Here is a 43201-nt window from a genome sequence, read left to right as displayed (position 1 = left end):
ACGGCGGGAACCTCAAGCTGATGCGCCTGCGCTACCACGGCACCGCGAGCCGTTGGGGCTTCGCCCTGCACGACCCGGCCAGCGACCGCTATCAGGACGCCCTCCTGCCCACCGGCAGTGGCAGCGGCACCCCCGAGGACGCCCTCGACACCGCCTGCCACCTTCACCTCACCGGCCTCGGCACCTGACCGCGAACACGCCAACAACCAGCTCCGAAGTCAACCCCCGAAGGACTTATGACGCAGACCACTTAGCCCGCGAGTTGGCGCAGCGTGTCGAGGACAGGGGTGACTCCGTCCTCGGTGCGCAGGTCGTCGGCCAGGGCGTGGGCGCGGTGGGCGTACGTCGGGGCAGTGGTCGCGTGGCGCAAGGCTGTTGCGAGAGTGTCGGTCGTGAGTTCCCGCATTGGCAGGGCCCGGGGTGCCACGCCGAGGGCGACGAGGCGGGCGGCCCAGAAGCCCTCGTCGAACTGGATCGGCACGGGAACGGCCGGAACCCCGGCCCGCAGACCCGCCGCGGTGGTGCCCGCGCCCGCGTGATGGACCACGGCGGCCGTCCTCGGGAACAGCAGCGCGTGCGGCACCTCGCCGACGGTGAGCATGTCGTCGCCCTCGCCCCGCAGTTCGCCCCAGCCCCGCTGGATCACCCCGCGCAGGCCCGCCGCCCGCAGGGCGCGCACCACCCGGGCGCTCAGCCGCTCGGCGTCGGGCACCGTGGCGCTGCCGAGGCCCACGAAGACCGGGGGAGGACCGGCGTCGAGGAAGTCCCGTAGCCGGGGCGGCAGTTGGGTTGCCCGGTGGTACGGCCACCAGTACCCGGTGACATCGAGACCGGCCCGCCAGTCGCGGGGGCGGCGCACCACCAGCGCGCTGAAACCGTGCAGCACCGGCCAGGCCTGCCGTTCACGGGCCCTGCGCGCGGCACCGGGGCCGGTGCGGGGCAGACCGAACCGGGTCCGCACGTCCCGTACCGTCTCGGTGAAGACACGCTCGATGGCCAGCTCCACCGCGTGCCCGGCCATCCGGTTCACCGCCGGTCCAAAGGAGCGGGCCCCGGTCATCGGAGGCGCGAACTCCCGTGTGGGAGCGATCGGTTGCAGATACGCGCCCACGCTCGGCAGGGACAGCCCCTCGGCGACGGCGTGGCCGATCGGCGCGAGGGAACCGGACACCAGCAGTACGTCACTGGCGCGGGCGGCGGCCACCAGATCGTCGGTCATCCGCCCGGCGATCCGACGGGCCATCTCCACCACGCGGATCAGCTTCCCGGCCCCGGTCGTACTGCGATGCAGGCCCCGCCCGCGCGGCGACTCCAGCTCCGCCCGCGGGTCCACGGGCAGCGGATGGAACCGCAGGCCCGAGTCCTCCACCAGCGGTTCGAAGCACCCGTGCGTCACCAGGGTGACGTCATGCCCGGCCCGCACCAGCCCGTGTCCCAGACCGGTGAACGGGGCCACATCGCCCCGGGACCCGGCCGTCATGATCGCTACGCGCACGCGGGCCAGTATGGCGGTGGTGGGGCGCCGGGTCTCCGCGCAACAGGAGATGTGTCCGAAAGGGACTGCCGCGCTTCCGAAACAGTCATCCGTCCGATCGAAGACGGCAGCCCCGCCGTCATGGGCTGACCACGCCCCCCTTCACAGTCCCAGCTGTCGTTCGGCGCCGGTGACGGTCTGCTCCAGCAGCGTGGCGATCGTCATCGGGCCGACACCGCCCGGGACAGGGGTGATCAGCCGGGCCCGGGTGACCGCGGAGTCGAAGTGGACGTCGCCGACGTTGCCCGGGTTGTAGCCGGCGTCGACGACGACCGCTCCGGGCTTGATGTCCTCGCCCCGGATGAGCTCGGGCCTGCCCACGGCCGCGACCACGATGTCCGCCTCCCGCACGACCGACGCCAGCCCCTCGGTCCGCGAGTGGCAGTACGTCACCGTGGCGTCCCGGCCGAGCAGCAGCATCCCGACCGGCTTGCCGAGGATCGCACTGCGCCCCACGACCACGGCCCGCTTCCCCGCCGGGTCCACGTCGTAGGCGTCGAGCAGCCGCATGATCCCGCCCGGCGTGCACGACACGAACCCCGGCAGCCCGAAGCTCATCGCCGAGTACGAGCCGAGGGTGACCCCGTCGACGTCCTTCTCCGGCGTGATCGCCTCGAACGCGGCCCGCTCGTCGATGTGCGGCCCCATCGGGTGCTGCAGGAGGATGCCGTGCACCGCGGGGTCCCCGGACAGCGCGGTCAGCGTGTCCACGAGTTCGGCCGTCGTGGTGCCGGCGGGCAGCGCCACGTGCCGCGAGGCGATGCCCGCCCTGTGGGAGCGGTTCCGCTTCATCCGGACGTAGGTGACGGAGGCGGGGTCCTCACCGACGAGCACCGTCGCCAGGCACGGTGCCACCCCCGTGCGCTCCGCGATGCCGGCCGCGCGCTTGGCGGTCTCCTCCACGATTCGCCGTGCGAGACCGGTGCCGTCCATGAGCCGGGCCTGGGACATGAGCTCCTCCTGAGCGTCGTCGCGACAATCGCCCAGGCGCGCGGCAGAAGACCCGTCCGTGGGGCCGCTCCCCGGTGGTACTCCACCTCAGCGCCAGTCACGGCCCGCGGGCAACGGTAACGCATGACCTCCCGAGAGAGGTCCAGGTCGGTCGGGATCCGACCTGGACCCTCAGCCGGTGTTCGCCTGCCCGTCTACTCGTCCCACGCCTGGAGCAGGGTGTGATCGACGATCTTGCCGTCGCGCAACGACATCATCGAACTCGCGAGGACCTTCGTGCCGTCGGGGTACTCGCAGGCCTCGGTGAAGGCGACGTGGTCGCCCTGGACGACGCACTGCTCCAGCTTGTGGGTCATGTCGCGGCCGTAGACATCGCTCAGCAGTTCGCGGATCTCGTTGCGCCCGTGCAGGACCTTCGGGTGGCTGGGCTGGGATTCGCGGTCCACGAGGCGCATTTCCGCGTCGTCCGCGTAGAGCGACAGCAGAGTCGACGCGTCGTGTTGTTCGATGCCTCGGCGCAGTGTTTCGGTGTCGAAGGCGGGTTGTGCGGCGGTGCCCATGATGACCTCCTTCGAAGCCGCGGCCCGGCGGAGGTGCTGGCCGCGAAGGGCTTCTCCATCGAGGCTCCCCTGCCACGCCGGTCACGGCAAGCGCAGCCGGAGCCGTGCGCCTCACGGGTGAGCGGGCGTGACCGTCCGGGGGCCCGGCGCGTTGCTGAAAGCATGATCTCAACACGACGTATCGTCGCCGCCGTCGGTCTCGCCGTCGGTATGACCGGCCTCGCCGCGCCCATGGCGAACGCGGCCGACACCGCGGACGCGGACAAGGTGAACCCGGTCGCGATGCTCGACTCGCTCACCGTCAGCGACATCCCCGAGGAGCACAAGGCCGCCATCCCGCGCCCGTCCAGCCAGCTCGCCAACCTCAACCAGCTGAACGAGGTTCACCGGCTCAACGAACTGCACCAGGTCACCGACCTGGCCGCGCCGCTCATGGGGCTGGTGCCCGACGTCGAGTAGCGATCGAGTCGCTTCCGCCGAGAGCCCCGTTCAGCGCGCAGTGCGCCGAACGGGGCTCTCGGCGTCGTCCGTTGAGTACCCAGCTCTCTCAGGCCGTGGCGAGGAACTGCGTGGCGGCCAGTTCGGCGTAGAGCGGGTCGGCGGCCACCAGTTCGCGATGGGTGCCGACCGCGCGGACCCGGCCCGCGTCCATGACGACGATACGGTCGGCCATCGTCACGGTGGACAGCCGGTGGGCCACGACCAGGACCGTCGTCGTACGGGCGACATCGGCGACCGTGTCGCGCAGCGCGGCCTCGTTCACCGCGTCCAGCTGCGAGGTCGCCTCGTCGAGGAGCAGCAGGCGGGGGCGGCGCAGCAGGGCGCGGGCGATGGCGACACGCTGGCGTTCGCCGCCGGAGAGCTTGGTGCCGCGGTGGCCGACCAGGGTGTCGAGGCCCTGGGGGAGCTTGGCGATCAGGCCGTCGAGGCGGGTCGTCTTCAGGACGCGGGTGAGGTCGGTGCCGTCGGCCTCGGGGTTGCCCAGCAGCAGGTTGTCGCGCAGGGAACCCGACAGGACCGGCGCGTCCTGCTCCACATAGCCGATCGCGGACCGCAGCCGGGGCAGCTCCCACTCGGCGAGGTCGCGGCCGTCGAGGGTGATGACGCCCGCCTCGGGGTCGTAGAACCGCTCGATGAGGGAGAAGACGGTGGTCTTGCCCGCGCCGGACGGGCCCACGAACGCGGTCATGCCGCGCGCCGGTACCGCGAAGGTCACACCGTGGTGGACGTACGGCAGGTCGTCGGCGTACCGGAAGCGGACCTCGTCGAAGGCGAGCGCGGCCGGCTCCGCGCCGGGAGTGGGCAGCGGCGCGGGCCGGTCCGCCGGTTCGGCGGGCAGGCGCAGGGCCTCCTGGATGCGGGAGAGGGCGGCGGCGCCGGTCTGGTACTGGGTGATCGCGCCCACGACCTGCTGGATCGGTGACATCAGGTAGAAGACGTACAGCAGGAACGCGACCAGCGTGCCGATGTCGATGGCGCCGGTCGCGACCCGGGCGCCGCCCACCGCGAGGACGGTGATGAAGGCGATCTGCATGGCGAGACCGGCGGTATTGCCCGCGGCGGCCGACCACTTGGCGGCCCGGACGCTCTGCCGCCACGACTCCTTGGCCGCCGAGTGGATCGTCTCCTCCTCGCGGTGCTCGGCGCCGGACGCCTTGACGGTGCGCAGCGCGCCGAGTATCCGCTCCAGAGAGGCGCCCATCGCACCGACGGCGTCCTGTGCCTGGCGGCTCGCCCGGTTGATGCGCGGCACGATCACGCCGAGTACGGTGCCCGCGCCGAGGATCACGCCCAGGGTGACGGCCAGCAGCACCGGGTCGACCAAGCCCATCATCACCACCGTCGCGACGAGCGTGAGCCCGCCGGTGCCGAGGCCCACGAGCGAGTCGGTGGTGACCTCGCGCAGCAGGGTGGTGTCGGAGGTGATCCGGGCCATCAGGTCGCCCGGCTCGGTGCGGTCCACGGCCGTGATCCGCAGGCGCAGCAGATACGACGACAGCGCGCGCCGCGCCCCGAGCACCACGGACTCGGCGGTGCGCCGCAGCACGTACGAACCCAGCGCGCCCACCGCCGCGTTGGTGATCACCAGCGCCGACATGAAGAGCAACGCCCCGGTGATGGTCCGGTCGTTCGACAGGTCGTCGATCAACTCCCTCGCCACCAGCGGCAGCGCGAGCCCCGTGGCCCCGGTGACCAGCGACAGCAGCGCGCCCAGCAGCAGGGTCCACCGGTGCGGACGTACATAGCCGAGAAGCAACCGCCACGCGGGCTGTTGCTTCTCGGCTCTGGTCTCTTCGGTGCTCACGGCGCTCCTCGGGGAGTTCGGCGGAGCCCTCAGGCTATGCCGACGGCACAGCCCGAGGACAAAGGGTTAACTCCTCCGCAGTGCCCGCCAGTTCCGGGCCGCCGAGAGTACGAGCGGCTGCTCACCTCCTTCCGGCAGGCAGTCGCCGAACCTCCGGGCCGGCACCGCGCCCGGTCCCGGCTCCACACAGGCGGTCACGCCGTCCTGGCGCATTCGGTCGGCGGCGTCCGCGAAGCGCACGGGCTCGCGGAACTCGCGCGCCCAGAACTCGGGGGTGGTGGCCTCGGCCCCCACCGGCCGTGCGGTGATGCCGGAGACGAGGGGGATGCGCGGGCGGCGGAGCTCCATGGTGTGCAGGGTGCGGCCGAACTCGTCCAGCAGGGAGTCGACGTGCGGGGAGTGGGGCGCCGCGTCGACGCGGAGCACATGGGTCCACCGGCCGCGGGCCGCCCACTCCTCGGACAGTGCCGTCACCGCGTCCCGGTCGCCCGAGACGACCACGGACCGTGGCCCGTTGACCGCCGCGATCACCACACCGGCCCTGGGGCCACCTCCTCCGGGGAGACATGCACCGCCGCCATGCCCCCCTTCCGCGGCAGAGCGCCCATGAGCCGGGACAGTGCGCCCACCGCGTGACAGGCGTCCGCCAGGGAGAAGACCCCGGCGACATGGGCGGCGGCCGGCCGCCCGGCCGAGTACCCGAACAGCACGTCCGGGGCCGCCCCTCTCAGCTCTCCAGCAGGCGGTACTGGGCCACCTGGACGGCGAACAGCGCCGGGTTCGTGAACGAGGTGCGGTCGAGCAGGGCGGCCGTGTGCGTCCCGGCCTCGGCGAACATCACTTCCGGGCGGTCCAGCACCGGTCCGCGCGAGGCGACAGGCGACAGACAGGTTCGAGCTCGTCCGGCCGCCGGGGCTCGGCGGTGTCGTCCCCGCCGTGGGAGCCGCCCTCGATCCCGTCCTGTGGGCCACCGCCGGGCTGGACCTGGCCGTGCGCTACGCGGCCACCATCCGCCCCCTCTACGAGGTCGGCCTGCGCACGGCCGTACTCGCGGCCGATCACGCCGCCGTGGTGCTGGTCGAGCCCTGCCTGCCCGGTGCCTCGGCCCGCCACGTCGCCGGGACCCTGGCGCACGTGCCGCATCGGCTGCAGGCCCTGGGGGACGCGGACGGTCTGGAGGCGGAGGACATCGGCCGGGCCGTACGGGAGTTCACGCGGTGACAGGGCGGGCCCGCGCCGCCGCGGACTCTTGTCACCGGCACCGTTTTCCGTACGGACCCCTGCGCACTACATCCCTTACCCGCTGGTCACTCCGTAGGGTGACCATGGGCGAGAGCTCTTGTCGACGAGGAAAGGGATCACCATGGCGCAGGAAGTACGCGGCGTGATCGCACCGGGGAAGAACGAGCCGGTGCGGATCGAGACGATCATCGTGCCGGATCCGGGGCCGGGGGAGGCCGTGGTGAAGGTGCAGGCGTGCGGGGTGTGCCACACGGACCTGCACTACAAGCAGGGCGGGATCAACGACGACTTCCCCTTCCTGCTCGGGCACGAGGCCGCGGGTGTCGTGGAGTCGGTCGGCGAGGACGTCACGGACGTCGCTCCCGGCGACTTCGTGATCCTCAACTGGCGTGCCGTCTGCGGCAACTGCCGGGCGTGCCGGCGCGGACGCCCCTGGTACTGCTTCGCCACGCACAACGCCACGCAGAAGATGACCCTGACCGACGGCACCGAGCTCTCCCCGGCGCTGGGCATCGGCGCCTTCGCGGACAAGACGCTGGTCGCGGCCGGACAGTGCACCAAGGTCGACCCGGCCGCCTCCGCCGCCGTGGCCGGACTGCTGGGCTGCGGCGTCATGGCGGGCATCGGCGCCGCGATCAACACCGGCAATGTGGGCCGGGGCGACACCGTCGCCGTCATCGGCTGCGGCGGCGTCGGGAACGCGGCCATCGCCGGGTCCCGCCTGGCCGGCGCCGAGAAGATCATCGCGGTCGACATCGACGCCCGGAAACTCACCACCGCCCGGTCCATCGGCGCCACGCACACCGTCAACTCCCGCGAGTCCGACCCCGTCGAGGCGATCCGCGAACTCACCGACGGCTTCGGCGCCGATGTCGTCATCGACGCGGTCGGCCGCCCCGAGACCTACCAACAGGCCTTCTACGGCCGTGACCTGGCGGGCACGGTCGTCCTGGTCGGCGTACCGACCCCGGAGATGAAGCTGGAACTCCCGCTGCTGGACGTCTTCGGCCGCGGCGGCACGCTGAAGTCCTCCTGGTACGGCGACTGCCTGCCCTCCCGCGACTTCCCCATGCTGATCAACCTGTACCTGCAAGGCCGCCTGGACCTGGAGGCGTTCGTGACCGAGACGATCCAACTCGACGAGGTGGAGAAGGCGTTCGAGCGGATGCACTCCGGTGACGTCCTGCGCTCGGTGGTGACGCTCTGATGGCGGCGCGCGTCGAACACCTCGTCACCGCAGGACAGTTCACCCTCGACGGCGGCACCTGGGACGTCGACAACAACGTGTGGATCGTCGGCGACGACCACGAGGCGATCGTCATCGACGCCGCGCACGACGCCGACGCCATCGCCGCGGCGGTGGGCGACCGCCGTCTGACGGCCATCGTGTGCACCCACGCCCACAACGACCACATCGACGCGGCGCCCGCCCTCGCCGAGCGGACCGGCGCCGCGATCTGGCTCCACCCCGGCGACCTGCCCCTGTGGAAGCAGACCCACCCCGACCGCCTCCCCGACCACTGGCTCACCGACGGCCAGGTCATCGAGGCCGCCGGCGCCGCCCTGACCGTCCTGCACACCCCGGGCCACGCTCCCGGCGCCGTCTGCCTCCACGACCCGGGCCTCGGCACGGTCTTCACCGGCGACACCCTCTTCCAGGGCGGCCCCGGCGCCACCGGCCGCTCCTACTCCCACTTCCCGACGATCATCGACTCGATCCGCGACCGCCTGCTCACCCTCCCGCCCGAGACGGTCGTCCGCACCGGCCACGGCGAGACGACCACGATCGGCGACGAGGCGCCTCACCTGGCGGAGTGGATCGCCCGCGGCCACTGAGAACCTGAGCGCCGCACACCCGGGGCAGGGTACGACCGCCCGGCTCCGGGGACCGCCGGAAAAGGCGACAGAAGATGTCCGGTTTCCACGACACCCTTCGACGAGACGCCGGGCCGCACCCGGCGTCCGCCAAGGTGGCAGTCGTACGCACGGGAGGTCGGACATGGCACGAGCACTGGACGGAAAGGTCGCCCTGGTCGCCGGGGCGACGCGCGGGGCGGGCCGCGGAATCGCCGTCGAACTGGGCGCGGCCGGGGCGACCGTGTACGTCACCGGCCGCAGCACGCGCGAGCGGCGCTCGGAGTACGACCGGCCGGAGACCATCGAGGACACCGCCGACCTGGTCACCGCGGCCGGCGGCCACGGCATCGCCGTACCCACCGACCACCTTGACCCGGAACAGGTCCGCACTCTGGTGGACCGCATCGCCGGCGAACAGGGCCGCCTCGACGTCCTCGTCAACGACATCTGGGGCGGCGAGAAGCTCTTCGCCTGGGACAGCCCCGTGTGGGAGCACGACCTCGACAAAGGGCTGCGGCTGCTCCGGCTCGCGGTCGAGACGCACGCCATCACCAACCATCACGGCCTGCCCCTGCTGCTGCGCCACCCCGGCGGTCTGGTGGTCGAGATGACCGACGGCACCGCGGACTACAACCGCGACCACTACCGGAACTCCTTCTTCTACGACCTCGCCAAGTCCTCCGTCCTGCGCATGGCCTTCGCCCTCGGGCACGAACTCGGCCCGCGCGGGGCAACGGCCGTGGCGCTGACCCCTGGCTGGCTGCGCTCGGAGATGATGCTCGACAACTTCGGGGTACGGGAGGACAACTGGCGCGACGCCCTCGCACGCGTCCCCCACTTCGCCATCTCGGAGACCCCGCGCTACGTCGGCCGCGCCGTCGCCGCCCTCGCCGCCGACCCCGACGTCTCCCGCTGGAACGGCGACTCCCTCTCCAGCGGCGGCCTCGCCCGGGTCTACGGCTTCACCGACCTCGACGGCAGCCGCCCGGACGCCTGGCGCTATCTCGTCGAGGTCCAGGATGCGGGCAAGCCGGCGGACGTGACGGGGTACCGCTGACCGGGCGAGGTCCGGGCCCGACCACGCCGGCAGATCGCGCGCGCAGTACGTTCGGCACCATGAATCCGATGAAGCGGTTCGGGGGGTACGGGGTTCTCATCACGGGCGCGGCCCGCGGCATCGGCGCCGCCACCGCCCGCCGGCTGGCCGAGGAGGGCGGCCGGGTACTCGTCACCGACGTGGACCTGGCCGCCGCGGAGAAGACGGCCACCGAGCTGCGCGGGCAGGGGCTCACGGCGGAGGCGTACGGCTGCGACGTCGCCGACCGGGACGCGGTCGAGGCGGCCGTCGCGCACGCCGTGGATGCCTTCGGCTCGCTCGACGTGCTGGTCAACAACGCCTTCGGCTGCACACCCGATGAGCCGCTCTTCGAGGACACCCCGGACGAGGTGTGGGCCCGCGACCTCGACCTCACCCTGACCAGCGCGTTCCGCTGCCGCCGGGCGGCGCTGCCGCACCTGGTGTCCTCCGGGCGCGGGGCGATCGTCAACATCGGTTCCGTGAACGGCCTGCAGGACTTCGGCAACCACGCCTACAGCGCGGCCAAGGCGGGCCTCGTCTCGCTGACCCGCACCCTCGCGGGTGACGCGGCACCGCGCGGGGTCCGCGTCAACCTGGTGGCGCCGGGCACCGTGCGCACCCCGGGCTGGGCGGGCCACGAGGCCCGCCTCGACGCCCTCGGCGAGATCTACCCGCTGGGCCGGGTCGGCGAGCCCGAGGACATCGCGGCCGCGGTCGCCTTCCTCGCCTCCCGCGACGCCGCGTGGATCACCGGGACGACGCTGCGCGTGGACGGCGGCCTGCTGGCCGTCAACACCGCGTTCGAGCAAGCGGCACGGTGGCGCGACGAGGCCTGACGTATCGGGCGGCCCACGCGGCCGAACCCCCTCACGGCCCGCGGCGCGTGCGTGCCGCAGCGGACCGTCGGTGTCAGGAGGAGTCGTGTGCGGAGCGGCCGTGGACACCCGCCCCGCACACGGAAACCCGGCCCTGGTCCGGGCACGGACTCCGCCAAGCGCTCCGCGGGCAGCGCGGTGGTGAACCTGCGGGCCGGTGGGGGCTGGTCGCGCCCACGCGGCGGAGCCGCATATCGATACAGCCCCGCGCCCCTTACGGGGCCGCGGCCCGGTCCATGGCCTCGACGATGCCGTCCCACAGCCGGGACCTCGCCTCCAGCGCGAGTGTCGCCGTCTCGACCGCCTCCTGCCAGCGGGTGTCGTCGGTGCCGCAGAGGTCGGCGACCATCTGCATGGCCATGGGGGTGTGCTCCTCGCCGTCCACCTCGATGTGGCGGGCGAGGTAGTCGCAGAAGAGCGGGAAGCGGTCCGTGCCTTCCTTCTTGATCACCTGGTCGAACATGTCCGGGATGAGGTCCTCCCGGGAGAACGCGAAGGCGGCGGCCCGGCAGTGCAGCGGCCGATCGGCGATGATCTCGAAGGTCGTGCGGACGAACTCGGCGGCGGGAGCGGGGACCTGGGCGACCCGCAGGGCCGCGGGGACGTCGTGGCTCTCCCTGATCAGGGCGAGGAAGGTGTCGATCCGCGTCGTGTCCGCGTCCGCCTCGGTCATGCCGGCGCGGTAGAGCTCGAAGTGGCTGGTGAAGCCGCCGTTCAACTCGTCGCTCTCCTCGACGAGGACGATGTCGTTGATGAGCCGGCGGCTCACCTCCGACCCGCGCGGCACCCAGGGGACGTCCACACAGGTCAGATCGCGCTGGAGGGACTTCAGAAGCGACATGAAATCCCACACCGCGAATGCGTGGTGTGCCATGAACGTCGCCATGTCCGTGCGGGTGTTTATCCGCTGGTAGATCGGGTGCGCCGTCACTTCCTTTCGCGTCGGTTCGATCGCGGCACGGGCCCGATCAATTCCCTCGTGGGTCATGCTCCAGTCGTAGCGGGACATGGCTCTCCTTCGTTTTCTTTTCCGAGCCGGACAACGATCGTGAGCATTTCTCTGCCGACTCGGCAAGTCCTTTCGAGGGTCATGTCAGAGTTCCGTAATAGTTACCGGCGGTGCCCCGTCAAAGGCCGGTGACAAGATGGATGAAAAGGTTACGTAAAGGAGCTTTTCGGGCGCTTGAAAATCTTGATTAAGCTTTGAACGACGGGTCCTTTCATTGCGTATTCGAGAGCGTGAGCAGGAATCCCGTAACCGTCACCGTGGCGTATCACGTGGTGCCGGGCCGCGAGGCCGACTTCCACTCCTGGGGGTGGGCCGTGCTGCGTGCGAGCGCGCAGGAGCCGGGTTTTCTCGGGGGTGGTGTACTGGTCGACGGAGAGGCGGAATGGCATGTGGTCTACCGGTTCGACAGTGAAGGTTCCGCCCTGGCCTGGGAGAACTCGCCCACCCGGACCCAGTTGGCGAGCCGGGGGGAGAAGCTCGCCCGGGAGACCGGGCGCCGGAGCGTGCGGGGCTCCAAGGCGTGGTTCGACTGCCAGACCGTGACGCCGGCCACACCGCGCCCGCCGCCGAAATGGAAGCTGTGGTTCGTGAATATGAGCGCGGTCTTCCCGCCGGTGCTCCTGTTCAATCTGCTCGTGCTCCCCTATCTCAGCGACCTCAATCCCCTCATTCGCACGCTGCTGCTGTGCCTGTCCGTGACGGCCATCGTCACCTGGATTCTCATGCCGCGGCTCCAGCGTTTCTTCAAGAAATGGCTGTATCCGCCGCTCCAGATGCTCCGGGGACGGCACAAGCGACGGACCGCATAGGTCCGGGAACGATCAAAAGGAGGTGGGTCGGGTGAAAACCCTACTCATCGACAATTACGACTCGTACACCTACAACCTGTTCCAGCTGATCGCCGACGTCAACGGCGAGGAGCCGGTGGTGATCCTCAACGACGCCCCGCCCGACGCCATTGACGATCTGTGGGAATTCGACAACGTCGTGGTGTCGCCGGGGCCCGGACACCCCGCCGAAGCCAGGGACTTCGGCATCGCCGCGCGCGTGATCGCCCGGGCCGAGGTCCCGGTGCTGGGGGTCTGCCTCGGCCACCAGGGCATCGCCGTCGAGGAGCGGGGCAGTGTGGCCCCCGCACCACGGCCCCGCCACGGACACCTCTCCACCGTCCGGCACGACGGCCGGGACCTGTTCCAGGGGCTGCCGCAGAACTTCACCGCCGTCCGCTACCACTCGCTGTCCGTGCGCGAGCCGCTGCCCGAGACGCTGGAGGCCACCGCCTGGGCCGAGGACGGCGTCCTGATGGGGCTGCGCCACCGCACCAGGCCGCTGTGGGGCGTGCAGTTCCACCCGGAGTCCGTACTCACCGACCACGGCCACCGGATGTTCGTCAACTTCCGCAACCTCACGGCGGACCGGGCCAGCAGGCCGCGCACGAAGAACACCGCCGTCACCCCGTCCGTGGCGGCGATCCCCCGCCCCCGGCGCGCCCCGCGCCCCGCGTACCGGCTGCACACCCGCCGCATCACCACCGCGGTCGACGCCGAGGCCGCCTTCACTCGCATGTACGCCGACGCGCCACGCGCGTTCTGGCTGGACAGCTCCCGCGCCGAGCCGGGCCTTTCCCGGTTCTCCTTCTTCGGCGACGGCACCGGTCCGCTCGCCGAGTTCGTCCGCTACGACGTCGACACCGGCGTCTGCGAGATCGAGCGGGCCGGGCAGCCCCCGCGCAAGGTGCGGGCGAGCGTCTTCGACTATCTGAAACGGCAGTTGGCGACCCGGCGTGTCGACGCCACCGGACTGCCCTTCGACTTCACCGGCGGCTATGTCGGCTACTTCGGCTACGAGCTGAAGGCCGACTGCGGTTCGCCGAACCGCCACCGGGCCGAAACCCCCGACGCCTGCTGGCTGTTCGCCGACCGGCTGATCGCGGTGGACCACGAGGAGGGCCACACGTACGCCGTCTGCCTGGCCGAGGACACCCCGCAGGCGACCCGGGCGGCCACCGACTGGCTCGACGGCGCGATGGCCCAGCTGACCTTCGTGTCCACGGACCCACCGCCGCTGCCCCGGGCGGCCGAACCGTACCCCCGGGCCGCCGAACCATGGCTCGTGCGCGACCGCGCGACCTACCTCGCGGACATCGAGGCCTGCAAGCGCGCACTCGACGCGGGCACCAGCTACGAGGTCTGCCTGACCAACGCCGCCCGGTTACCGGCGCCGTACGACCCGTACGACTTCTACCGGGTGCTGCGCCGCGTCAATCCGGCGCCGTACGCGGCCTTCCTCAGGTTCGGCGACCTCGACGTGGCCGGCTCGTCCCCCGAGCGGTTCCTGCGGGTCACCCGGGACGGGACCGCCGAGGCCAAGCCCATCAAGGGCACCGCACCCCGCGGCGGAACACCCGAGGAGGACGACCGGCTGAGGGACGCCCTGGCCGCGGACGCCAAGACGCGCGCCGAGAACCTCATGATCGTCGACCTGCTCCGCAACGACCTGGGCCGCGTCTGCGCGACCGGCACCGTGCGCGTGTCCCGCCTGATGGCCACCGAGACGTACGCCACCGTGCACCAGCTGGTCTCCACCGTCGAGGGGCGGCTGCGCGCGGGCACGGACGCGGTGGACTGCGTACGCGCCTGCTTCCCGGGCGGATCGATGACCGGGGCGCCCAAGCTCCGCACGATGGAGATCATCGACGAACTGGAGACCGAGGCCCGCGGCGTCTACTCCGGCGCCCTCGGCTACCTGGGATGCGGCGGCGGCGCGGACCTCAGCATCGTCATCCGCACCGCCGTGTTCACCGAAGGACGGATGCACCTGGGCGCCGGCGGAGCGATCGTCCTCGACTCCGACCCGGCCGCCGAGTACGACGAGATGCTGCTGAAGGCCGCGGCACCGCTGCGTGCCCACCGGGAGCACTCCGCCCTTCCGGCCGCCGCCGAGGAGCCGACCCGATGACGACACCGCAGTCCGCCGTGATCCCCGCCCGAGCGGCCGCCCCCGGAAACCTCGCGGCCCAGCTCGCGGACCTCGCCGAGCGACGCGGCTGGAGCGACCGGGCCGCCTTCCACCAGGGCCACCGCATCTGGACCCACGGCGAGGTGCACGACCAGGCGGCCCGCGCGGCCACCGTCCTCGCCGACCACGGCGTGTGCCCCGGCGACCGGGTACTCCTCGCCCTGCCCGACTCCATGGCCTGGGTGACCACCTTCCTCGCCGTCGCCCGCCTCGGCGCCGTCGCCGTCCTGGTCAACCCCGAACTCCCTCCGGCGGAACACCGGTTCATGGCGGAGGACACCGAGGCCGCTCTCTGTGTCACCGGCCCCGGACTCGACGACCGCTTCACTCGCCGGACCAGCCTCGGCGCCGACCAGCTGGTCGCCCTCACCCACATGGCCGGACCCACGGCCGAAGCCCACCCGGTCGACGCCCACACCCCGCTGTACGTCCAGTACACCTCCGGAACCACGGGCCGGCCCAAGGGAGTCGTCCACGTCCACGGCGACCCCAAGACGTACCACGACCTCATCGGCAGACGGCTGCTGCGGATCGACCCGGACGACGTCACCCTGTCGGTGTCCCGGCTGTACTTCGCCTACGGCTTCGGCAACGCCTTCGTCTTCCCGCTCTTCTCCGGCTCGTCCGCCGTCCTGGCCGACCGGCGGCCCACACCCGCCGTCGTGGACGAACTCGTCGCCCGGCACCGGGTGACCCTGCTCTACTCCGTGCCGTCCGCCTACGCCGCCCTGGTCGCCGACCGGGCCGACGGCCACCAGGGCTGCTTCGCCTCCGTACGGGCCGCGATATCGGCCGGAGAGGGCATGCCGGCCGGGCTCGGGAAACAGGTCACCGAACTGCTCGGCGCGCCCGTCCTGGAGCAGATCGGCTCCACCGAGGCCGGGCACGCCTTCTGCGCCAACGGCTTCGAGCACAACCACCCCGGCACCGTCGGCCGCCCGGTCCCCGGGTTCGAGGTGGAACTGCGCGACCGCGCGGGGAACCCGGTACCGGACGGCACCGAGGGCGAACTCTGGGTGCGCGGACCGACGGTGACCCCCGGCTACCTGAACCGGCCCGAGGAGACCGAGCGCACCCTCGTCGGCGGCTGGCTGGCCACCCGGGACCTGGCCCGGCGCGAACCGGACGGCACCTACCGGCACCTGGGCCGGGCCGACGACATGGAGATGGTCGGCGGCATCACCGTCTCCCCACTGGAGATCGAGGCCCTCCTGCGGCGCCATCCGGCCGTGCGGGACGTCGCGGTCGTGGCCGTCACCGACGAGCGCGGCGCGCGGCGGCTGCGGGCCTTCGTCATCCCGGCCACGTCGACCCGGGCCGGCCTGGAGGCCGAACTCATCTCCCTGGCCCGCGACAGCCTCGCCCCCTTCAAGGTCCCCCGCAGCGTCAGCTTCGTGTCCTCCCTGCCCCGCACCCCGACCGGAAAGCTCCGCCGCCACCTCGTCCGCCAAGGGGCGTGGTGAGCGATGGCAGAAAGGATTTCCCCCATGCGACACCAGCAGCCCCTGCTCGCCGGTCAAGGGTTCTACCTGGGCCCGATGCTCCGGGAGGCGGCCGACCGCCACGGAGCCGTCTTCGTCACCCTGGACCGCCCCCTCGACGTCCGGCCCGACCTCGGAGCCGACCTCTCCTACACGACGCTGGCCGACGTGGTCGACGAACTCTCCGGCCGCCTCTGGGACGCGGGCGTGCGGCCCTCGGAGGAGGTCGTGCTCCACAAGACGGACAACGTCGACATCGTGCTGCTGACCTGCGCGATCTCCCGGATCGGCGCCGTCCCCGCCCTACTCTCGCCGGGACTGGCCGGTCCCGTGGTCGGACAGCTCCTGGAACGGCTCCACCGCCCCTGGCTGATCACCGACCGGGCCAAACTCGAAGGCCCGCTGGCGGACGTCGACCTCACCGGCCTCGTACAAGGGACGCTCTCCGTCGACGACGCGCCCGGCGCCGACCCGCTGGAGAAGTACGCGGGCGCCGAAACCTCCGCGCCCGTGCGCCTCCACCCCAGGGAACCCGCCCTCATCACACACAGCTCCGGCACCACGGACATCCCCAAGCTCGCCGTGCACTGCCCGAACACCATGTGGAACCGGCTCGTCCCGCAGAAGGCGATGGGCTGGCCCACCCGGGGCGAGACCGCCGCGCTGCACATGTCCTTCGTGCACTCGCGCTTCTACCACCTGCTCGGCGTCCTGCTGCACTTCGGCAGCCCCCTGGTCCTGATCACCGACCCGGAACCCGCGTCCGTGGGCCCGCTGCTGGCCCGGCACCGGCCCGGCATCGTCGAGACCCACCCCAACACCTTCGTACTGTGGGAGGAGTTGGCCGACGCGCCCGGCGCACCGCTGTCCCGCGTCCGCAGTTACGGCTCCACCTTCGACGCGATCCACCCGCGCACCGTGCAACGGCTGCTCGACGCGTCGAAGCGCCGCTCACCGTGGCTGATCCAGCTGTACGGGCAGAGCGAGACGGGCCCGGTCGCCTTCCAGTGGTTCACCCGGCGCAGCGCCGCCCGCGCGGACGGCCGCCGGGTCGGGACCGGGATACCCGGCTTCACCCGGGTACGGGTCGCCGACGACACCGGCCGACGGGTCAGGCCCGGCACGCCCGGCCGGATCGAGGCCCGCACCAGGGGCCGCATCCTCACCTACCTCGGCGCCCGGGAACGCTACCTGAGCCAACTCGACGGCGACTGGTGGCAGATGGGCGACATGGGCTACCAGAGCCGCTGGGGCGCCCTGCACCTGATCGACCGCGAGATCGACCAGATCGACGCCGTGCACAGCAACCTGGAGGTCGAGGACACGCTGATGTCCCGCCTGGAGGAACTGCGCGAGGTCGTCATCGTGCCGGGCGCGGACCGCGAACCGGTGCCCGTGGTGTGCGTGCGCGGCGAACAGCCCCTGGACCTGGACCGCTGGGAGGAGGCCACGGCCGACCTGCCCGCCATGGCCGAACCACGGCAGTGGCGCTTCGAGGAGTTGCCGATGACCGCCACCTGGAAGGTGAAGCGGGTGGAGATCACCCGCATGCTGGCCGAGAGGGCGCCCGCATGAGCCGGGTCCTCGTCGTGGGCGCCGGCCCCGTGGGCCTGTCGGCGGCTCTCGCCCTGCGGGCCCACGGACTCCCGGTCGTCCTGCTGGAGGCGGACCCGGAGGACCGCGAACGGCCGGGCAGCCGCGCCCTGTTCGTGCACCGCGAGACCCTCGAACTGCTCGACGGGATGCGCCCGGGGCTGGCGGCACGGATCGCCGCGTACGGGCGCACCTGGCACACCCGGCGCACCCTCTACCGCGGGCGCGAGGTGTACGCCAGAACGTTCCCGCCGCCCGAGGGCACACCGCCGTTCACCAGCCTGCGCCAGGTGGACACCGAGCGTTTCCTGCGCGCCGCCTGCGAGGACGCCGGGGTGGAGTTCGTCTGGGGCGCCCGGGTCACGGGTGTGCGGGCCGACCCGGCCGGGGTGACCCTGACGGACGCGGACGGGCGCGCCTGGACCGGCACGCACGCCGTCGCCGCCGACGGCGCCCGCTCGGCCGTACGGCATGAGCTGGGCATCCCGATGGAGGGCAGCCGCGGGGACGGATTCCACGTCGTGGTGGACGTCGCCGACATCCCGGGCGCCGAGCTGCCGTTGGAGCGGGTCTTCCACTACGAGCATCCGGGGGTGGACGGGCGCACCGTGATGCGGGTGCCGTTCACCGGCGGCTTCCAGGTCGACCTGCAGTGCCGCGACGACGACGCGGAGGAGGAGTACGGCACCGAGGAGGCCGTACGCCGATGGCTGCCGACGGTCGTGGGGGAGGGGTACGCCGAGCGGATTCTGTGGGTGTCGACGTACCGCTTCCTGCGCAAGGTCGCGGCCTCCTTCACCGACCCGCACCACCGGGTACTGCTCGTCGGCGAGGCGGCCCACCTCTTCCCGCCGTTCGGGGCACGCGGCATGAACAGCGGCATCGCTGACGCGGCAGCGGCAGCAGACGCCGCCGCCGGCGCGCCCGACGCGGTCGCCTCCTTCGCCGAACTCCGGCGTGCCGCAGGCCTGTTCAACAGCGCGGCCGCCGGTACGGCCCTGGAGCATCTGCGGCCCCGACGGCGCATCGTCCGCGTCAAGCAGCGCGCGGCGGCGGCCCTCGCGCCCGTCGTGCCGTGGTGCGGTTCCTGGCTGGAGCACGCACCGTACGGACCCCGGCACGGCGCACCCGCGGCCGCAGGACGCAAGTACTGAACGGAAGTACGCGGGACGGAAGTACTGAAAGGAGTTCCGAGTGACACAACCGGCCACTGCGGAGGGGCTGTTGGCATGGTCGCCCGGCCGTGGTCTGACGATGGACCCCGGACCCGGCGGGCGGCTGCTCGTCGCGGACTCGTGGCTGCTGCGCGACGGACGGGTGCGCGGCTTCGACCGGCACCGCGAGCGCTTCCTGCGGGCCTGCGGCCAGTGCGGCGCGCCACCCCTGCGCCGGCTCGTCGAGTTCTGGCAGGACATGACCGCCGCGCTGCCGCGTACGGGGGAGTGGTTCCCCCGCGTGGAACTCGCGGCGGGTTCCCTTCAGTTGAGGCTGCTGCTGCGGCACGCGCCGCCGCTCGCCCCGGACGTACGGGTCTGGGCGGCGGGCCAGCTCGATCCGCGTACCGTGCCCCGCCGCAAGGGACCGGACCTGGACGCCCTGGCCCGGGTCCGCGGGCGGGCCTCGCGGGCGCAGGCCGAGGAGGCGGTGCTGATCGCGCCCTCCGGTCTGGTGATCGAGGCGGCCAACTCCAGCCTGCTGTGGTGGGAGGACGACACGCTCTGCCTGCCCTCGCCACGGCTGCCCGTGCTCGCCGGCGTGACCATGGGGCTGATCCAGGGCCGGGCCCGGCAGACCGGGATCACGGTCGCCCACCGCGAGCGGCGCCTCGTGGAGCTGGACGGCCGCGAAGTGTGGCTGGTCAACGCCCTGCACGGGATCCGGCCCGTGACGGCCTGGACGGGACGCCCGATGACCGCCGGCCCGGCGCCGCGTGCCGCGCAGTGGCGTCAGTGGCTGGACGAGATCATGGAGCCGCTGCCGGGCCAGTGAATACACGCCGCCGTACGAATCCACACAGCATGAATCCCGCACAGTATGAATCCCCCACGGCAGCGAAAACGACACACCTGCGGAAATGACCGAAGAAGAGCGCCGGGCCGAATTCACCACGGCCCGGCGCCATTGACGTGTCCCGTTTCCCGGAAAACCCCTCCGGGAGAGTCGGACCCTACTTCTGAACCGGCTGATAGCCGCCCGGCGCCATACGCGTCGAGATCGCGATCCGGTTGTACGCGTTGATGACCGTGGCCGCCCAGATCAGCGCCGCGATCTGCGCCTCGTCGAAGACCTCGACTGCCTGGGCGTACACCGCGTCCGGGACGCGCCCGTCGTGCACCAGCGTCACGGCCTCGGCCAACGCCAGTGCGGCACGCTCCCGTTCGGAGAAGAAGGGAGTCTCCCGCCAGGCGGCGAGCGTGTGGATCCGCTGCTCGGTCTCGCCCTGGGCGCGGGCGTCCTTGGTGTGCATGTCCAGGCAGAACGCGCAGCCGTTGATCTGCGACGCGCGAATCCTGATGAGCTCCAGCAGTTCCGGCTCCACCTTTGCGTCCTGCGCCGCGGAAACAGCGGCGGCGTGCAGAGCGCCCATCGCTCCGGACACATCGGGGGTGATTTTCTTGAGGGCCACACGAGATATGGAATCACTCTTGGTCATGAGGAGACTCTAACCCCGAATTGGGGGCCGTGAATGGAGAATTGAGCTATTTCACAGGCTCTCGACGTCCACTCCCGCGGAGGCGGTTGTGTAACCGTTTCGTCGCAGCCCGGGCGCGTACGCAACCCTCACCGCCCGATGCCGGTCTAGCAGGCGAGGCCACAGGAGCCGCGAGAGGGAAGGCAGACCATGGGGGACATACGGAGACGGGGCACCGTCGCACTCGGGATCACCGGACTGGTGGTACCGCTCACCGTCGCGCTGGGCGCCGCGCCCGCGCAGGCCGCGAGCTGTACGACGCAGACCGGGCCGTACCAGAAGAAGGTCGAGAAGTTCCTCGGCCGGCCGGTCGACGGCAAGCAGTCCGCCGCCGACTGCAAGGCGATCAGGGCCTTCCAGACGAGGCACGGCATCAAGCCGAACATCGGGTACGCCGGCCCCATCACCTGGGGCGTGATGAACCTGAAGAACAAGCAGAAGGCCGTCGGCAAGAAGCCCAACAAGGCGGGCAAGTGCCCGGTCAACAAGGGCCGGATCGCCTGCGTCAACCTCACGCTCCAGCTGAGCTGGATCCAGGACGGCAGGAAGCTCGTCTACGGACCCGTCCCGGTCCGCACCGGCCGCGACGGATACGAGACCCGCACCGGCCTGAAGAAGATCTACTGGCGGAACATCGACCACGTCTCGACCATCTACGACGTGCCCATGCCCTACAGCCAGTTCTTCGACGGCGGCCAGGCCTTCCACTCCGTCGGCATCAGCGTGTGGAGCCCGCCCGGCTCCCACGGCTGCGTCAACATGCGGAAGTCCAACGCCAAGAAGTACTGGTCGCTGCTGAAGAAGGGCGACGACGTCTACGTGTACGGCCGCAAGCCGGGCACCTGACACGAAGTCCGGCACCCGGCCCACCCGCGCGGAAGCGTCACACCCGGGGCGCGTCCCCGAAGTCCGGGATGTCCAGCCTGACCCCACCCTGCCGAGCGGACTCGTGCGCGACGATGCCCGGCAGGGTGTAGCGGGCCGCCACCCACGCGTTCACCGACGGCAGTGTCCGTGTGTTGACCGCGGTCACGAAGTCGTCCACCAGGAAGTGGTGGCTGCCCTCGTGCCCGTTGTGCAGATGGTCGAACTCCCGCGGCAGCCGCGACCGGTCGTGCACCGGCGCCGAACCGGAGGTGAAGGCGGCCCGCAGCTCCGGCGCGATGTGCGTCAGTGACGGATCGTCAGGAGACATGGTGGGCTTGGGCTCCAGCAGTTCGCTGATGTCCTTCACCCCCTTCTTGTCCTGCCACAGCGCCACCGTGGCGATCTGCTCCATGCTCGCGTCCGTCCCGAAGAACCGGAAACGCGACTCCCGGATGTGCGAGGGATAGCCGACCCGGCGGAACTCGTTCGTACGGAACGAACCGCCCCCGGCCACCTCGAACAGCGCGGTCGCGTTGGAGAAGTCGTTCCCGAACCGACTGATCTCCTTGTCGAACACGCCGTCCCCGCGTTCGTCGCGCACACCGACCGCCGACACGCTCACCGCGTGCGTCTGCCAGGCCCCCAGCACCCCGCCCACCGAGTGCGTCGGGTACAGCAGCGGGGGATAGCTGGCGGTCTCCTTCCAGTCCTCGCCGCCGCTGTACTGGTACGCCTCGTAGAACCCGAGGTCCATGTCGTGCACATAGTCGCCCTCGGCGTAGAAGAGCCGCCCGAAGGCGCCCTCGGCGATCCGGTCGCGGGCGTGGACGGTGGCCGGGTTGTACTGGCTGGTCTCGCCCATCATGTACGTCAGCCCGGTCGCCCTGACCGCGTCGATGATCGCGGCGATCTCCTCCGTACTGATCGCCATGGGCACCGCCGAGTACACGTGCTTGCCGGCGTTCAGCCCCTGGACGACCAGCGGGCCGTGCGTCCAGCGCTGGGTGAAGATCGCGACGGCGTCCACGTCCTTCGACTCCAGCATCGCCTCGTACGAGGGGAACGTGCCCGACAGCCCCTCCGCGGCCGCCAGTCGCTCGGCCCGCTCGGGGAGCAGGTCGGTGACGTACACGTCGTTCACGCCGGGATGGGCCAGGAACAGCTTCGCGAACTGGCCCGAGAACTGGCCGGCGCCGACGATGCCGAGGGAGAACGTCATGAAGGACATGCCTTTCACTGGTCGAGGATGAGGTTGATCTGGTCGTTGGTCTCGTCGAGGCTGCTCACCGGCGTGCCGTTGCCGTAGATGGCCTCCATCGCGGGCTGCATGAGCGCCGTCACGTCCGCCGCGTAGTTGGTGATCGGGTAGGAGAAGGTCCGGAAGTCGTCCTTGTCCGCGACGGGGCGGGTGAAGGCCGTGACATCGATGCCCTTCTTCTCGTAGGCGGCGACTGCGGCCCTGGTGCCGTCCGGAGTGGCGGGGAAGACGATCCCGTACTCGCCGACAACGCTCTGGCACTTGTCGGAGGCCAGATACGCCACCCACTTCCGGGCGCCCTCCTTGTTCTTGGAGCCCTTGGTGATGGAGTCGGCGAGGCCGTTCATCATGGTGGCGCGTTTGCCGGTCGGGCCGACCGGGGTGGGGGCCGTGGCGATGTCCTTGCCCTTGAAGCCGTGGTACGTGGAGATCATCCAGGCCCCGTCGAAGGCGGCGGCCGCCTTGCCCGCGGCGACCTGTGTGTTGCCCTGGTTGGACTGGACGTTGTAGTCGGTGAAGGGGGCCATGTAGCCCTTGTCCGCCAGGCCGAAGTACCAGTCGATGACGGACTGGAAGGTCTCGCTGTCGTACTGGTACTCCGTACCCCACCGTGCCTTGTCCGTATAGCTCCACCCGGCGGAGGCGGTGAAGGGGCTCCACTGCGTCTGGCCGTCGCCGTAACCGCCGCCGTTGGTGGCCAGCCCGTACACCTTGACATTGTCCTTGTCGAAGCCCGGCTCGTCGCCCCGTTGGCCGTTCTCGTCGACGGTGAGGCGGGCGACGGCCTTCTCGAAGGTGCCGCCGTCCTCGGGGTTCCAGGAGAGGCCGCCCAGTTGCTCGGCGGTGAGGCCGGCGTCCTTCGCCATCTTCTCGTCGTAGAAGAGTGCCACGGTGTCCCAGTCCTTCGGGGTGCCGTAGCGGCGGCCGTCCTGGCCGATCCAGTTGGCGGCGAGCCCCGGCTGGTAGTCGGCCTCATCGATGTCCAGGTCGTCGAGCGGCTCCAGCACGTCCAGATCGACGAACTGGCCGAACTTCTGGATGTGGTCGGTGAACACGTCCGGCTGGGTGCCCGCGATGAAGCCGGCGGTGAGCTTGGTCCAGTAGTCGCTCCAGCCCAACTGGGTGATCCTGACCTTCAGTCCGGGGTTCTCCTTCTCGAACCCCTTCGCGCAGGCCTGGTAGGCGGGCAGTTGGTTCGCGTCCCACAGCCAGTACGTCACTGTGTTCGCGGACGACCCGGTGGAGTCGCCCTGCGCGCAGCCGGTCACCAGGGACAGGGCGAGTGCGCCGGTCATCGCGGTCAGCGTACGAAGTCGCATGGTCCGTTCCCTCACTTGATCCCGGTGAAGCCGATGGAGCTGACGATGCGGCGGGCGAAGCAGGCGAAGAGCACCAGCATCGGCAGCGCGGCGATGAGCGTCGCCGCCGTGAGCCCCGACCAGTCGACGCCGGTCGCCGGGGTCTGCGCCCGGAAGACCGCCAGCGCCACGGTCAGCACGCGGGAGCCGTCGCTGTAGGAGACCATCAGCGGCCAGAAGTAGTCGTTCCAGGCGGTGATGTACGTCAGCACGGACAGCGTGATGACCGGCGTGGACGCCATCGGCAGGATCACCCGGAAGAAGATCTTGATCTTTCCGGCGCCGTCGAGCAGCGCCGCCTCCTCGACCTCCCGTGGGATGTTCATGAAGAACTGACGCAGGAAGAAGACCGCGAACGGGGTCATGAAGAGGCTGGGCAGCGCGATGCCCAACAGCGTGTCCACCAGGTGGAGTTGCTTGATGAGCACGAAGTTCGGCAGCAGCGTGAAGATGGTCGGCACCATCAGCCCGGCCAGGAACAGCCCGAAGACCTTGTCCCGGCCGCGCCAGCGCAGCCGGGAGAAGGCATACGCGGCCATCGCCGAGAAGAAGATCTGGCAGCCGGTGATCAGTGTCGCGACGATCACCGAGTTGAGCAGATAGCGCCAGAAGTCGAGCCCGCCGCCCGCGCCGCCCTGCGCGATCGCCTCCTCGGCCGACTGCAGACCGAGGGCTCGCTCGAAGCCACTGCCGGTGAGGTCGGCGGGCAGTGGGTTGGTGGGGTCGGCGCTGAGGCCGGCGTTGGTGGAGAGCGCGGTGCGCAGGATCCAGTAGAACGGGAGCAGGGTGATGAGGACGATCAGGACCATCACGGTCCAGGCGGTGGCCCGTCCGAAGGAGAACCCGCGCCGGAGCGGTCGTACGGTCGTCGTCGTGGTCGTCACGGCAGCCATCTCGGTGTCTCCTTCCCGTCAGCCGAGGTCGGTCCGGCCGGCCCGGGTGAGCCGGTACTGGAGGACGGTGATCGCGCTGAGCACGACCAGCAGGGCGACGGACATCGCCGAGGCGTAGCCGAACTGGAAGCGGCCGAACGCGGAGCCGTAGATGTAGAACTGGAGCACGTTGGTCGCGTTCGCCGGGCCGCCCGCGGTGGTCACCGCCACGGTGTCGAAGACCTGGAACGAGCCGATCACCGTCATGATCAGCACGACCGCGAGCACGGGCCGCAGGAGCGGCATGGTGATCCGCCAGAACATCCGCCACTCACTCGCGCCGTCGACCTTGGCCGCCTCGTACATGTCGTTCGGTATCGCCTGGAGACCGGCGAAGAGGAGGAGGGCGGTGTAGCCGACGTGTCGCCAGACGTTGATCAGGGCGATGGTGGGGATCGCCCAGGTCTCGTCGGCGAGGAAGGGGATGCGGTCGACGCCGAGGGCGCCGATGATCTCGTTGCCGATGCCGAGTTGCGTGTCGAGGATCCAGAGCCAGACGAGACCGGCGACGACGTTCGACATCAGATACGGGGTGAGCACGATGCCCCGCAGCCAGGCCGACTGGGTCAGCCGCTGGAGGAGTACGGCGATGGCGAGCGCCGCCACGGTCTGGACGCCGATGTTGATGACCACGTACTCGACGGTGACCGTGAGCGAGTCCCAGAAGATCGGGTCGTTGACCATGCGGACGTAGTTGTCGAGCCCCACCCACTCCGCCGGGGTCAGCAGGTTGAAGCGCGTGAAGCTCAGGTAGACGCCCCGCAGCGTCGGCCAGAGCAGGAACACCAGGAAGCCCAGCATCGCCGGGGCGATGAAGGCGGCGGCCAGGGCGCCGTCGCCGCGGGCGCGTCGCTTCACCTTGATCGCCGGCGCCCCGCGTTCGGCGCCGCTCAGTGGTAGTCGGGATGGTGGGCTGCTGGAGGCGACGGTCATCGGGGGCTCCCTCGGCGGCGGCTCGGCCTCAGGCCACTTACTTTTGTGGCGGAATAATTGAGCCGTCAAGGGGCGTGCAGACGTCTTTTCCGGGCGTCGATCTCGGCCTAGAGTGATGGTATTGCTTCCATGGCTGAATAAAATCTGTGGGAGTCTGACCTACATGACCGCACTCACTGCCGACTGGCCGCCGCTCAGCCCCGGGGAACGCGCGGTGGCGATCGAGGTGCTCGTGCACGGGCCGCTGTCGCGCACCGAGCTCGCCCGGCGGCTGTGCCTCTCCGCGGGCAGCCTCACCCGGCTGACCAAACCGCTGATCGAGTCAGGCCTCCTCGTCGAGGCCGAGACCGAAGGCGGGGGCGGGGGCGGGGAGGGCGGCGCGGTGGGAGCGGTCCGGCAGGGGCGCCCCTCGCAGCCCCTCGACATCGTCGCCGAGTCCCGCTCCTTCATCGGCTTCAAGATCACCGAGGACATGGTCTACGGCGTCGTCACCACGCTCAGGGGTGACGTCGTCGCCCGCCACGACCGCCGGCTCACCACGCACGAGCCCGCCGAAGTCGCCGAGCTGCTGCGGGAGATGACGGACGAGTTCACGCGTGACATCCCGGGCCCGGCCGGCATCGGCATCGGTGTGGGCGGCCGGGTCGAAGGCCGTGCCGTCGTCGCAGGGTCGGTCTTCCTCGGCTGGCACGACGTACCTTTCGCCGACCTCGTCGAGGAGCGCACCGGGCTGCCCGTGGTCGTCGAGAACGACGTGGCCGCCCTCGTCGAGGCCGAGGCCTGGTTCGGTGCCGGCCGCGGCCTCGACCGCTTCGCGGTGCTCACCATCGGCGCCGGGCTCGGCTACGGGCTGGTCCTCGGCGGCCGCCGGATCCCCTCCGCCGAGGACGGCCACGGCGTCGGCCGCCGCTGGCTCGTCGACCCGCACGGCCCGCTCACCCCCGACGGGGACCGCGGCAGCGCCGTCTCACTGCTCACCATCCCCAGCATCCGCTACCAGATCCGCGCCGCCACCGGCGAGGACAGGGCGTACGAGGAGATCCTCGCCCTCGCCGCCGCCGGCGAGCCCATGGCCGCACGCGTCATCGACGAAGCCGCCCGCGCGCTCGGCACGCTGGTCGCCCAGATCGCCAACTTCGCCATGCCGCAGAAGATCCTGCTCGCCGGAGAGGGCGTGGGCCTTGTCGACGTGGCCGGGGCGGCCGTGGCGGAGACCGTCCGCGCCCACCGCCATCCGATGGCCGAACCGGTGCACCTGGAGACCAAGGTGTCGGACTTCCACGACTGGGCGCGCGGCGCCGCCGTACTGGCCATTCAGGGGCTCGTGCTCGGAGCTACGGTGGCGTAAACATGGAGTGATCAGCTTCACGTCCCGTAATGCCCGAAGAAGTGCTTTTACTCACGGTGACTTCACGCCAGGCGCCGTAGGCTTCACAGCATGTCCACCACTCCTGAAATCGTCCTGGAAAGAACGGAAAGAACAGCCGCCGAGGTCAACGCGGAGATCCGGGCCCTGTGGTTCCGGAGCGGTGGGACGCTCGACGGCGAACAGCGGCGCGAGTACCAGCGGCTCGTCACGGAGTGGGCGGCGGCCTCCCCGAGTGCGAGGAAGGCCGCGTAACCCGGCCCGTGGTCACCTGAAGTGACGGACACCACCCCGAGCGGCGGGCCCCTCAGCTCCAGCTCTGCGAGTACTGGCGCCGGAACGCCGCCCGGTCCTGTTCCGTACGGATGAAGCGCGTCGCCGCCAGGGCCACCAGACTCCCCGCGATGACCAGCAGGCCCGGCCCCACGTTCCGCGGGTCCACGATCCGGTCCAGCAGAGGCGTCGCGGCATCCGACGCCTCCACCGGCTGCACCGCACCCGGCTGAGCCGATCCCGGTACCGCCGCCCCCTGCGAGGCGTCGTCCGACGGCGCGGCGGACACTCCGGGGTCGGGCTCGGATGCCTGGGGCAGCCCGGCCAGCTCTACGTTGAGGGCCTTCAGGGCCTTGGTGACCGGCTGGAAGAACGTCGTACCGCCGGTGGTGCAGTCGCCGTTGCCGCCCGAGGTCACGCCGAGCGCGACACCCTCGGAGAACAACGGGCCGCCGCTGTCGCCCGGTTCGGCGCACACCGTGGTCTCGACGAGCCCGGTGACCGTGCCCTCGGGGTAGTTCACGGTCGCGTCGAGCCCCGTCACCTCGCCCTCGGCAAGCCCGCTGGTGCTGCCGCTGCGGAACACCTTCTGCCCGACCGTGGGATCGGCGGCCGACGTGATGCGCACCCCGCGTCCGTCACCGATCGCGACGACGTTGGAGGAGGTGTTCTGCGCGTCGTCGTCGTACCGCACGAGGGAGAAGTCGCCGCCCGGGAAGTTCGACGTGATCGTCAGGCCCACCTCGCCGGAGCCCTGGGTGTCCGTGAACCAGACCGAGCCCGCGGGTCCGCAGTGCCCGGCGGTGAGCATGTAGTTGCCCTCCCCGTTCGTGACGTTGAAGCCCACCGAGCAGCGTCCGCCGGTCCCGAAGATCGCCTCGGCGCCGTTGAGCCGCGTGGTGAACGTGCCCTCGGTTCGCTCCATCCGCACGGAACCGCCGATGTCCTCGGCCAGCCGGGTCAGCCGGGACCAGTCCTCGGCCGACACCGTCCTGTCGGCGCGCACCACGACCTCGTTCGACGAGGGGTCGACGGCCCAGGAGGTGCCCGCCACCCGGGGTGCCGAACTCAGCGCGCTGGTCGCGGACTTGAGGTCGTCCATGCTGTACTCGACCATCTTGGGGCGCGCCCCGGCCGCCTCGACCCGGGCCGCCGCCTCCTCGTCGGTCACCGCCACGACCGGCATTCCGTCCGAGGCGATCCACGAGCCGGCGGTACGGTCGGCGCCCAGCTCCGAGACCATGCCCGAACCGGTGTCGGCCGCCGTACGGGCCGAAGTCACCGTCGGCGGCGCCGAGTCGGCCCGCCCCGGCTCGCTCGCCACGGCCTGCGTGACCATCAACCCGCCGCAGAGCAGTCCGCCGACGGCCGCCAGCCGTGCCACCCGCCGGACGACCCGTCGTCGTGCGTGCCTCATCTACCTGGCTCCCGAACCCCGTACGACACGGCGTCACCGCCGCCAGGGCCTCCGGTCCTTGAGCGCCCTTCCCTCATACGTGCGGTGACGCCCCCGTGTTCACCAGTCGGCGTCGACGTAGCCCATCGTCCGGTTCATGCCGATCGCGCTCGCGTTGAGCGGGTGGTGGACGGTACGGATCATGCTCACCCCGCACAGCCCGGCGAAGCCCAAGCCGAACGTCTTCATCGCCACCGAGAGGTGCCGGCCCCGCCAGTCGGCCCGCACCCCGGTCATCTCGTTGAACACGAACCCCGACCCGCGCCGGTCCGAGCTCGCCGCCATCCCGATCCAGGCGTCACCGTCCAGCGCGAGGACCACACCGCGCGGATCGAAGCCGGGCGCGTCGAAGCGCTGCCGCCGGTACTCGTCGTACGAGAAGAACGCACCGCGCTCCGGGATGTCCGCCGAGCACTCCTTGTTCAGCTCGTACAACTCCCGCCGGTGCTCCGGAGTGTCGCCGAGCTCGGAGAGTGTGGTCAGCCGGATGCCTGAGGTGCGGTACTTGTCGACGTACGGCTGGAAGCGCGCGAAGTCGAAGGCACAGACGTCGAGTTGGAGCCTCACCCACGGAACCGCCATCAGTGCTTGCACCCCACTCCGCCGAACAGCGCGACCGCGTCCGGCTCCGGGCGGCCGGTGGCCTCCGGGCGCCAGCGGGAGCAGCAGACGACCCCCGGTTCGAGGAGCTCCAGCCCGTCGAAGAAGCGGGCGACGGCCTCGGGCGTGCGCTGGGTGATGCCGGGGGTGCCGTGCTGGTTCCAGAAGCGGACGGCCGCGTCCACGTCGGGCATGGCCGGACCGGTGATGGTGTGTGAGAGGACCACATGGCTGCCCGGCGGCAGGGCGTCGACCAGGCGGCGCACGATGCCGTACGGGTCCTCGTCGTCGCCGAGGAAGATGACCACGCTGAGCAGCATCAGCCCGATCGGCCGGCTGACGTCCAGTGTCCGCGAGGCGTGTTCGAGGATCGCGTCGACGTTGCGGAGGTCCTCGTCGAGGTAGTCGACACGGCCCTGGGGTGTGCCTCTGAGCAGGGCGCGGGCATGGGTCAGGACCAGCAGGTCGTTGTCCACGTAGACGACCCGTGCGTCCGGGGCGATCCCCTGGGCGACCTCGTGCGTGTTCTCCGCGGTCGGCAGCCCCGTGCCGATGTCCAGGAACTGGCGTATCCCGAGGTCACCGGCCAGATGGCGCACGGCACGCCCCAGGAACAGCCGGTCCGCCCTGGCGTACTCGCCGATGGCCGGGTACAGCCCGCGGATCCGCTCGCCGGCGGCCCGGTCGCACTCGTAGTAGTCCCGGCCGCCGAGCCAGTAGTTCCAGATCCGGGCCGTGTGCGGCTGGGTGGCGTTGATACGGCCGCGTATCCCCTCCGGGGAAGAGGCCGCGGCGGTCGGGTGCTCGGTCACGGATCGACTCCTGGAGGCGTGTGCGTGTTGCGCGTGCGCGCGGTGCCAACCGGCAATGTAGACGCCCGAGTTGGCCTCCGTCCGGAGTCCGCGGATCTTCACAGGCGGAACTTTTGGTCACGTGCCACCGGCCGCCCCACGTGCCCCTTGTGCCTCAGTCCGCGGACGGCCTGCCCGACCGGGACGTCATCAGCGGCTGGATGCGTGTTCCGAAGCTCTCGACGCCTTCGAGGAAGTCGTCGAAGACCAGCATGATCCCCTTGGTGCCGGGGACCTCGGCGATCTCGTCGAGCATCCCCGCGACCGTCTCGTACGAGCCGACGAGCGTGCCCATGTTGAAGTTCACGGCACCCTCGGGCAGCACGATGGTCCGTGCGGTCGAGGAGCCGTCGGCGGTGGTGTCCGTGGCCGATTCCCCCGCCATGTAGGCCAGCGCCGCGCGATCGGCGTTGTCGTGGTAGTCCTGCCACTTCGCGCGGGCGGCCTCGTCGGTCTCGTCCGCGACGACCATGAACAACGAGAGCGCTCCCACGTCCCGGCCCGTCTCCCGCGCCGCGTCCACGAGCGTGGCCGTGGAGTCCGCGAACGCGAGCGGGGTGTTGACGCCGCTGCCCAGGATGAAGTTGTAGTCGGCGTGCTCGGCGGCGAACCGCATGCCGGTGCCGCTCTGCCCGGCGGCAACGATGTCAATGTGTCCGTTCGCCGGCCGGGGGGAGAGCACGCAGTGGTCCATCTCGTAGAACTCGCCCTTGAAGTCGCTCACGCCCTCGCGCCACAGTTCCTTCATCACGGTGACGTACTCGACGGCCCGGGCGTAGCGGTTGCCGAAGTGCTCGTCCCCGGGCCACAGGCCCATCTGGGAGTACTCGCCGGGCGCCCAGCCGGTGACGATGTTGACGCCGAACCGGCCGGGGGCGATCGAGTCGACCGTCACGGCCATGCGCGCGACGATCGCCGGCGGCAGGGCGAGGATGGGCGTGGAGGCGTACAGCTTGATGCGGTCCGTGACGGCGGCCAGGCCCGCCATCAGCGTGAACGACTCCAGGCAGTGGTCCCAGAACTCGGTCTCGCCGCCGAACCCCTTGAGCTTGATCATCGACAGTGCGAAGTCGAGCCCGTGCTCCTCGGCCTTCCGCACGATGGCCTTGTTCAGCTCGAAGGTCGGCAGGTACTGCGGTGAACTCTTGGATATGAGCCAGCCGTTGTTGCCGATGGGGATGAAGACGCCGATGTCCATGCCGCTCCTGAAGAGGTCGGTCCCGGCCAACTCAACTCGGCCTGGATTCCCAGCCGTTGATCTCCCGTTCCCATGATCGTAGTCGAGCGTGAGAATCCTGCGAAGCAGCGTTCCGGTTGAGGCTGGAACGATAATGTTCGCACCATGAACGCACGGCTGGCTCTCCTCCGCACGGTTGCCCCCGGTGTCGCGGAGAGTGAGGTCTTCCGGCTGGCACTGCAGCATGTGGTGGGCGAGCTGGGCGCCCTGGGCGGAGCGATTCATCTGCGTGGCCCCATGTCCGCGCTGCGCCTGGTGTCGGAGGCCGGTCTGCCGCCCGGCCTCACCCGCGCGTGGGAGATCGTCGACCAGGAGGGCCCACTGGTCCCGGCCCGCGCCCTGCACGAGGGCAGCGGCGTCTGGGTGCCGCACACCTCCACCGAGCCCGCCGGGACTCCGCAGGAGACCGCGGACGTCGTATGGCCGGGCACGGGCCTGGCCGCCGTGCCGGTGTTCGGCGGGGACCGCAGCATCGGCGCGCTCACCGTCCTGACCGGCGACCGGGGCGAGCCCACCCCTGTGCAGTGGGCCTTCCTCCGGTCCGTCGTCGCCTGGACCGAGGACCGCATGGTCCAGGCACCGCCACCGTCCGGGCCCTCGCACGCCGAGCCGGACAGTGAGCACCTGCGGCAGGCCCTGAAGGAGGTCAGCGTCGGATCGTGGGACTGGAACATCGGGACCGGCGACCTGATCTGGGACGAAGCGGCCCTGGAGCTCTACGGCACCAGACCGGAGGACTTCACGGGCAAGGTCGAGGGCTGGATGAGATGCGTCCACCCCGACGACCTGGCCCCCACGCTGGCGCTGGTGGACCGGGCGATCCGCGACCACACCGTGTTCGAGGCCGAGTACCGAGTGCAGCGCCTGGACGGCACGTACGGCTGGACGCAGGCCCGCGGCAGGGCCACGTACGACGAGAACGGCGAACCCCTCCGGATGATCGGTGTGGGATGGGCGAGCAACGAGTCCCGTTCCGCCCGTGACGCCCTCAGCCGGGCCCTGCGCCACATGAGCGACGGCTTCCTCGCGGTGGACGACGGGTGGCGGATCACCTTCGCCAACCTGGAGGCGGAACGCACGCTGGGCTTCTCCGAGGAGGAACTGTTCGGGCGCGTGCTGTGGGACCTGCCCGCCGCACGGCAGGTCCCGGGCCTGGAGTACCGCTGCCGGACGGCCGCGGCCGAGGAGAAGCCCGTCGGCTTCGACGTACACACGCCGGACAGCGGGCGCCGCTACCACGTGCGGCTGGTCCCGGGGCCCGACGGCCGCACCCTCTATTTCACCGACGTCACCGAGAAGCGGCGCCTGGAGGAGGAGCGCCGGGCGGCCGAGCGCGCCGCCTCCGAGCGGGCGGCACGGATCGCGGAGCTGACCGCGGCGCTCGCCAAGGCGACGACCTCACAGGACGTGGTCGACGCGATCGCCCGACGGGTGCTGCCGCCGTTCGCCGCCACGGGGCTGGTGGTGCAGGCACTTGAGGGCGACCGCCTGCACACTGTCGGATCCATGGGCTACCCGGACGACGTCCTCGCCTTCCTCGACAACCGCCCGCGCTCGCCCGGGGACCCGATCTGGGACGCGGTCGTGTCCGGTGCGCCGCTGTTCCTGTCCTCGGCGGAGGAGTTCACCGCGCGCTACCCCGGGCGGGCCGACCTGCCCGGCCGCGCCGGCAAGCAGGCCTGGGCGTTTCTGCCGCTGACCGCGTCCGGGCACACCTTCGGGGTCTGCGCGGTGACGTTCGACCGTCCGCGGCGGCTCACCGGTGAGGAACGCGTCCTGCTCACCACGATCAGCGCGCTCGTCGCCCAGGCCCTGGAACGGGCCCGGCTGTACGACGCCGAGCACGCCCGGTCCCGCGAACTGCAGCGCAGTCTGCTCCCCAAGGGCCTGCCGGACCTGCCCGCGTGCACGGCCGCCGCCCGGTACCTCCCCGCCGGGCAGGGCATGGACGTGGGCGGCGACTGGTACGACATCATCCCACTCTCCGGCGGCCAGGTCGCCCTCGTCGTGGGCGACGTCATGGGCCACGGCCTGCCCGAGGCGGCCACCATGGGCCGGCTGCGCACCGCCGTCCACACCCTGGCCGACCTCGAACTGCCCCCCGACGAGATCATGAGCCACCTCAACGACATCGTCGCCGGCTGGGGCGAGGAGTCGTACGTCACCTGCCTGTACGCGTTGTACGACTCCACGACACAGGTCTGTTCGATCGCCCGCGCAGGGCATCCGCCACCGGCCCTGGTCCACCCCGACGGCACCGTGCACTTCCCGGAACAGGCCGCCGACCCGCCGCTGGGGGCGGCCAAACCGCCGTTCGAGACGGTCGAGTTGGAGGTGCCCGAGGGAAGCCTGCTCGTGCTCTACACCGACGGCCTGGTCGAGTCGTCGAAGCGGGACATCGACGAGGGCATGGCGGACATGGCCCGGCTGCTGAGCACGGCGCACGAAGGCGGCGCCGTCGGCACCGGCGCGGATCTGGAGCGCCTCTGCGACACCCTGACGGCCGGTCTGCTTCCCGCCGAGCACCAGGCGGCCGACGACGCGGCGTTCCTCGTGGCCCGGCTGCACGCCCTGAGCGGCGACCGGGTGGCCTCGTGGCCGCTTCCCGAGGACCCGAAGGCGGCCGGCCAGGCCCGCCGCCATGTCCGCGAACAACTCGCCGCCTGGGGCCTGGACGACCTGACCCCCACCACGGAACTCCTGGCCAGCGAACTGGTGGGCAACGTCGTCCGCCATGCCCGCGGCCCGGTCCGCCTGCGTCTGCTCCACGGCACCGAACTGATCTGCGAGGTCTTCGACGGCAGCCTGACGATGCCCCGCATCCGGCGGGCGACGGAGACCGACGAAGGAGGCCGCGGCCTGCAACTGGTCACGGCGCTCTCCCAGCGCTGGGGCACCCGCTACACCCCGAGGGGGAAGTGCATCTGGACCGAGCAGCCCCTGCCCGGCCCGGACGGCCGGAAGGGCCGGCCGAGCGATCCCCCGGGCCTGATGTTCCTGAACGGCGAGGAGTTCGACGGCGACCTGGACGCGCTCGCCTTCGGGGACCAGGAACTGTAGCGACATCCGGACGGCCTTGATCGCCGACGGCTCTCTACCAATAAGTAACTTCCGCGTTGTCTCCCGTCCATCAATGGGCATGACCATGACGATTCGCGGCGATGGCAGACCACCTCGCCGCTTCGACATGCGAAGGGGACGAACATGACGACAAGCGGTGCGGGACGCCGGATCGTGACCGTCGCGGCGGTGGCGGCGCTGGGCCTCGGAGGGACGGTGACCGCCGCGGTTCCGGCGACGGCGGCGCCGACACGGGCCGCGCTGACCGCGGCGGCCGCGGAGAAGGCCGACTACGCGACCTGGCAGAAGGACGTCAAGGCCGTGACAGACCAGGCGACGCCGTACATCACGCAGCGCACTGCGAACGCTGCCGGGCAGCGGCTCGCCATCGTCTTCGACATCGACAACACCACGCTGGAGACGGACTACACCCCCTGGTACCAGCTGCCGACCCCGGCCCTGAAGCCGTCCCTGGAGCTGGCCACGTACGCCAAGTCCCGTGGCGTGGACGTCTTCTTCGTCACCGCCCGCCCGGGCATCATCCACAGCCTCACCCAGTGGAACCTGAAGACCGTCGGCTACCCGATGGACGGCCTGTACGTCCGTGACCTGCCCGACCTGTTCGACGAGGTCGCCCACTACAAGACCGGCGCGCGGGCGGACATCGAGTCCAAGGGCTACACGATCATCGCCAACGTCGGCAACAACACCACCGACCTGGTCGGCGGCCACGCCGAGCGCACGTTCAAGCTGCCCGACTACGACGGCCAGCTCTCCTGAGGACGCCGTCCGGGCGCCGGGCCGCCGCGTTTTGCCGGCGGCCCGGCGCCTAGACTCCCGCCATGGCCGACACCTCGCTGGACGCGCTCGCCGCGGGCAAGTACCTGCTCCTCACCAGCTATCGCAAGAACGGCACCCCCGTCCCGACTCCCGTATGGGTCGTCCGGGACGGCGACACGCTCGGCGTCTGGACGGCCGGCGACTCCTGGAAGGTCAGGCGCATCCGCAACCGCGGCGATGTCCTCGTGGGCCCCTGCGACGCCCGCGGCAACCCGACCGGCGACTCCGTCCCCGCCACCGCCGAACTCCTCGACGCCGCCACCACCGCCCGCTACCGGGACCTCATCGCCCGCAAGTACGGCATCCTCGGCCGCCTCACCCTCCTCGGCAGCCGCCTGCGCCGCGGCACGGACGGCACGGTGGGCATCCGCGTCTCACTGACGACGTGACGACCTGACGGCGGGGCGGGGTGCCGCACGTTCGCCGACCGGCCGACAGGAGCCCGCACGAACGGAGCGGGCGTGTGGGCGCGCGCTCGTCCAGCAGTCCCGCACCGCGCAGGCCGGTCCCACGGCCGCGCCGGTACGGCGACCCCGAACGCCTCGGCGTCGCGCCGTACTTCCTCCGCCGAGCGCATGCCGACCACGACACCCGCGAGGAGGGGGCGCAACAGCGGGAGATCCATCGCCGCCTGCCGATGCGTCAGTCGAAGCGTGCGTCCGCCGGAGAGCGGTTCGTGGAAAGGCGGCCCAACGAACCGCCGCCTGCGCGCGAGCCCGTTACGACGGGTCGCCCGCGTGGCCCGTCTGCCAGGCCCAGGCGGCGATCTCGACGCGGTTCCGGGCGGCGAGCTTGAGCTGGATGCTCGCGAGGTGCGTCTTCACGGTGGAGAGGGAGACGTACATGGACGCGGCGATCTCGGCGTTCGTGCGGCCGAGGGCCACCAGGCGTACGACGTCCAGCTCGCGGTCGGTGAGCGGCTCCTGCGGGCGCTCCGGCGTGGGAGCGGGGGCGGACTCGGCCGGCTCGGGAGTCGACGTGACGTGCTTGAGCAGCCGGACCGTGACCGACGGCGACACCAGGGAGTCGCCCACCGCGGCGGCCCGCACTGCCTCGGCCAGCAGGGTCGGCCCGGAGTCCTTGAGCAGGAAGCCGCAGGCACCGCCGCGCAGCGCCCCGTACACGTACTCGTCGAGGTCGAAGGTGGTGACCACGACCACCCGCATCGGATCGGCGACCCCCGGCCCGGCCAGCAACCGGGTGGCCTCCAGGCCGTCCAGCTTGGGCATACGGATGTCCAGCAGACACACATCCGGCCGTACCTCGCGGGCCAGCCGCACGGCCGTCTCCCCGTCGGCCGCCTCGGCGACGACGGTGATGTCGGGCTGCGCGTCGAGGAAGAAGCGGAAGCCGGTGCGGACCATGTCCTGGTCGTCCGCGATCAGCACGCGGATCGGATGGCGGTCGGTCATGGTCGCATCATGCCTCAAGGTGTCCGAAGAGTGTCTGCGGAGGTGAAGGTGCGGGAGGGAGGGACGTGTCCCGGCCCTCGGCCCTCGCCCCCCGGCCCGGGGTCGGTCGGGATCCCGCGCCCGCTCCGCCGTCACCCTGCTCCCCGCCGCGCATGGCTCGCGCTGAACTTCCGGGCCCGCGTGCCCGTATCACTTCCCAGGGGATGGCGGGAGACCGCGTGCACGGAAGGAGAGCAGTGTGTCGACACCGCCCGAGCCCGGGCAGAGGGCGAAGCGTCCTGTGCTCGAACCCACGTACGTCGTACGCCGCCGCCGGACGGAGGCGCTGGCGCAACTGGTCCGGGAGATGGAGCGGGACAAGGACGAAGCCGATCCGGACGAGGGGTACGAGTCCGTCCAGGTGGCGCCCGAGAGGATCCTGCCCCCGCCGGAGGAGTACGAGACGCAGCAGCTGCCGCCCGTCCCGGGCGGTGAGGACTACGCCAGTGACGCGCTCCCGGGCGACGGACGCCGGGCCGGGCGACGGGCGACGCGGCGTGGCAACGGTCCGGTCCTGCGCCGGGCCGCGATCGCAGTCGCCGTGGGCGCGGCGGCCCTGATCGGCTTCGGCTTCGCGCTGCTGGTGCCCGGCGGCGACACGGAGAAGGAGGCCCGCGCCACCACCCCGTCCCCGCCCACGACGGCGCCCGCGGCGCCTCCCCCCGCCCGGGCCGCCGACCCGGACGGCCCCGGCACCCTCCGCGAGGGCGACACGGGGCCGCAGGTCACGGAACTGCAGCAGCGCCTGCTGGAGATCCCGAACGTCTACGAGAACGGCTCCACCGACGGCCGGTACGACTCCACCCTCACCGAAGCCGTCGCCCGCTTCCAGCTCTGGTACGGCATCCGAGGCGACGAGACGGGGGTCTACGGCAACGACACCCGCCTCGACCTGGAGTCCCGCACGACGCCGTAGAGGGCCTTTCGCACTCCGGGGGCATCACAGGGGCGCGGGGCGGTGACACTGTGCGGCTCCGCCGCGTGGGCGCGACCAGCCACAACCGGCCCGCAGCCGCCGTCCCACCGAACCGACCGAGCTCTCAGGCGCTCACCGCCGAGTCAGCCGTACCGACACCCCCCGCGCCGTGCAGACCTGCTCGGCCTTCCAGCCCTCGGCGGCAACGGTGATCTCGGCGAAGCGCCCCCGAAGGGAGCGTGCCCCGATGACCGCCACCGTGCTGCCGGAGCGCGGCGCCTGGCGGGGGTCGAACCGGAGGACCAGCGAGCTGCCCCGCCGGAGGACCGCGCGACCGTCCACCTTGAGGGCGGGATCGGTGCCACGGTCGAGCGTGACGTCGAGGACGCCGGCCTGCGCGTACCCGCCGCGCACCCGCACCGTGTTGTCGCCCGTGCTCAGCGTGCCGCCCGCCACGTGGACGTCACCGCGGCCGAGCGCCTCCTTCGAGGCGGCCACCAGCACACCCGCCTCCACGGTGGTGCCGCCCGTGTACCGGTTGGCGCCGGTCAGCGTCAGCGAGCCGGTGCCGCGCTTGACCAGCCCGCCCGAGCCCGAGATGTCGTTGCGCCAGGTGTCGGCCGCGCTGAAGCCGCCGTCGGCCGCGTCCATCGTGACGCGCACGTCCGTGTCGAAGGCGCCGTACGCGTCGGCCGCGGCGAAGAGGTTGAGCCGGCCCCACTGCTCCCAGCCGTCCAGCAGGACGTATCCGGAGGGCAGAGCCGTCGTGCGGAGCACCTCGCGCCGCTGGGCCGCGTCCAGATAGGGCAGCCGCGTCTCCAGCAGGACTTCGGCGCCCTTGGGCACGGTCATCGGCACGGAACGGCCCCGCCGGGACAGGATGTACGTCTGCTTCGGCGCGACCAGGCGGGCGTTGGCGGCCCGGTCGGCGTACGGGTCGCTGTCCGGGCCGGCCGAGTGGGCGTAGTCGTACAGCGTGTCCGCCGTCGTACCGGTCCGCGCCAGGAAGTACGACCGGGCCTGCTCCCGGGCGGCGGCCTTCAGTTCGGCGTTCTTGGGGTCGGCGAGCGCGGCGGCGGCCAGGGCCGTGGCCATGACACGGCCGCCGATGACGTCGACCGGGGAGTGCATGCCCGAGACGATCCGGTAGTGGCTGGAGTCGAAGGCGCGGGTCACCATCTCCTGGAAGCGTTCCGGTACGGCGTACGCGTAGGCCAGAGCCGCCAGGTGGAGGGCGTTGGTGTGCCCGCTGGGGAAGCCGCCGTCCCTGTCCGGGTCATCGCCGCGCTGCCGCAGCAGCTGCGGGGCGACGATCACATCGGACTCGTACACCGGGAACCCGAACTCGTCGGTCTCACCGGTGTCGACGGCCTCGCTGTTCTCGTTCAGCCGCCAGGGTCGCGGGTACTGGTAGGAGAACTTGGACGGGTTGCTCGACGCGAACGGTCCGCGCACGGTGTTGACGAGCTGTGCCACCAGGCCGAGTTCGGAGGTGGTCGACCCGGCGCCGGTCGCGGACCCCTCGGGAGCGTCGGCGGGGAGGGAGTCGCTGATCTTGGCCGGCGGGGTGCCGTCCGGGGCGGTGGTGATCGACGTGACCGCCTTGGCGCCCGACTTGTACAGCTCGGCGAGCGGGCCGAGGCCGGCGATCACCGAGTAACTCTGGTGCTGGCGGTCGGTGATGAACGCCTCGCGTGCCTGCGCGTCGGTGCGCCGGGCGGTGATGCGCGCGCAGTAGCGCATGTTGGCGCGCAGGATCTCGGGCATGAGCGGGATGCCCGTGTTCCAGGCGTCCCCCGTCTTCCATATGCGCGCGAAGCCGCCGAGGGCGCGGACCACCGCGTTCGTCTCGGGGGTGAGGTTGGCCGTGGTGTTGGTCGTGTAGTCGTCGACGAAGGCGGCGAACGCCGTGGCGGCCTTGGCCTCGGGCGCCTGCCACCAGGTCGCGACGGTCGGAGCGGCGAGGAGGCCCGCCGAGGCACCGAGAGAGTTTCTGAGGAAGACACGCCGGTTGAGCGCGTTGTGCCCGGCTGATGACGGCATACGGATGCCGCTCCTTTCACAGGGAATCACAGGGAAGGGGTCTTCGGATCTTTCGGATCTTCGGGCTGACACTGAAGTCGACGGGTGACCGGTTCATGACCAGTCGGCGACCGGCCGGTGATCAGCCGGTGACCGGTCGAAGGAGAGATTGTGCAAGTGCCAACGCCCCGTCGACCGGCGGCACTTGCAGGGGCCGCGGCCGCGCGGACGGCAGGGCGTCGGCGAGCGAGGCGGTGAACGCGGTGTACAGGGAGGGCTGGGCCAGGACCGTACTGCCCGCGACCACGACGTCGTCGACGGCGACACCGCGGCCGGCGAGCCGTACGACGAGCGACGCGAGCGCGCGGCCCCCGTCGGCGATCACCTCGCGGGCGAGCCGGGAGCCGTCGTCGGCGGCGGCGAACACGACGGGTGCGTGCCGCCCCCACTCGGCCGAGACACCGGTGACGCTCTCCAACGCCGCGCCCAGCGCCGGGACTTCGGCGACCTCGAACGCGTCGAGGAGCCGGCGGGCGAGCACGTCGGGGGCCTCGCCCCGGTCGTGCGCGGCCCAGACGGCCCGGGCGGCCTCGCGGACCAGCCCGGCGGACCCGCCCTCGTCGCCGAGAACGGCGCCCCAGCCGCCGACCTGCACCGGGGTGCCGTCGGCGAGCCGCCCCACCGCGACCGAGCCGGTACCGGCGACGAGGCCGACGCCCTTGTCCAACCCGGCGGCGGGCACGAGGAGTTCGGCGTCCCCGACGACAAGGCAGGGAACGCCGAGAAGGGCGTGCAGCTCCGATCGGATCCCCTCGCACTGGCGAGACGTCTCACAGGCGTGCCCGCCGACGGCCACCGCGGCGGGACTCGTGCCCCGGGGCAACGCCTCACCGATCAGCGCGGCCAGCCACGCGGCGGCGGCCACGGGGTCGTGCGGCCGCCAGCCGGTGCTCGTGCACACGTGATCGGCGACGGAGTTCGTTCCCGCGCGGGCGCGGAGATGTGTCTTGGTGCCGCCCACGTCGATGCCGAGGGAGACGGGCACGGAGTCCTGCACGGATCCTCTTTCGTCGTCGCGCGGTGAGTGCGATGCACAGCGAACGGCGGGCGAACCGTGCCTGGGCAGGCGGGAGCCGATGCCCCGCCGCGGCGCCGCGGAGCGGCGTGGACGTCGCGCGGCGAGCGGCGGTGAGGTGGTCGGGAAGCCCCGGGACGGGCCTCTGGCGAGTGCGGCAGGCGAGTACCGCGATGACTTCGTTAGGAAGTTTACTAACGAAGTAGGGTGCGTCAAGAGGCACGGAACCCCGATGCCGTACGACCCTTGCGACAGGCCCCTGTGGCACGACTGAGGGAGAGCATGAACCTGAGCGAGAGTGCCCGCGCGGTGTTCGCCGTCCTGGCCGCGGTGGGCACCGCCACCCGCCCCCAGCTGGCGGCCGGCGCGGGCCTGTCCAAGCCGACCGTCTCCTCCGCCGTGGCCGAACTGGAGGCCGCCGGGCTCGCCGCCCACTCCGGCACCGCTTCCGGCGGCACCGGCCGTTCCGCCGCCGTCTACCGTCTCGGACCGGCCGCCGGTGCCGTGCTCGCCGTCGACCTCGGGCCCGCCCGCACCCAGGTGCGGGGCTGCGCCCTGGACGGCACCCTGCTCGCCGAGGGCACCGGCTCCCGGGCGGACGCCGCCGACGTCGTACGCAAGGCCCTGGACGCGCTGCCCGTCGGCGCTCCCCTGCGCGCCATCGTCGTCGCCGTGGGCGATGTCACCGCACAGGAGGAGGGCACCGGTATGCGCCCCGCGACCGCCAAGGCGGGACCCGTCTTCGACGCCGTGGCCGTCGCACTGCCGCAGGGTGTTCCCGTCCACCTGGAGAACAACGTCAACTGCGCCGCGCTCGCCGAGCTGCACGAGGGGGCCGCCCGTGGTCGCCTCACCTTCGGCTATCTGCGGATCGGCGTGGGTATCGGCCTCGGCATCGTGGTCTCGGGCCAGGTGCTGCGCGGAGCGAACGGCGCCGCCGGAGAGGTGGCCCGGCTGCCCTACCCGTGGGACGAGGGCCGCGAACCGCGCCACGAGGCCCTGGAGGAGCGCATCGGCTCACGCTCCCTCCTGCGGCGGGTCACCGAGGCCTGGCAGGACGGCGACGGCCCGTGCCCCCGCACCACCGAGCGGCTCTTCGCCCTCGCGGGGGAGGGCCACGCCACGGCCCGCACCTTGGTCGGCCTGCATGCCGCCGATGTGGGCCGGCTCGCCGCGGCCGTGGCCGCCGTGCTGGACCCGGGGCTGATCGTGCTGGGCGGCGCCACCGGCGCGGACCCGCAGCTCCTGCCCGGTGTACGCGCCGAACTGGCCCGGCTGAGCTGGCCCACCGAGGTGGTCAGCAGCACGGTCGGCGACAGCGGTACCGTAGCGGGCGCGAGCCGGCTCGCGGTCGCCCACGGAATCCAAACCGTGACCGGTGGGGCGCGAGAGAAGCATTGACGGGTCACCCGGAGGTCTGCCAATGTCCGGACAAGCGCTTTCTGAGCCGGCCGGGACGCCGGCTTGGAGCGAGCGTCCCGCCCGTACTCGACGTACGGCAACCGCACGAGGGCGTGCCCGTGCGGTGACGGCCAGGACGGCCGGGGATCCTCGCCCGTCAGGATGACGCGGCCGGGCGAGGCCGCGCCCCCGGAAAGCGACCTTTCCTGCAAAATGCACCCGTGCCGCCTCGGTCGGCGCCGTGCTCCGTCCCCTGCGACGAAAAAGGGATCGAAGATGATCAATGTAGGTGTGCGGCGCTCCCGCCGACTCGGCCGCGGCGGTATACGCCGCCTGGTTCCCCTCGCTGCCGTGGCCACGGCAGGTGCCCTGCTGCTCTCCGCCTGCGGGTCGGGCTCCGAGTCGGGCGGGACCTCCAAGTCGCTGACGTTCTGGATCTCCACGGTTCCGGGGCAGGACGCGGGCTGGAAGAAGATGGTGGCGCAGTACAAGAAGGAAGCCGGCGTCGACGTCAAGCTCGTCAACATCCCCTACGACGGCTACGACGCGAAGCTGCGCAACGCCGCGCAGGCGAACTCCCTGCCCGACGTGGCGGCAGTGCCGAAGCTGGACCCCATCTGGTCGAACAAGCTGATCGACCTCAGCTCGATCGCCAACAACAAGAGCAACAGGATCAACGCCAACTTTGTCGCCAAGGACTCGTCCGGGAAGGTGCTGTCCATCCCCTCGGACGTCACCGCGTCCGGCCTGTTCATCAACAAGTCGCTCTTCGAGAAGGCCGGCGTCTCCTACCCGACCTCGCCCGAGAAGACCTGGACCTGGACCGAGTTCATCAAGGCGGCGGACGAGGTCCGGGAGAAGGCCGGCGCCAAGTACTCCCTGACGTTCGACCAGTCGCCCTCCCGGCTCCGCGCCATGGTGTACGAGATGGGCGGCAAGTACGTCCACGCGGACTCCTCCGGCAAGTTCTCGGCGGACGCGGCGACCAAGAAGGCCGTGAACTACTTCGTCGGACTGAACGACGACAAGACCATGCCGAAGTCGGTGTGGACCAGCGGCGCCGACCCGTCGGCCATGTTCCAGAGCGGTGACGTGGTCGCCTACTGGTCT

At 71.3% G+C, this 43201-nt stretch carries 41 protein-coding genes, 1 pseudogene and 1 riboswitch (1 of these 43 only partly in view); of the genes and pseudogenes, 22 read left to right on the top strand and 20 right to left on the bottom strand.

The annotated features are described in order from the left end of the window. Positions 1–188, top strand: a pseudogene (locus ACWD3C_RS25855) (ATP-binding protein); the annotation flags it as partial. A gap of 62 nt (positions 189–250) precedes the next feature. Here the strand turns inward: ACWD3C_RS25855 and ACWD3C_RS25850 are convergent. The 3 genes from ACWD3C_RS25850 to ACWD3C_RS25840 form a co-directional block, all read right to left on the bottom strand. Then, positions 251–1480: a glycosyltransferase gene (locus ACWD3C_RS25850; RefSeq protein WP_451147805.1), complete on the bottom strand. Its 1230-nt coding sequence runs from the start codon at positions 1478–1480 to the stop codon at positions 251–253. Positions 1481–1636: 156 nt separating this feature from the next. Beyond that, positions 1637–2485, bottom strand: coding sequence for a bifunctional 5,10-methylenetetrahydrofolate dehydrogenase/5,10-methenyltetrahydrofolate cyclohydrolase (locus ACWD3C_RS25845; protein ID WP_451147795.1), 849 nt, complete (start codon positions 2483–2485; stop codon positions 1637–1639). Between the two features lie 23 nt (positions 2486–2508). Further along, a riboswitch (ZMP/ZTP riboswitch) is annotated at positions 2509–2596 on the bottom strand. Positions 2597–2679: 83 nt separating this feature from the next. Next, positions 2680–3045, bottom strand: a complete 366-nt coding sequence (locus ACWD3C_RS25840; RefSeq protein ID WP_451147793.1) for a nuclear transport factor 2 family protein — start codon at positions 3043–3045, stop codon at positions 2680–2682. Between the two features lie 162 nt (positions 3046–3207). Here ACWD3C_RS25840 and ACWD3C_RS25835 point away from each other — a divergent pair, with 162 nt between their 5' ends. Then, complete coding sequence (locus tag ACWD3C_RS25835; RefSeq protein WP_451147791.1) at positions 3208–3504, top strand: hypothetical protein; 297 nt, start codon at positions 3208–3210, stop codon at positions 3502–3504. Positions 3505–3592: 88 nt separating this feature from the next. Here ACWD3C_RS25835 and ACWD3C_RS25830 read toward each other — a convergent pair whose 3' ends face one another. From ACWD3C_RS25830 to ACWD3C_RS25815, 4 genes are all read right to left on the bottom strand, one after another. Beyond that, complete coding sequence (locus ACWD3C_RS25830) at positions 3593–5350, bottom strand: ABC transporter ATP-binding protein (RefSeq protein ID WP_451147789.1); 1758 nt, start codon at positions 5348–5350, stop codon at positions 3593–3595. A 66-nt stretch (positions 5351–5416) separates the two neighbouring features. Then, positions 5417–5884, bottom strand: a complete 468-nt coding sequence (locus tag ACWD3C_RS25825) for an acyltransferase domain-containing protein (protein WP_451147787.1) — start codon at positions 5882–5884, stop codon at positions 5417–5419. Further along, positions 5878–6060 (bottom strand): hypothetical protein, encoded by a 183-nt coding sequence (locus tag ACWD3C_RS25820; protein ID WP_451147785.1) that lies wholly within the window; start codon positions 6058–6060, stop codon positions 5878–5880. Before ACWD3C_RS25820 ends, ACWD3C_RS25825 begins: the two co-directional genes overlap by 7 nt. Positions 6061–6077: 17 nt before the next feature. Beyond that, positions 6078–6209: a hypothetical protein gene (locus tag ACWD3C_RS25815; RefSeq protein ID WP_451147783.1), complete on the bottom strand. Its 132-nt coding sequence runs from the start codon at positions 6207–6209 to the stop codon at positions 6078–6080. Positions 6210–6286: 77 nt separating this feature from the next. On the opposite strand from ACWD3C_RS25815, the gene ACWD3C_RS25810 reads away from it, so the two are divergent. From ACWD3C_RS25810 to ACWD3C_RS25790, 5 genes are all read left to right on the top strand, one after another. Further along, entirely contained in the window at positions 6287–6571 is a 285-nt protein-coding gene (locus ACWD3C_RS25810; RefSeq protein ID WP_451147781.1) for a hypothetical protein, read from the top strand. A gap of 142 nt (positions 6572–6713) precedes the next feature. After that, the gene (locus tag ACWD3C_RS25805; protein ID WP_451147779.1) at positions 6714–7799 is read left to right on the top strand and encodes an S-(hydroxymethyl)mycothiol dehydrogenase; all 1086 of its coding nucleotides are present in this window, start codon (positions 6714–6716) and stop codon (positions 7797–7799) included. Beyond that, complete coding sequence (locus ACWD3C_RS25800) at positions 7799–8428, top strand: MBL fold metallo-hydrolase (RefSeq protein ID WP_451147777.1); 630 nt, start codon at positions 7799–7801, stop codon at positions 8426–8428. Before ACWD3C_RS25805 ends, ACWD3C_RS25800 begins: the two co-directional genes overlap by 1 nt. A gap of 163 nt (positions 8429–8591) precedes the next feature. Beyond that, the gene (locus ACWD3C_RS25795; protein WP_451147775.1) at positions 8592–9506 is read left to right on the top strand and encodes an SDR family oxidoreductase; all 915 of its coding nucleotides are present in this window, start codon (positions 8592–8594) and stop codon (positions 9504–9506) included. Between the two features lie 59 nt (positions 9507–9565). Beyond that, positions 9566–10363, top strand: a complete 798-nt coding sequence (locus ACWD3C_RS25790; RefSeq protein ID WP_451147773.1) for an SDR family NAD(P)-dependent oxidoreductase — start codon at positions 9566–9568, stop codon at positions 10361–10363. Positions 10364–10616: 253 nt separating this feature from the next. Here ACWD3C_RS25790 and ACWD3C_RS25785 read toward each other — a convergent pair whose 3' ends face one another. Further along, positions 10617–11411, bottom strand: a complete 795-nt coding sequence (locus ACWD3C_RS25785; protein WP_451147771.1) for a DUF3050 domain-containing protein — start codon at positions 11409–11411, stop codon at positions 10617–10619. Between the two features lie 230 nt (positions 11412–11641). On the opposite strand from ACWD3C_RS25785, the gene ACWD3C_RS25780 reads away from it, so the two are divergent. From ACWD3C_RS25780 to ACWD3C_RS25755, 6 genes are read left to right on the top strand one after another with little or no spacing between them, the layout of a single operon-like run. Beyond that, positions 11642–12220, top strand: a complete 579-nt coding sequence (locus tag ACWD3C_RS25780; RefSeq protein ID WP_451147769.1) for an antibiotic biosynthesis monooxygenase — start codon at positions 11642–11644, stop codon at positions 12218–12220. Positions 12221–12251: 31 nt separating this feature from the next. Continuing rightward, complete coding sequence (gene pabB / locus ACWD3C_RS25775; protein ID WP_451147767.1) at positions 12252–14369, top strand: aminodeoxychorismate synthase component I; 2118 nt, start codon at positions 12252–12254, stop codon at positions 14367–14369. Then, positions 14366–15892, top strand: coding sequence for an AMP-binding protein (locus ACWD3C_RS25770; protein WP_451147765.1), 1527 nt, complete (start codon positions 14366–14368; stop codon positions 15890–15892). The genes pabB and ACWD3C_RS25770 overlap by 4 nt, the downstream gene beginning before the upstream one ends. Positions 15893–15916: 24 nt before the next feature. Continuing rightward, on the top strand, positions 15917–17485 hold the full coding sequence (locus tag ACWD3C_RS25765) for a class I adenylate-forming enzyme family protein (RefSeq protein WP_451147763.1): 1569 nt from the start codon (positions 15917–15919) through the stop codon (positions 17483–17485). Beyond that, entirely contained in the window at positions 17482–18657 is a 1176-nt protein-coding gene (locus ACWD3C_RS25760; RefSeq protein ID WP_451147761.1) for an FAD-dependent monooxygenase, read from the top strand. The genes ACWD3C_RS25765 and ACWD3C_RS25760 overlap by 4 nt, the downstream gene beginning before the upstream one ends. A gap of 40 nt (positions 18658–18697) precedes the next feature. Continuing rightward, positions 18698–19492, top strand: a complete 795-nt coding sequence (locus ACWD3C_RS25755; RefSeq protein ID WP_451147759.1) for an aminotransferase class IV — start codon at positions 18698–18700, stop codon at positions 19490–19492. A gap of 178 nt (positions 19493–19670) precedes the next feature. Here ACWD3C_RS25755 and ACWD3C_RS25750 read toward each other — a convergent pair whose 3' ends face one another. After that, positions 19671–20156, bottom strand: a complete 486-nt coding sequence (locus tag ACWD3C_RS25750; RefSeq protein ID WP_451147757.1) for a carboxymuconolactone decarboxylase family protein — start codon at positions 20154–20156, stop codon at positions 19671–19673. Positions 20157–20345: 189 nt separating this feature from the next. Here ACWD3C_RS25750 and ACWD3C_RS25745 point away from each other — a divergent pair, with 189 nt between their 5' ends. Next, positions 20346–21041: a L,D-transpeptidase family protein gene (locus ACWD3C_RS25745; RefSeq protein WP_451147755.1), complete on the top strand. Its 696-nt coding sequence runs from the start codon at positions 20346–20348 to the stop codon at positions 21039–21041. Positions 21042–21078: 37 nt separating this feature from the next. On the opposite strand, the gene ACWD3C_RS25740 is transcribed toward ACWD3C_RS25745, so the two are convergent. From ACWD3C_RS25740 to ACWD3C_RS25725, 4 genes are read right to left on the bottom strand one after another with little or no spacing between them, the layout of a single operon-like run. Further along, positions 21079–22281, bottom strand: coding sequence for a Gfo/Idh/MocA family protein (locus ACWD3C_RS25740; protein WP_451147803.1), 1203 nt, complete (start codon positions 22279–22281; stop codon positions 21079–21081). 14 nt (positions 22282–22295) lie between these two features. Next, complete coding sequence (locus tag ACWD3C_RS25735) at positions 22296–23639, bottom strand: ABC transporter substrate-binding protein (protein ID WP_451147753.1); 1344 nt, start codon at positions 23637–23639, stop codon at positions 22296–22298. Between the two features lie 11 nt (positions 23640–23650). Further along, on the bottom strand, positions 23651–24571 hold the full coding sequence (locus ACWD3C_RS25730) for a carbohydrate ABC transporter permease (RefSeq protein ID WP_451147751.1): 921 nt from the start codon (positions 24569–24571) through the stop codon (positions 23651–23653). Between the two features lie 18 nt (positions 24572–24589). After that, entirely contained in the window at positions 24590–25543 is a 954-nt protein-coding gene (locus ACWD3C_RS25725; protein WP_451147749.1) for a carbohydrate ABC transporter permease, read from the bottom strand. Between the two features lie 163 nt (positions 25544–25706). On the opposite strand from ACWD3C_RS25725, the gene ACWD3C_RS25720 reads away from it, so the two are divergent. Continuing rightward, the gene (locus ACWD3C_RS25720) at positions 25707–26891 is read left to right on the top strand and encodes an ROK family protein (protein WP_451147747.1); all 1185 of its coding nucleotides are present in this window, start codon (positions 25707–25709) and stop codon (positions 26889–26891) included. A 90-nt stretch (positions 26892–26981) separates the two neighbouring features. Beyond that, complete coding sequence (locus ACWD3C_RS25715; protein WP_451147745.1) at positions 26982–27164, top strand: hypothetical protein; 183 nt, start codon at positions 26982–26984, stop codon at positions 27162–27164. 52 nt (positions 27165–27216) lie between these two features. On the opposite strand, the gene ACWD3C_RS25710 is transcribed toward ACWD3C_RS25715, so the two are convergent. The 4 genes from ACWD3C_RS25710 to rutA form a co-directional block, all read right to left on the bottom strand. After that, positions 27217–28599, bottom strand: coding sequence for a S1 family peptidase (locus ACWD3C_RS25710; protein WP_451147743.1), 1383 nt, complete (start codon positions 28597–28599; stop codon positions 27217–27219). 99 nt (positions 28600–28698) lie between these two features. After that, complete coding sequence (locus tag ACWD3C_RS25705; RefSeq protein ID WP_451147741.1) at positions 28699–29220, bottom strand: GNAT family N-acetyltransferase; 522 nt, start codon at positions 29218–29220, stop codon at positions 28699–28701. Further along, positions 29220–30050: an SAM-dependent methyltransferase gene (locus ACWD3C_RS25700; RefSeq protein ID WP_451147739.1), complete on the bottom strand. Its 831-nt coding sequence runs from the start codon at positions 30048–30050 to the stop codon at positions 29220–29222. Before ACWD3C_RS25700 ends, ACWD3C_RS25705 begins: the two co-directional genes overlap by 1 nt. Positions 30051–30204: 154 nt before the next feature. Further along, positions 30205–31287: a pyrimidine utilization protein A gene (rutA, locus tag ACWD3C_RS25695; RefSeq protein ID WP_451147737.1), complete on the bottom strand. Its 1083-nt coding sequence runs from the start codon at positions 31285–31287 to the stop codon at positions 30205–30207. A 144-nt stretch (positions 31288–31431) separates the two neighbouring features. Between rutA and ACWD3C_RS25690 the strand changes: the two genes are divergently transcribed. From ACWD3C_RS25690 to ACWD3C_RS25680, 3 genes are all read left to right on the top strand, one after another. Then, the gene (locus ACWD3C_RS25690) at positions 31432–34386 is read left to right on the top strand and encodes a SpoIIE family protein phosphatase (RefSeq protein WP_451147735.1); all 2955 of its coding nucleotides are present in this window, start codon (positions 31432–31434) and stop codon (positions 34384–34386) included. A 144-nt stretch (positions 34387–34530) separates the two neighbouring features. Then, the gene (locus tag ACWD3C_RS25685) at positions 34531–35166 is read left to right on the top strand and encodes an HAD family acid phosphatase (protein ID WP_451147733.1); all 636 of its coding nucleotides are present in this window, start codon (positions 34531–34533) and stop codon (positions 35164–35166) included. Positions 35167–35228: 62 nt separating this feature from the next. Beyond that, on the top strand, positions 35229–35615 hold the full coding sequence (locus tag ACWD3C_RS25680) for a PPOX class F420-dependent oxidoreductase (RefSeq protein WP_451147731.1): 387 nt from the start codon (positions 35229–35231) through the stop codon (positions 35613–35615). Positions 35616–35945: 330 nt separating this feature from the next. Here ACWD3C_RS25680 and ACWD3C_RS25675 read toward each other — a convergent pair whose 3' ends face one another. Next, entirely contained in the window at positions 35946–36638 is a 693-nt protein-coding gene (locus tag ACWD3C_RS25675) for a response regulator (RefSeq protein ID WP_451147729.1), read from the bottom strand. 238 nt (positions 36639–36876) lie between these two features. On the opposite strand from ACWD3C_RS25675, the gene ACWD3C_RS25670 reads away from it, so the two are divergent. Beyond that, on the top strand, positions 36877–37593 hold the full coding sequence (locus ACWD3C_RS25670; protein WP_451147727.1) for a peptidoglycan-binding domain-containing protein: 717 nt from the start codon (positions 36877–36879) through the stop codon (positions 37591–37593). A gap of 132 nt (positions 37594–37725) precedes the next feature. Here ACWD3C_RS25670 and ACWD3C_RS25665 read toward each other — a convergent pair whose 3' ends face one another. Further along, positions 37726–39636, bottom strand: a complete 1911-nt coding sequence (locus ACWD3C_RS25665; RefSeq protein WP_451147725.1) for a phosphatase PAP2 family protein — start codon at positions 39634–39636, stop codon at positions 37726–37728. Between the two features lie 121 nt (positions 39637–39757). Continuing rightward, complete coding sequence (locus ACWD3C_RS25660; protein ID WP_451147723.1) at positions 39758–40672, bottom strand: N-acetylglucosamine kinase; 915 nt, start codon at positions 40670–40672, stop codon at positions 39758–39760. 300 nt (positions 40673–40972) lie between these two features. On the opposite strand from ACWD3C_RS25660, the gene ACWD3C_RS25655 reads away from it, so the two are divergent. Then, on the top strand, positions 40973–42091 hold the full coding sequence (locus ACWD3C_RS25655) for an ROK family protein (protein ID WP_451147721.1): 1119 nt from the start codon (positions 40973–40975) through the stop codon (positions 42089–42091). A 276-nt stretch (positions 42092–42367) separates the two neighbouring features. Further along, a protein-coding gene (locus tag ACWD3C_RS25650; protein ID WP_451147719.1) for an extracellular solute-binding protein crosses the window boundary here: on the top strand, positions 42368–43201 show its 5' portion. 489 nt of this gene lie beyond the right edge of the window; only the first 834 of its 1323 coding nucleotides appear in the window; its start codon is at positions 42368–42370; its stop codon lies off the right edge, out of view.

The organism is Streptomyces sp. NPDC002845, assembly GCF_053591955.1.
This window is presented reverse-complemented; position numbering and strand designations above follow the sequence as displayed.

What these genes read in the sequence shown, in the direction of transcription:
- ACWD3C_RS25795 (WP_451147775.1), top strand. Translation starts at nt 8,592, where the DNA reads ATGGCACGAGCACTGGACGGAAAGGTCGCCCTGGTCGCCGGGGCGACG.
- ACWD3C_RS25665 (WP_451147725.1), bottom strand. Translation starts at nt 39,636, where the DNA reads ATGCCGTCATCAGCCGGGCACAACGCGCTCAACCGGCGTGTCTTCCTC.
- ACWD3C_RS25790 (WP_451147773.1), top strand. Translation starts at nt 9,566, where the DNA reads ATGAATCCGATGAAGCGGTTCGGGGGGTACGGGGTTCTCATCACGGGC.
- ACWD3C_RS25840 (WP_451147793.1), bottom strand. Translation starts at nt 3,045, where the DNA reads ATGGGCACCGCCGCACAACCCGCCTTCGACACCGAAACACTGCGCCGA.
- ACWD3C_RS25785 (WP_451147771.1), bottom strand. Translation starts at nt 11,411, where the DNA reads ATGTCCCGCTACGACTGGAGCATGACCCACGAGGGAATTGATCGGGCC.
- ACWD3C_RS25725 (WP_451147749.1), bottom strand. Translation starts at nt 25,543, where the DNA reads ATGACCGTCGCCTCCAGCAGCCCACCATCCCGACTACCACTGAGCGGC.
- ACWD3C_RS25705 (WP_451147741.1), bottom strand. Translation starts at nt 29,220, where the DNA reads ATGGCGGTTCCGTGGGTGAGGCTCCAACTCGACGTCTGTGCCTTCGAC.
- ACWD3C_RS25730 (WP_451147751.1), bottom strand. Translation starts at nt 24,571, where the DNA reads ATGGCTGCCGTGACGACCACGACGACGACCGTACGACCGCTCCGGCGC.
- ACWD3C_RS25845 (WP_451147795.1), bottom strand. Translation starts at nt 2,485, where the DNA reads ATGTCCCAGGCCCGGCTCATGGACGGCACCGGTCTCGCACGGCGAATC.
- ACWD3C_RS25765 (WP_451147763.1), top strand. Translation starts at nt 15,917, where the DNA reads ATGCGACACCAGCAGCCCCTGCTCGCCGGTCAAGGGTTCTACCTGGGC.
- ACWD3C_RS25735 (WP_451147753.1), bottom strand. Translation starts at nt 23,639, where the DNA reads ATGCGACTTCGTACGCTGACCGCGATGACCGGCGCACTCGCCCTGTCC.
- ACWD3C_RS25770 (WP_451147765.1), top strand. Translation starts at nt 14,366, where the DNA reads ATGACGACACCGCAGTCCGCCGTGATCCCCGCCCGAGCGGCCGCCCCC.
- rutA (WP_451147737.1), bottom strand. Translation starts at nt 31,287, where the DNA reads ATGGACATCGGCGTCTTCATCCCCATCGGCAACAACGGCTGGCTCATA.
- ACWD3C_RS25685 (WP_451147733.1), top strand. Translation starts at nt 34,531, where the DNA reads ATGACGACAAGCGGTGCGGGACGCCGGATCGTGACCGTCGCGGCGGTG.
- ACWD3C_RS25690 (WP_451147735.1), top strand. Translation starts at nt 31,432, where the DNA reads ATGAACGCACGGCTGGCTCTCCTCCGCACGGTTGCCCCCGGTGTCGCG.
- ACWD3C_RS25800 (WP_451147777.1), top strand. Translation starts at nt 7,799, where the DNA reads ATGGCGGCGCGCGTCGAACACCTCGTCACCGCAGGACAGTTCACCCTC.
- ACWD3C_RS25835 (WP_451147791.1), top strand. Translation starts at nt 3,208, where the DNA reads ATGATCTCAACACGACGTATCGTCGCCGCCGTCGGTCTCGCCGTCGGT.
- ACWD3C_RS25680 (WP_451147731.1), top strand. Translation starts at nt 35,229, where the DNA reads ATGGCCGACACCTCGCTGGACGCGCTCGCCGCGGGCAAGTACCTGCTC.
- ACWD3C_RS25715 (WP_451147745.1), top strand. Translation starts at nt 26,982, where the DNA reads ATGTCCACCACTCCTGAAATCGTCCTGGAAAGAACGGAAAGAACAGCC.
- ACWD3C_RS25805 (WP_451147779.1), top strand. Translation starts at nt 6,714, where the DNA reads ATGGCGCAGGAAGTACGCGGCGTGATCGCACCGGGGAAGAACGAGCCG.
- ACWD3C_RS25850 (WP_451147805.1), bottom strand. Translation starts at nt 1,480, where the DNA reads ATGACGGCCGGGTCCCGGGGCGATGTGGCCCCGTTCACCGGTCTGGGA.
- ACWD3C_RS25675 (WP_451147729.1), bottom strand. Translation starts at nt 36,638, where the DNA reads ATGACCGACCGCCATCCGATCCGCGTGCTGATCGCGGACGACCAGGAC.
- ACWD3C_RS25655 (WP_451147721.1), top strand. Translation starts at nt 40,973, where the DNA reads ATGAACCTGAGCGAGAGTGCCCGCGCGGTGTTCGCCGTCCTGGCCGCG.
- ACWD3C_RS25740 (WP_451147803.1), bottom strand. Translation starts at nt 22,281, where the DNA reads ATGACGTTCTCCCTCGGCATCGTCGGCGCCGGCCAGTTCTCGGGCCAG.
- ACWD3C_RS25720 (WP_451147747.1), top strand. Translation starts at nt 25,707, where the DNA reads ATGACCGCACTCACTGCCGACTGGCCGCCGCTCAGCCCCGGGGAACGC.
- ACWD3C_RS25710 (WP_451147743.1), bottom strand. Translation starts at nt 28,599, where the DNA reads ATGAGGCACGCACGACGACGGGTCGTCCGGCGGGTGGCACGGCTGGCG.
- ACWD3C_RS25750 (WP_451147757.1), bottom strand. Translation starts at nt 20,156, where the DNA reads ATGACCAAGAGTGATTCCATATCTCGTGTGGCCCTCAAGAAAATCACC.
- ACWD3C_RS25760 (WP_451147761.1), top strand. Translation starts at nt 17,482, where the DNA reads ATGAGCCGGGTCCTCGTCGTGGGCGCCGGCCCCGTGGGCCTGTCGGCG.
- ACWD3C_RS25745 (WP_451147755.1), top strand. Translation starts at nt 20,346, where the DNA reads ATGGGGGACATACGGAGACGGGGCACCGTCGCACTCGGGATCACCGGA.